Raw genomic sequence first — 54,759 nt, forward strand, 5'->3', positions numbered from 1 at the left:
GCAGCAGATCGAAGCCGCTCAGGAGAGCTATCCAAGGACTATTGGCCTTCCCGCGCGGTGGAGGACGAACTTCGTTTGATCAGACTGGCGGAGGCAGAAGCCCCAACCTTGTGATGCTGCTGAAATCTAAGCGGGGGAGTTGCCAGCTGCGCGAAGAAACCATTGGCGTGGGACACGCACTCGGCAACGAATCGCTGTCGGGGCGAAGTGAGAGCCGTTGTGGCGAGCATGTTTGGACACTTCCGCGGCTGCCACCCAAGAAATTTCATTGGGCTCGAACTTGACGACGGTGGCGCCTCAAGCGCCGCCGTCTCCCTCATGATCGCAGGGCGGCCGCGGTAGTCCGCTGTTCCACCCCTTGACAGAAGAACGCCGTACACCCTAGTGTTCCTCGTAGTTAGTGTACGCCGTACACCTGAATCTAAGGGAATGATTAATCATGAAACTGTCCAGACCAACCGCCGTCACCGCCGGAGTGTTTTTCCTGCTCACAGAGGTGGGTGCGATTGTCGGAGCCGCCCTTTACAACCCGATCCTGAAAGGCGCCGACTACATCACCGGCGCCGGGGCGGATGACAGGATCCTCCTGGGCGCGCTCTTCGAACTGCTGTTGGTGATTGCCGCCGTCGGCACCGCCGTGACGCTGTATCCGATCCTGAAGCGGCAGAACGAGGGGGTTGCGCTGGCGTTCGTCGCGGCCCGGCTGCTGGAGGCGGTAGTCATTCTCGTCGGGACCCTCAGCCTGTTGTCGATTGTCACGCTTCGCCGGCAGTTCGACGGCGACGCAGACGCCGACCTGACCGCCCTCTCCACCATCGGCTCCTCGCTGGTGGCCCTGCGCGACTGGACGTTCCTGTTCGGACCGAACTTCGCCCTCGGTGCCGCCTCGCTGCTCTTGGCCTCCCTGATGTACTCATCCCGCTTGGTGCCCCGCCCGATCGCCGTTCTTGGGCTGGTCGGGGGGATCCTGATCCTCATCTCCGCGGTCGCCGTGATGTTCGGCGCCTATGAGCAGATGTCCACCGTTGGCCTCGTCGTCGCGCTCCCCGTCTTCGCGTGGGAGGTGACTCTCGCCGTGTGGCTCATCGTCAAGGGCTTCCGCCCGGTGAGTATCCTCACCGCTCCCACTCCCGCTACCCGTTCCCGCGTCGCGGCGGCTGCGGAATGACGGCCGCGACAATCCGGCACTTCGGACCGCCAGAGGTGGTGGAATTCACGGAGGCGCCGACGCCCGCGCCCGAGCGCAATGAGGTTCTCGCGGGTACGACGTGATCGTCGGATGTGCGGGCACCGCGGGCTTTGAGCGGGTCGAGCGTTAATGGAAGCCGGGCGGGGCACTGCTACGGGTCACCTCCGACCTTAGGGGCATGGTCCTCGCCTGGCTCGCGGCCAGACTCGATGCGGCCGCCGTCATCACCAACTCCGCACCACCCGTGCCGCAGTTCACCCAAGCCGATGCCATCGCGGCCCCGGATACTCCTCTCACTGCTGATGCGCAGCGCGCACCTCAACCCCGGGACGATAACGTGTACGCTGTACTCCCACCAATAAGCCAATTGGCGGCTGATGGATAGGGTGCGGGAAGTGACCGACAAACTCGAAGTGGACCAGCGTGTCCGCCTCAACAGAAATCGTGTCCCGCGGGCTGCCGTCTCGCTGGCCGACGATATCGGCATTGATTCGCTGAGCATCCGCAGACTCGCTCAGGAACTCCGCGTGGTGCCGATGGCCCTGTATAGCGCAGCGCCGGCACCCAGGAACTGGTCCACCGTGCTGCGTTCTCGACCCGGAACCCGCCCGCTTGCAAACAAAACGGAACGTCGCGTAAGGTAAATCCTATGCACATTCTTCAGGGTCGCCCACGCGACGCACGCACGCACGCCGCGATTCTTTCCGCGACTGTCGCGCTCGTCGTCGAAGCCGGGTACGGGGCTCTCGCGATCGGTGGCGTTGCTTCTCGCGCAGGGGTCGGCAAGGACGCGATCTACCGCCGGTTCTCGGGCAAGCCCGAACTCGTCTACGAGGCTGTGTTCGCCTCTTCGGACATGGCCCCCATACCTAATACGAACACTTTGATCGGCGATGTCACGATCCTCGTCGAAGGACTGGTCGCCGAATTCGCCGCGCCTGCCGCGGCCGCAGCGCTGCCCGGTCTGTTGGCCGACTTCGCGGCCCAGCCGGCACTGCGCATGCGCATCCGGGAGGACTTTCTGGCGGCCGCAAAGGCGCGGCTGGTCGAGGTCTTCGACCGCGCTGCCGCCCGTGGCGAGCTCGCGTCGGACGTGCCGATCGATCTCATCCTCGACAGCCTGGCAGGCAGTGTGCTTTTCCATGTGGGCTTGATCGGCGCCCCGGTCACCCCCGAACTCGCCGGCCACCTTGCGGCGATGGTCGTCACGGGGATCCAGACACGATGAATGCCTGGTTGATTTGTGCGGGGTCACTGGCGGCCGTGGTGGCCGCGATTCACCTTATCCTCGGTCACGTCGACCCCGTCCAGCCACTCCTGCGCTCAGCACTCGCGGACATACCGAAGCGCACGCTGCATGCGGTCTGGCACTTGGTAAGCGTCGACCTCGTCCTCGGCGCGTCGGTGCTGCTCTACCTGGGCATCGCCCACCCCACAGGCAGCGGGCTCGTGGCCGCGGTCCTTGCGGCCCACTTCGGTGCGTACGCCGCGGTCTTCCTCGCGCTGGCGCTCCAGCTCGACCGGCCTCGCCGTGTACTCGCCCTGCCGCAGTGGCTGCTCCTGCTTCCCATCGCCGTCCTCAGCGCTATCGGCGCAGCATGAATAACTCCGCCTCCGGCGCTTCTTCACCGGGCACTAACCCGTGATCCATGTACAGGCTCTCACTCGTCCAGCCGGCCCCGATAGATTTCCGGACATGGACATAACACGCAGGTCACTCATCACTGCCGGCCTCGGTGCAGGCCTTGTCATCGCTGTCCCGGGGACCGCCCTGGCCGTTCCATCAACCCCGAATGACTCCGGCCTCAGGACCGATCCCTTCACTCTTGGTGTTGCCTCCGGCGAGCCATGGCCGGACGGCTTTGTTATCTGGACGAGGCTGGCCCTCGACCCGCTGGCCGAGGACGGCCTCGGCGGCATGCCGTCCCGGAGCGTCCAGGTCGGGTGGGAAGTCGCGGAGGACCCCCGGATGGAGAAGATCGCCGCACGCGGCGGTCAGCGCGCCGTCATCGAAGCAGGCCACTCGGTGCACGTCGAACTGCGCGGGCTGAAGCCCGGCAGGGAGTACTACTATCGTTTCCGCGCGGGACGCCACATCAGCCCCATCGGCCGGACACTGACCAGCCCGGCCCGGCATGAGACGCCGGCATCCCTCGCCATGGCGTTCGCCAGCTGCGCCCAGTACGAGCATGGATATTTCACGGCGTACAAACGCCTTGCCGAGGACCACCCTGACCTCGTCCTGCACCTGGGGGACTATCAGTACGAATACAAGGCCGACTCCTACGTATCCGGCAGCGGAAACGTCCGTGACCACCAGGGTCCGGAGACGGTAACCCTGGCGAACTACCGCCAGCGCCACGCTCAGTACAAGTCCGACGCCGATCTGCAGGCAGCGCACGCGGTGGCGCCCTGGCTGGTGGTCTGGGACGACCACGAGGTGGATAACAACTGGGCGGACGAAATCCCGGAAAACAGCGACCCGGCGCAAATGAACGATACCCGAGAGAGGTTCGTGCAGCGGCGGGCCGCCGCGTTCAAGGCCTACTACGAGAACATGCCCCTGCGTGCGTCATCGGTCCCGTCCGGGGCGGACATGAAGATCTACCGCCGGGTGCAGTGGGGCCAGCTCGCCAACTTCCACATGATGGACACCCGGCAGTACCGGGACGACCAACTGGCCGGCGACGGCTGGAAGAAAAACGTCCAGGCCCGCCTGGACGAGGCGCGCACCATTACCGGAGCCGGGCAGGAGAAGTGGCTGCTGGACGGGTTCCGGACCTCGAAGGCAAGCTGGGATGTCCTGGGCCAGCAGGTGTTTTTCGCCGAGCGTGACCGCAATCAGGCCGCGGATATTGACGAGGTCTCGATGGACGGCTGGGACGGCTACGCGGCCTCACGCCGGCGCATCACGCAGGGCTGGGTGGACGCGAAGGTGCGCAACGCCGTCGTACTGACCGGTGACGTCCACCGCAACTGGGCCAACGACGTCAAGGTGGACTACAAGGACCCGGCATCCCCGGTGGTCGGGTCCGAGCTGGTCTGCACGTCCGTAACATCCAACGGGAACGGCTCCGGCTCGACTGCGGAGCCCACCATGGCCTGGAACCAGCACCTCAAGTTCTACAACGACCAGCGGGGCTACGTGAACACCCGGATCACCAAGGACGCATTTCAGGCGGATTTCCGGGTCCTGAACTACGTCACCGAGGCAGGCTCTCCGGTGAGCACCAAAGCCTCGTTCGAGATCCGGGACGGCGTCCCCGGCCTGCAGCGCCGCGGTTAGGAGCGTCCACCACGGCAGGGACGCACGTCGGGAACCCGGGAGCACGACGGCGGGCGGACGCCGCCGTCGTGCTCCCGGGACTTGTATGGTCTGCGAGCAACGGCCGGGCTCGTGCCGTTCCCGTCAATCGGCGAAGGCTGCAGATTCGGCATTTCGCAGCCATCGCGAGCCTGGACCTTCGCCTGCGGCCGCATCGTCTGGATTGAAGAGGGTGCATTTGCCCAGCGACAGGCAACCACATCCGATGCATCCGTCGAGGGAGGATTGCAGCGCCTCGAGCTGGCGGATTCGGCGAGCAACCGTTGCGGCCCATAACCGGCTCATTTTTTGCCATTCGCGCTGCGTGGGCGCGCGCTCGGGCGGCAACTCGGCCAGCGCCGCCGCTATTTCCTGAAGGGTCAGTCCAACGCGCTGGCCCGCGGCAACCACCGCAAGCCGCCGGAGCGTGTGGCGAGGGAACTGGCGCTGGTTGCTTGCTGTCCGGGTGGCTTGAATCAGACCACGCTCTTCGTAGTAGCGAACGGTCGGCACGCTCACTCCCGCACGCCGAGCGAGGTCGCCAATCGACAACAACTCGAGGGGAGCAATGTGCGGCATGGCTAAAGCTTTGCAGCCCTGGCGCTTGACCTCAAGTTAGCTTGCTGCCGAATCTGCGAAGGGGGCTGACCACGGCGCAGGCGGCGCCATCGTCTTTGATTCCGTCGGCGGCGCCTATGCCGCGGAGACCGACAGGGTTCTTCAGCGGCCGCTTGACCTCAAGTTAGCTTGAGCAGCTTGGCTGAGGGGTATGAAGATTACCAAGGTGTCAGCCAGGGTCCGAAACGCTCGTGGAGCCGCAGACTTCTACGCAAGCGTTCTCGGCGTCGGCGTCGACCGCGCGCCAAACGCCGTGTCCGTGACGATAGGGGCGACTCGGCTGGTCCTCGTCGAGGACCCCGCAGCTGAAGGGGACCACCACTTCGCGATTACAGTTCCGTCCAACAAGTTCGACAGAGCAAAGACCTGGATACAGCAGAGGGCAATGCTGCTCGGCACATCCGACGCGGACGAATTCGAATGCTCGCCGGCATGGAATGCACGCGATCTCTACTTCACGGGCCACGACCGGTCGGTTCTCGAGTTGATCATTCGGCGCGATCTCGACAACGCCACGGCCGGCCCTTTCACGAGTACTGACCTCCTCTGCGTCAGCGAAGTCGGGGTCGCCGTAGCCGATGTGCCCGCCGTGGCGGCAACTCTCGTCGAAGACGCCGACGTTGCTCCGTATGGCGATGCGGCCGGAAGCACCTTCAGGCCAATCGGAGACGCCGACGGCATGCTGATCGTCGTGACGCCAGGCCGACCCTGGTTTCCAACAACGGATCGTACGGCGCAAGAAAGCCCGGTCTCGATCACGGCAGTCGGTGGCCGCCCGGGTACCTATCGGCTCGGCGCTTGCGGTTCGCTTCACGTTCTGGTCTAGCACCCGGGCTGGCGTGGCCGGAAGTTTCAACCCGGGATGCTGGCGGCCTCAGTGGTTTCCAGTGCCCCCGTCGGCCCACCCGGACCGCTTCTGCCGGTGCGGTCCGCCAGCCACACATCCAGCGCCGCGGCGGGGACGGGCCGGCCCACGTGGTACCCCTGCGCCAGATCGCACCCGTGATCTGCCAGTTGGGCGAGCGTTTGACTGTCCTCGACCCCTTCGGCGACCACGCTCATGCCTTGGCCGTGGGCCAGGGCGATGATGGATTTCACGAGGTTGGCGGCACGGGGACTGTCGCCCATCCCGGCCACGAAGGACCGGTCAAGTTTGAGTTCATCGAGCGGCAGATCCCTCAAATAGGCGAGCGAGCTGTACCCGGTGCCGAAGTCGTCCACTGAGATCCGGACTCCAGCCAGCCGGAGCCTGGTCAGAACAGCGCATGCACGGCCCGGGTCTGCGACCAGGCACTCTTCGGTGATTTCGATTATCAGCCTGTCGGCCGGAAGGCCATGCGCGGCGATCATGGCAGCGACGCGGACCGGCAGCTCGTCGTCGGCGAGGGCGCCGGCTGAGACGTTCACCGCCACCGGGAACGTGAGGCCGTCCTCGCCCCACACACGCGCCTGTTCCAGGGCCAGCGTGATCACCGTCTCTGTCAGCTCCGGCATGAGCCCGGCTTCCTCGATCAGGGGCAGGAAATGGCCGGGGTAGAGCAAGCCCCGGCCGGGGCGGTCCCACCGCACCAGCGCCTCGACGCCGGCCACGTCCCCGGTGACGAGGTTAATCTTCGGCTGGAAATGCAGCACCAGCTGATCGGTGTTGATCGCGGCGCGGAGTTCTTCCAGATCGCGGAGTTTTTCGGCACTGTGGGGATCGTCGGACAACTGGTACACGTGGTGTCCGCTGCGGGTCGACTTCGCCTTGTACATGGCCAGGTCCGCCTTCCGCATCAGCACGCCGAGCTCCTGGCCGTGCGCCGGGGCGAGCGCGATTCCTATGCTCACATCTGTGCGCAGCGCTATTCCGCCCAGGGTGATGGGCTCCACAACCGCCGCACGTATCCTGCCTGCCACCGAGCAGGCCTCCTCAAGAGTCGCATTCGGCAGGAAAACAGCGAACTCGTCCCCGCCGATCCGCGCCAGCAGATCCTCAGTGCGCAGAAGCTGGCTAAGCCGCCGGCCCACCTCCGCCAGCAACAGGTCTCCGGTCCCGTGGCCCAGGCCGTCGTTGACCTCCTTGAACCTGTCGAGATCGAGTAACGCCAGTGCGCCGTGCCCTCCGGCCGCTGCGTCCAGGCGCACCGGGAAGTCCGCATGAAAAGCCCGCCGGTTGAGCAGTCCCGTGAGGTGGTCAGTCCGGGACTGGCGCCGCAGATCCGCCGTCGTCAACAATTCCTGGAACGCCACCTGGGTACGGGCGGCGGCAGCGGCGAGCGCCAGGCAGGACAATATGACGGCGGGCAGGGACACCGGAACCTGCGTGCCCGCAGTCAATACCGCCAACCCGGTGAGTGTTGCCGCCATTGAAATCGCCAGGCTGCGGGTGCGGATCCGTGGTTTCTCGGCAGCGGAACTGTCCTCTGAGCGACCGACCCAGACCGCCGTCAGCGCCAGCCCGACGGCCCAGCCGGCGTCCAGCGGAGTCCCCAGTACATAGGATCCGTCACTGGCCAGGTAGGCGAACACCACGTCGCAGACGGCAAAGACCATCAACCCGAGCACCAGCGCCGTCACCCGGTGACCGATCCTCAGGTCAGGGGCCGCTGCCATTCCCGCAACGGCTGCCACAAGGAGCCAGTCAAGCACCGGGTACGCGGCTGAAATCATGGTGCCGGACGACAGCGGCTGCCCTGCTGTCGACACGAAGATGGGATCAAGCAGGATCGCCAGCGGGGCCGCTGCTGCGAGCGAGGCAACGGCCGCATCCAGGACCACAGCCCACGACAATCGGCGTTTCTGCTGCCGCACCATCGCGGCAAGAGCGAGGAAAATAAACGGGTAGAAGCCGAGGTAGCCGATATCGGCCACACTGGGAAACGGCTCCGTGCCGCTCAGCGCCTGGGCCACCGTGTAGTAGTGGTCACCCGCAGCGAACGACGTCACGGCCAAGGCCGCAAGAAGCGCTGGCCGGCTCTTCCAGCCGTTTCGATGGACCGCTGCCCAGCACACCGCAGCCGTCATCCACATGGCGAGGGGGCTCAGCCAGTTGTTCACGAACGCGGTGGCGTCACTTCCGGGGATGAACAGGCCCACCACGTAAGCGGACACCGCCGCCCACATCGCCAGTTCGAGCCGGGACCCGGCCCGCCCTTTCCGCAGAAACCTGGACCCTTGCCGCGCTCCGGCCAACTACCCCACCCCCCAAGTGATGGCCTGAGCATACCCTACGAAACCAGCGCCGCCTTTGCCCTCGGCAGCGCGGCCAAAGTGCCCGTGCGCCTCAGCGTCGGCGCAGCACCATCGAGGGGGCGCCCGCCCGGCAACATGCCGTCCGGGCGGCCCCTCGATGGGCGGTCAGTGCTGCGGCTCAGCGCCGGCTCATCGGTTGCTGGCTCTGGGGACTCCTCTGCCCGGATCGACCTGGTGGGGGCCGGCCGCCGAGGGCCGCACATCGAAGTCGAAGACGGCAGTGGGGATGTAGACGGTGGAGCAGGAGTTCGGGATGTCCACCACGCCGGAGAGACGCCCTTCAATGGGGACGGCGCCCAGGATGATGTAGGCCTGTTCTCTGCTGTAGCCGAACTTACTCAGGTAATCGATGGCATGGAGGCAGGCCCGCTGGTAGGAAAGGTGCGAGTCGAGATAACGCTGCTCGCCGTCCAGGGTCACCGAGGTGCCGGAGAATGCCAGCCATTGACTGAACTGCGGGTCGACGTTCCCGGGCATGAAGATGGCATTTTCGCTCACGCCGTACGTGTCCATGCCGCCCTTGATGAGGTCGACTCTGAGATCGATGAATCCGCCCATCTCGATCGCCCCGCAGAACGTAATCTCCCCGTCCCCCTGGGAGAAGTGGAGGTCTCCCAGGGACAGGTTGGCGCCGTCGACGAAGACGGGGTAGAAAATTCGTGTTCCTTTGGACATGTTTTTTATGTCCTGGTTCCCGCCGTTTTCCCGCGGGGGCGCGGTCCTGGCCGCTTCCCCGGCCACCCTGCCGAATTCCGAGGCCGCCAAGTGTCCAAGGACCGCGTGTTCGGCCTCGGGCGGCAGTGCCAGCGGCGGAACACGATTGGGGTTGGTGGCGATGAGGTCCCCTTCGCGTTTGTTCCATTTCGCGAGTAATTGGGCCGAGGGCGCTGTGCCCATAAGCCCGGGGTGGATCAGTCCGGTGAAGGAAACTCCCGGTACGTGCCGCGACGAGGTGACTTGGCCGTTGAAGTCCCAGATGGCCTTGTAGGCGTCGGGAAACTGCTCGGTGAGGAAGCCGCCGCCGTTGCTGGTGGCGAAGATGCCGGTGTAGCCCCAGCCCTGTCCGGCAAGCGGCCCGGAGTCCTCCTGCGGGATGGGGCCGACGTCCAGAATGTCGACCACCAGCAGATCGCCGGGTTTGGCGCCTTCGACGGCGAATGGTCCGCTGAGTTTGTGGACGGTCAGCAGCGGGGCGTTGAGGACGTCCTCGGCAGAGTCGTCGTTGACGATGGCGCCGTCAAACCATTCCCGGCAGTCCACCCGGAACGAGTCCCCCGGTTTAACCGTGGCGACGGGTGGAATTTCAGGGTGCCACCGGTTGTGGCCGATCTTTTCCTGGTCCTCGAACTTCCTGGCGGAGTCAAGGGTAAATATCTTTGCGGGCATTTCGTCTCCTTTGACTGGGCGCCGCTTCCGCGATGCTTATGGCCGCGGCAGTTTCCGATGTAACGGGTTGGATGAGTATGGCTGGAGCCGTCGGGGCGTTCCGGGGAGCCGGGACGTTACGACGTTGGGTTCGGCTGCACTGCGTTTGGTGGCGTCGATGAGCCGGAAAGCCTGGGATCCGGCCTTGGAAAAGTGCGGCGCGCTGATGAGCCGGCGGGATGGTGCACCGCACGAGGGGCAGGGCACGGTGTCCGGGGCCTTCCCCATCGGATGGGTTTCCTCGAAAAGCGAGCCATCGGAGCAGCGGTACTCATAGGTGGCCACGTATCGGTTCCTCTCTGTTCGCTGTGAAGCAGTGTCAGGCGGGCCGGGTGACGCTGGTGACTTGGCCAGGCTGGGTGCTGCTGCGCATCGACTTCCGGCCAAGGAAGTAGGCTGCCGCCAGCGCGAACGCCGCCACCGCCGCTACCAGGGCCGCGTAGCCATTGTTGGTCTCGTAGCGGCCGAGCAGCAGGAAGAACGCCGGAATGGTGCCCGTCAGGTGGCTGATGAACACCGTGAACCAGCCCGTCATTTTGGTCAGTGACGTCTTGTTCAACCCGAGAAGGAGGAAGAACATGAACCACAGCACTGCCCACACGAACCAGATGACGCCAAACACCGGGTCGCCCACGAGGGTGAACTGCAGGACGCCGATGACGACGGCGCAGGCGGCGACGAACACCGAAAACCATCCGAGGCCTTCGCCGCTGATGCCTGTCATCTGCAGGACGCCTACATACAGGTAGGTGAAGCCGAAAAGGTAAAGCCCGGCCGCGCCGAAAATGACAGAGAGATCGCCATTCGCCTGGAGGATGATGATCGTGGGGAAGACCACTTGCATGGTTCCCACAAAAAAATTGAGGATGGCGGCTGACTTGCCCGGGATGACCCCCAAGAGCATCAGCCCGTTGACAAACAGAACCGCGCCTACGTAAAGCAAACCAACACTGCCCATGTCAGCTCCGTCAATTGATGCACAAGTGATCAGTGATGCACTGGAGGGCATTCCCGGCACAGGACACATCGAGTGGGAGGAATGTTTTGAGCGAATAAAGTCCCCGAAACTGGAGGACCAAATTCAAGCATATTCCGCGACGGCGCAGCGGGCTAAGGTCTTTTGGCCTTACTTTGCGGCGGGGTCCGGTGCGAGGGAGGGCTGCGCCCCGGACGAGTGGGCAGGGAAAGCCGGCAACCCGGGCCATCTTCTGTTTCCTCAGCGGCGAATTCCTGTTATGAACTACTACAGCCCGGCGGCGCAGGAACGGGTTCGGGACGCCGCATACGACGCAGTCGAGAAGGTCCTGGACAGCATGTTCGAGCCGCTGAGCAGGCAGGCCCTCACCACACGGTGGAACCAGGCCTGCGAGGCCATGGCGAAACACCTGGAAGCGCAGGACACCGGCGACGAGTGACGCTCTCCGGCGCGGGATTCCTCCAATCCGCACCGGGGTCCCGTCCGGCCGCCAGGGCCCGGGCATTTCGCCGGAGATAGGACTTCACGGCAAGATGTGACTATGCCGAATACGGACCTACAGCCCTGGCTGAAGAACTACCAGCCGGGTGTCCCGGCCGAAATCGATCTGCCCACGGAGTCTCTTGTCGCGATGCTGGAGCGGTCCGTGGCGGAGGCCGGTGGGGCGCCCGCGCTGGAATTCTTCGGCCGCCGGACCAGCTACACAGAGCTCGGCGGGCAGATCGACCGGGCCGCCGAGGGCCTGCGCCGGTTGGCCGTCCGCGCCGGGGACCGGGTGGCCATCATCCTGCCGAACTGCCCGCAGCACGTGGTCGCCTTCTACGCGGTGCTGCGCCTCGGCGCCGTCGTCGTCGAACACAACCCGCTGTACACCTCCCGGGAACTCCGCCACCAGTTCGAAGACCATCAGGCGCGCATCGCGATTGTCTGGGACAAGGCGGCGGTGTCCCTCCGGCAGTTCCCGCCAGATATCGAGATCGACCACATCGTCTCAGTCAATCTCCTCGAGGCGTTCCCCGCCGTCAAGCGCGTTGCCCTGCACCTGCCGGTGAAGAAGCTGCGCGAATCCCGCGAGGCGCTGACCGGCCCCGCGCCGGGAACCATCCCGTGGAAGGAGCTCCTCAGCCACGGCCGCATCGACCCCGAACACCCGCGTCCGTCGGTGAAGGACCTGGCCGCCATCCAGTACACCTCGGGCACCACGGGCCGGCCCAAAGGTGCCATGCTCACCCACTTCAACCTGTATTCCAACGCCCTGCAGGGTGAAGCCTGGATGGCGGGGGCGGAGTACCGCAAGGAGATCTTCTACGCCATCCTGCCGATGTTCCACGGCTTCGGCATGACGCTCTACCTCACCTACGGCATCCGCAAGCAGGGGCTGCTGGTCCTCTTCCCCAAATTCGATCCGGACCTGGTGCTGGCTGCGATGAAGAAGTCGCCCGCGACCGTCTACTGCGCGGTCCCGCCGATTTATGAGCGCACCGCGCTGGCCGCCAAGGCCAAGGGCATCTCGCTGCGCTCCTGCAAGTACTGCATCTCCGGCGCCATGAACCTGCCGGACCATGTGGTGGAGCTCTGGGAATCGGTGTCCGGCGGCCTGCTGGTGGAGGGCTACGGCATGACCGAATCCTCCCCGGTGGCGCTGGGGAACCCGTTCCATCCCACCCGCCGCAACGGCACCATCGGCGTGCCGTTCCCCTCAACCTTGATGAAGGTGGTGGACCTGCACGATCCCGCGGCCGAGGTGCCGCCGGGCCAGCCGGGTGAGCTGCTGCTGAAGGGCCCGCAGGTCTTCCAGGGCTATTGGAACAACCCGGAGGAAACCGCGAAGACCCTCGCGCCAGACGGCTGGCTGCGCACCGGCGATGTGGTGACCGTGGATCCGGACGGCTTCACCACCATCGTGGACCGTGCCAAGGAGCTCATCATCTCCGGCGGCTTCAACGTCGCGCCCTCCGAAGTGGAGACGGTGCTGCGGCTGCACGGCGACGTCAGGGACGCCGCCGTCGTCGGCCAGCCGCTCGAACGCGGCGGCGAGATGGTGGTCGCCGCCGTCGAGCTCGAACCGGGCAGCACCCTGCACGAGGACGCCCTGCGCGAGCACTGCCGCGAGCACCTCGCCGGCTACAAGGTCCCGAAGCGGATCGTCGCCATCGCGGACATGCCGCGCTCGATGCTCGGCAAGATCCTGCGCAGGCAGGTCCGGGAACAGGTGCTCCCGAGGCTCTGACGCGTCAGGTGCGTCCTCAGACGGTGCGCGGGGCCCGGGCCAGGTTCTCGGTGAGCTCGGCGGCATTCTGCCGCACGACGTAGGCCGGGCGGTCGCGCTCCACCCGCCAGCTCTCGGACAGCGGGCCGATGTTGACGGTGTCGAAGCCGAACTCGTCGTACAGCCTGGTCACCAGCTCCGCCGCCTCCGGGTAGTTGCTGGCGGTGGCCAGCGCGCGCCGGTTTTCTGTGCCGGCTGGCGTCCCGTCCGTGGTGATCTGTGTGGACATGATGTGGTTGAAGCCCTTACCCACCTTGGACGCGGGCAGATGCTCCTGCAACAGCCCGGAGGTGGTGGCCTCGCCGCCGTCCAGGGCCGGGAATCGGCCGTCCCGTTCCCAGTAGTAGTTGTTCGTGTCGACGACGATTTTGCCGGCCAGCGGCTCCACCGGGACCTCGCCGATGTTCTTGAGCGGGACGGTGACGACGGCGAAATCGCCGGCCGCTGCCGCCTCGGCCGGCGTCGCGGCCCGGGCCTGCGGCCCCAGCTCCGCGACAAGGTCCGTGAGGGTTTCCGGTCCCCGGGAGTTGCTGATCACGACGTCGTAGCCGAGCTCCACCGCCTTGCGTGCGAGCTGGCTGCCAATTTTTCCTGCACCGATGATTCCGATTGTTGTCATGTCCGGGCCAACACCGGGCCGGGCGCAGATATTTCTGCGAGTGCGGTCCGCGGGCCGGCGGAGCTCAGAGCCGCAGCCAGTCCTGATTGAAATCCGGGTGCTCAAAGTAGGGCAAGGCCAGGGCGTTTAGCGAGTGTGCCATCCACTCGATCGACTCCGGGATCAGCGGCCGCTCCCCGGCGGGCTCGCTGACCATCGCCGTCAGGGCAGCCTGGCGCGCGGATTCCACGATGCCGATCAGCCGCCGTTTGGCCTCGCACTCCAGCAGCAGGCGGCGTTCGTACCACTCGCCCGAAATCGAGACGGATCTGTCGCCCAGGAGGGTCCGCGCCGCAGCCTCATCTTCGGTGATGCGCTGGGACAGGAAGTCAACAATGTCCACACCTCGAGGGTACGCGCGACCCCTCGAGGCCGGATATGCGCGCGGACGCGGCTGTGCGGTGCAAGGTTTGCTCCGGATCATCCGAACGGGAAACGCACCCGCCGTCACCCCAGCACATCGTCCTGGTAGCACCAGCGCCAGTCCTCGCCGGGTTCGGCGCTCCGCATGACCGGGTGGCCGGTCGCGTCGAAGTGCTTGGACGCATGGGTGCCGCGCGAGGAATCGCAGCAGCCCACGGTCCCGCACGCTAGGCACATCCTGAGGTGCACCGGCGTCGTCCCTTCCCGGGCGCAATCCGCGCAGAACGCGTCGCGGGGGACTGCCGGGGAGGGCGCCGAGTCCAGATGCTCGCAGACCCCGCCCGGCCGGCGGACGCCCTCGCCGCCGCCGCCGCCGGAGGTGTCCAGCTCCTCCAGCGAGGCGTCCAGCATGGACTCTTCAACATCCAGCCGGTCCAGCACTTCGCTGAGGACCTCGTGGGCGTACTCGCCTCCGCGGCGCAGATCCAGCACCTTCGCCCGCTCCGCGTCCAGCATCGCCAGCCGCAGTTGGGCGTAGCGCTGGCTGGGGGTCGACGCCTCCGCCGAGGGACGGCCGAGGCGTTCCCAGGCCGCGAGTCCGCGTTCCTGTGTCCTCCGCTTCAGCATCGCCATGACTTCGGGCGGATCGCTCTCGGTGCGCAGTTCCTGCAGCCGCTCGACGCCCGCCGCTGTGGCCTGCTGCATCAGCGACGCCTGGTTGAGGGCGTCCTCGCGCGGGTCCGGTCCCTGGACGCGCAGCAGCCGGACCAGCGCCGGAAGCGTGAAGCCCTGGAGCGCCAGGGTGCCGCCCACCACCACCATAGCCGCGAGGACCAGCACGGAACGGTGTTCCAAATCCGCCGGCAGCACCAGCACCGCGGCAAGGGTCACCACACCGCGCATTCCCGCCCAGGACACGATGGCCGGGAATTGCCACGGCGGCGCCGGGTCGTTCCGCTGGATGGACGGGATCAGCCGCGGCAGGTAGGTCGCAGGGAACACCCAGAGCGGCCGGAGCAGCAGCACGGCCAGCAGGATCACGGCGCAGCCGGCCCAGATCCGGGCCGACCCCAGCGAATCCCCCTGGACGCCTTCGATGATGGTCCGGACCTGCAGCCCGATCAGCAGGAACACGGAATTCTCCAGCAGGAACTGCACCGTGTTCCAGTTGCTGCGCTGGCTCAGCCGCGCGGCGCCGTTGGGCATGGACGGCGCCTTCGTTCCCATCACCAGGCCGGTGACAACGACGGCGAGGACACCGGACGCGTGGATGGCCTCGGCAGGCAGATACGCCAGGAAGGGCGCCATCAGCGACGTCGAGGTGTTGATGGCAACGCTGCGGATCCGCTTGCGGAGCTCGGTCAGGACATAGGCGGCCGCAAGGCCCACCACCAGGCCGCCACCGGCCGCCACCAGGAAACCGCCGGCGATGTCCGCGGCAGAGACGGTTCCGCCGATGGCGGCGATGGCAGCGCGGAGGCAGACCAGGGCGGTCGCGTCGTTGACCAGGGACTCGCCTTCGAGGATGCTGACGATTCTGCGGGGCATGCCCACTTTCCGGGCGATGGCTGTTGCCGCGACGGCGTCGGGGGGCGCGACGACCGCGCCGAGGGCGATGGCTGCGGCCAGCGGGATTTCCGGAAACAGCCACCAGACGACAAAGCCGATACCCACCGTGCCGAAGATGACATAGCCCACCGACAGCAGTCCAATGGAACGGCGGTTCGAGCCGAAATCGAAGAGCGAGGTCTTCAGCGCCGCAGCGTAGAGCAGCGGCGGGAGCAGGCCCACCAGGACGAGTTCGGGATTCAGTTCGATCCGGGGGACGAAAGGCAGGAAAGAACCGGCGACGCCGGCCAGCACCAGCAGCAGCGGGACGGAGACGTTGATTTTCCGGCCCAGTGCGCTGCCCGCGCACACCACCGCAACGAGTACCAGCAGTCCGAGAGCGACGTCCATAGGGCCATTCTGTCAGGTGCGGGAACGGATGCCGCCGGACGGCCCCTATGAGAAGGTGACCCGGCGGATTGGCCCAAAGGATGAATCTTCTGGCTTTGAGGTTGAGCTGGGCAGGAATTGTCGAAGCCGGGCCCTCTGCCGTGGATAGGGTGACAGGCATGGAACCACTTCTGAAAGTCTTGCGGTACGGGGGCGCCCCCGCGGCGGCCGTTCTCTTCTTCACGCTGTGGTGCGTGGCTGAGGCCGGCCGGATGGGACCCTGGCCGGGCCTACCGAGCTGGATCGGGACCTGGCCGCTGCTGATAATGACGGCCGCAATCGCCTCGGCGGGCTGGAAGCCCTATGTGTCCCTCGGATTCACGGTTGCCCTGCTCGCAGGCCAACTTGTGCATGTCATTCCCGCGATGTATACCAATGACTGGGCGATTTACCTCGGCTCCTTCATTGCCCTCGGCTTCATTCAGTGGACGGCGGGCCACAGGACGCGGCTGGTGGCCGCGGGGGCCAACGTAGCCTTCGCAGCAGTCATGACCATGATGATGCTCTCCTGGCGGTACAGCAACGGCCTCGGTTGGTATGGGGCCACTTACGCCGGTGACCGCTACACGTTGGTCAAGTACGGCTGGCAGCTTTTCGCCCTGCTTGCCTTCATCGCCGCCTCCTGCGCCGCCGTCGGCCTGCTGCTGGCCCTGTACCAGGAACGCGGCAGCCTGTTCCGTGGACGAAGCCTTGCGCAGAGCAGCCTGAAAGAAACCGAAGTGGACCTGATCATAGAGCAGGAACGAACCCGGATAGCCCGCGACCTCCACGATGTCCTGGCGCACTCCCTCGCCGTGATTGCAGCTCAGGCCGATGGCACCCGCTACCTGAGCAAGGACCAGCCGAAAGCCGTGTTGAACGCCCTGGAGAACATTGCGACGTCGGCCCGGAGTGCCCTGGTGGACGCGCAGCGCGTCATCGAGGGTGTCCGGGACGACGGCCTCGTCACGCCCCAGCCGCGGCTCAGCGACGTCGAACCGCTGGTGGAGCGGATGCAGGACAGCCTCAGCCTCGAGCGCAGCGCCTCCGGGGTGCCTGTGGAGCTTTCCGCCGGACAGCAGCTCGCGGTGTTCCGGATCGTCCAGGAATGCCTGACGAACGCCCTCAAACACGGGGGCCGCGGCACCGCGGTGCGGCTGCACCTCGACTGGAGCGGCCCCGGGCTGACCCTGCATGTGGCGTCGGAGGTGCCGTCCGCCGGTTTCGGCAGCCCGGAAAGCGCCGGCGAACCAAGGGTGGGCCGCGGCCTCGCCGGGATGCGGGAACGTGCGCACCTTGCCGGCGGCTGGGTGACGGCCGGACCGGACGGCGAACAGTACCGCGTGACCGTTTTTATCCCCTACGGGGCGAGGATTTCCGACGCCGGGGAAGTAGTCGACGAGGACACCGGTTTCCGGCTGGTTCCCGCCGGAACATCCGCCAGGCTCCCGGACGAGTCCCTAACGGAAGCCGGCGTCCGTGGCTGATGCCGGAGCGCGCATCTCCGTGGCGCTCGTCGATGACCAGCCGCTGTTCCGGGCCGGGATCCGTATGCTGGTCGAAAGCCAGGCGGATATGGAGATGTCCGGGGAAGCCGCCGACGGCGAACAGGCAGCTGCGCTCGCCGCCGAACGGAGTCCCGACGTTATGCTCATGGACCTGCGTATGCCGGTGCTCGACGGCGTCGCCGCGACCCGGCGGATAGTGCAGCAGGCGGCGGCATCCGGGAGGGCCGCGCCCAAGATCATCGCCCTGACCACCTTCAACCGGGACCAGGCCGTCGTCGAGGCTGTGCAGGCCGGCGCCAGCGGCTACCTGCTCAAGAGCGCGGAACCGGAGTTCCTGCTGGCTGCCATCCGCACCGTGTACTCGGGATATTCCGTGATCGCTCCAGGGTCGGTGCAGGCGTTGTTCCAGCACGCAGCCAGGACGCTGCCCTCCCCGGGGCCGGACCTGTCAGTGCTCGAAGTCCTCTCTGCCCGCGAACGGGACGTTTTCCTGCTGGCAGCCAAAGGCCTGGGCAACGGCGAGATCGCCGAAAGCCTGTTTGTTTCCGAGGCCACCGTCAAGACGCACCTTAGGAGTGTGCTGGACAGACTGGGGCTCGGAAGCAGGCTCCAGCTGGTGGCTTTCGCCTATGAGCGCCGTCTTTTGGGCTGAGACCTCCGCGGATGCGGCAACGATTCGGGAACGAATGCCGGGCAAGGCAATCCGTTCGGTGCTGACCGCCAATAATGAGGAGATGACGGCCTTATTCAGGCACCCGGTTGTCGATCGCAGCCGGCGATCTTTAGCGCTGGTCGCTGTCACTGCCGCCCTGGCCGCTGCTGCTGCCTCGGGATGCGCTTCCTCCTCGGGGAACGGGGACCCACCCTGTTTTCCGCCCGCTTTTTCAGTGCACCCGTCGAATGCGAAAGCGGGTGAGACGGTGACCGTCACGGCCCCGGACGCTGGCTGCAATCCCCGCTATGGTGGGAACGCCCGTATCCAGGTGACCGTCACGGATGCGTCCGGCGCCGAGGTGGTCAACACCACGGCCCCGATGAATGACGCCGGCGGATTTACTTACACTTTTGAGGTTCCGGCCCAAGCGGCCGCCGGCGCCGCGGTTGTCATGGCCTTCCCCTACAACATCGACTGGTGTGATGACACCGGCAGGAACAACCGTGCCGCTAGGGCTGCGGTGTCGTTGCAGCGGGCATCTTGTGTCATGCCAACGAAGCCGCTGAACATCACCCGTTGAGGTCAGCGGGCGCCAGCCCACCACGTCGAGATCGCTTCAACTGGGTATGCCCGATGCCAACGTCCCGGGTGTGGTTCCGGGAACTTGGGCGCCGGCGCTCAGCTCGTCTGGGAGGGGTCCGGATTCAGCCCCGTGCGTCAGCCACGGACTCCACCCGCCGCCCACGCCCCAGCCCATATCTCTGAGTGAGAGTTGTGTCCCTATTAGTCGCGCACTTTTTAGGTTCTGTTCGCTTCCGTCCGGTAGTAAGAGTCGGTGAGCACCGATCCAGGCATTTCCGTCCAGGCCCCGCGCCTGGCATCCCCCACCTTGGGCGATCTCGGGTCTGAGGCGCTGGTTCTGCCCGGAGACACGCCGTCCGGAGAAATCGAGGGGATGTTCCGCGCCGACCGCGGGCTTCGAGGGGTCGTTGTCGACGTGGATGGAACCCCGTCCCTGCTGACCAGAGACCAGCTGGACTACCGGATGACGGGACGTCTGGGGTACGGACGGGCGCTCAACACCCGCCTCGGGGCGGCGGCCCTGCTTCCGCAGACCCGGTACACCCTCCCGCCCTCCCTGGATCTTCGGGCTGCCGCCGCCGCGCTTCTGGGCAGGCCGGAGGAGGACCGGTACGAGGATCTGCTGGTCCTGGCCGGGGACGGCCCGCGGATCGTACCGGTGTCGGAAGTCTTCGAGGGTCTGTCTGACCTGTTCCGGCACGATGCGCTCCATGACCCGCTGACTGGTTTGGCTAACCGCCGCCATCTGGGCGAGCGCGGTGCCGCCCTCATCGGACGCGCGGGGTCAGCAGCGACGGCAGTCCTGTACCTGGATCTGGACGATTTCAAGATCATCAACGACACCTTCGGACACCGGGCCGGCGACGCTGTGCTGGCCTCCTTTTCCGCCAGGCTCCGGGCATGCACGAGGCCGGCCGACCTGGTTGCCCGGCTTGGCGGGGACGAATTCGCTGTACTGCTGGTCGACGCCGATGAGGCCACGTCCCGCTCGATCGCTCATCGGATCCTCAAAGCGCTGGCAGCGCCCTTTACCCACGACGGGCACGAACTCCGGCTCTCGGCGACCGCGGGGCTGGCCATGGCGACCGACGTCGACGGCGAGGACGCGGCGGCACGGCTGGAGTACCTGCTCCGCCACGCCGACGCGGCAATGCTTCAGGCCAAACACGAAGGAAAACGCCGCCTGGGCCGTATCGACCCATGCCGGCCGGCCACCCGGTTCGCACACCAGGCCCTCATCCGCAGGCGCCTTCCCGGCGCCCTCGCCACTGCGGGATTCAGCCTGCACTACCAGCCGCTCATGGACATCGCCACCGGCTCGCGCCATTGCGTGGAAGCCCTGCTGCGCTGGGAAGACCCGGAGCTGGGGGCGGTCGCTCCGGATGAGTTCATCCATGTTGCCGAACACACCGGTGAAATTCATGCAATCGGCCGATGGATCGTCGACCGGGCCTGCGCCCAGGCCCGTATTTGGGCGGACGCCGGCACGCCCCGGGCTATTTCAGTGAACATCTCGCCCGTGCAGCTTACGGCCGGAAGTCTGGTCACGGACCTTCATGCGGCCCTGCGCCGGCACGGGGTGCCGCCGTCCTTGCTGAACATCGAGATCACCGAGACCGCCGCAGTGGTGGACCTCCAGTCGGCCACGGAACAGTTGCGTGCCCTGATCGACTCCGGCATCGGCGTCGCCCTCGATGACTATGGGACGGCGTATTCTTCCCTGGCCATGCTGCGCGACCTTCCCCTCACCGGGCTGAAGCTGGACAAGTCCTTCATCGACACCATCGACACTGACCCCACCTCCGCCATTCTCGTGGCCGGAGTCATCGGCGCGGCGACGGCGCTCGGGCTGACGACTACCGCAGAGGGCGTGGAGAGAGACACCCAGCTGGAAGTCCTGCGCGGACTCGGCTGTCACACCGCCCAGGGCTACCTCATCTCACGCCCGCTTCCGCCCAAAGAGCTCGACCAAGCCCAAGATATTCTTGACAAAGCCCATGCCGGACGGGAAACAATGTCCCCGCGATAGTAGGGGGATCTGCTCCTGCCGGGCCGGTCAGTACTTGGCGATCTGCGCCAGATAGCCGTAGTACTGCCCCTCGATCGGGTGGAACGGGTCGCCGTCGAAACCGAAGTCGCGATTGTTCCTGTTGTAGGCCTCGGTGTGGTCCAGGAACTGTGACATCACGTCCTTGCCAGAGCCCTCGCATTCCTCGCGGCTGATGCACAGGGCCACCGATCCCGCGACCGCGGGACTGGCGAAACTGGTTCCGTGGGCCACCGCGTAGCCTCCGGGCGCCGTTGACGTCATGCAGACCCCGGGGGCGGCGAGGGTGTGGGCCTTGTCCTTTCGCTGGCTGGCGAAGTTGGAGAAGAAGGCCGGGCGGTCGTCCAGCTGGCCCAGCCGGGACCAGTCCTCGGTGCCGCAGGCGGGAGCGGCCAGGCCTTCGGGTTTTCCGTCGAAGTCGGCCATTGCTGTGGCGGTCAGCACCTCGTCGTAGGTGGCGGGGACGGTTCCGGCGATGTCCTCAGCGGAGTTACCGGCCGCGACGGCGTAGACCACGCCGGCCTTGACCGAGCGGCAGACGGCGAAGTGCATCGGATCGATGCCCTTTCCGCAGCCGGCGGTATCGGCGCCCGGGCCGCCGATGCTGATGTTGGCCACCTGGATGTCGTTGGCTTTGTCCCTGTCCTTGCGCGTCGCCGTCACCCAGTCGATGGCGCAGATGAGCATGTCTTCGGTGATGACACCGGCGTCGTCCCCCACGCGCACGGACCACAGCGGGGTCCCCGGCGCCGTGCCGATCACGCCCAGCTTGTTGTCTTTGGCTCCGATCACGCCCGCCACGAAAGTCCCGTGGCCCACGGGATCCGTGGGCGTCACCTTGACCGGGGATCCGGAGGAACAGTCGATTCCGCCGCGCACATTCAGGTCCGGATGGGTGCCGTCGATTCCGCTGTCGATGACGGCGACATTGACGTTGACAGACGTCTTGCTGCCCTGCTGCTCCGCATCATCGGGCGGATTTCCGCCGAGACGCAGCCACCAGAAAGGCGCCAACTGGGTGCTGGGCTCCGGGTCCTTCGGCTTATCGAAGGTCCGGGACGCTGCGATGAAGTCGACGCCCGGATCAGTTGCGAGGCGTGCCGCCGTGGCCGCTGTCATCGTGGCGGCGTAGCCGTTGACGGCTTCCCGGTAGACCGTGGACACGGTGAGGCCGTAGGTTCCCTGATGGGCCGCGGCCGCGGCAGCCGGATCGAGGCCGTCATGGAGCACCACGATGTATGTCTGGTGCGGCTCGGCAGCGGCTGAGGGGACAGCGGCTGCGAATCCGCCGCCCGTTGCCAGCGCCGCAGCCGCGAGACTGGCCACGATTCGACGGAGCCAGGACTTGATTCTGGGGGGAGCGGCGTTCGCCCGGTATCGGCCTGGCAGTGCGGCTGCCGGTTCCGGCTGTGCTGGTGATGCCTGACGGCGGGTTGCGCTGAACATAGTGGCCTCCAGTAAGCGTCTTCGCTTTGAGTGCCCCCCTGTCCTAGCTTAGGCCCGCAGCTTGGTGATGCACCCGCACCTTTGCGGAAACTTCGGACAGCCACCGGGCGGAGGCGGACGACGGCGGGAGGTTCCCGCCGTCGTCCGCCTCCGGCGTTTCGATCAGCGCCCCGACATGGCAACACCCTGCATACTGCAGCGATAAGGCCGGATTGCCGCCGATGTCCTGCGAGAGAACACGCCCGGTTAAATCCTCGTCCCAACTTCTCCCGCCGGCCGTCGCGCGGCGGAGTATATTTCGAAGTGAGGCAGAATTATTCGAGCCGACGTTCGAGCCGGCACTGGCATAAGGAGGCGTCAGGATGGTTTCCAAGTCAGCGGAAACCGGTGACCGGACGACGGCGGAGCAGGACGCACCGGCGATGGGCGCGGCTGACCTTGCCACCCGCCTCGGCAATATCGCACGGCAGTTGCAGCAGGAAGATGACACGGATTCCATGCTGGCGGGAATCGTTCATGCCGTGCTGGAGTTGGTGCCGCACGTAGCCGAAGCCTCGGTCAGCCTGATCAGCGGCCGCCACGAGATCGATTCGCGGGCCGCGTCCGGCGATCTTCCGCGCCGGGTGGATGCCCTCCAAAGCCAAACGGGTCAGGGGCCGTGCATGGACGCGTCCTATGAGAAACGCGTCGTGAGCGTCCCGGATCTCAGCAAAGACCAGCGCTGGCCCGATTTTTCCCAGGCGGCCTACGACCTCGGGGCGCGGAGCATGCTTTCCTTCCAACTGTTCGTTGACGGCGCCCACCTCGGCGCCCTGAACCTCTTCGGCAATGAGGTCGGCGTATTCGACGCCGAGTCCGAGCGGATCGGGGCCCTGGTTGCAGCCCATGCGGCGGTGGCCGTGGCCGGTAGCCAGCAGGTCAGCCAGCTCACCCAGGCGCTGGATACGCGGGACCTGATCGGCCAGGCCAAAGGCATCCTCATGGAACGGTTCAAGATCACCGCCCATCAGGCGTTCCTGCTGCTCTCACGGGCAAGTTCGGAGCTGAATATCAAGCTCCACGACGTGGCGGAGCAGCTGACTGTCAGCGGGGAAATGACTAAGAAGCGCTGAACGGCGTTCCGGCGGATCTGCTAGCCGGCATTTTCGTTAGTTCGTCGGGGGTCTGGGCGCGGTCGGCGGACTCTGGGACATGCCCCGCGCCGGGGCCAGCGGGTGGACATAGTGGCATTATGGCCGGTCCCGGGTGCGAAGAATGGGCATGTCCCGCTCGACTGGACAACGGCTCAAGGGGACATGCCCCGCGCCGGGGCCAGCGGGTGGACATAGTGCCATTGTGCCCGGTCGCGGGTGCGGAGAATGGGCATGTCCCCCCGGCGCGAAAAGGTCCAGACTCCGTCTGAGCCCCGACGAACTAACGAAAATGACCAGTAGCCGGCTGACTTCGGCAGGCTCCACGCCGTGACCGCCACTGCGCCGCCGTCCACGATGTCGAGGGTCTTTGTTGAGCTGCTGCGGCAGGCACCGGTGAAGGAGGCCGACCAGGACGGAGTCCACCTGGGTGTCGCCGGCGGCGGCCATGGCATTCCAGCCGAGGAAGGCCTGGGCTGTGGCGCCCGGATGCGGAATGAAACTCGAAATTGAGAGTCGAAGTCAGACGTCGGCTTCGGCATCTTGACCTTCGCCCTCAGCGCAGAAGCAGCCCGGTCACACCATTTTCCGGTGCGTGGGCTCCGGCGGCCGACCAGTCCGCGGTGGCGACCAGTGGGGCCCACGCGGCAATGATTGCCAACAAAATCAGTAGCAGAAACCAGCGCGGCCAAAAAAACGGCCCCCGCCGCACGTGCTTTGGTGACAACGCCTGAGTCCCCATGTTCCCGTCCCTTCAAATCTCCGCTGGTCAACCGTGGTGACCGCATCTCCGAATCGTAGGGCCTGCGCCTTGGAACTTCCTTGAGAACCGGGCCAGTTCATTCCTGACGGGCCGGAATGTGCTGGAGACTCCGATCGGAGCCGCCGGTAAGCCGCCGGCCGCGCTCCGGCTGCCCGGCGTCGCCCGGCAGCCGGCAACCGCCGGCGTGGACCACTGGCAGAATGGGGAACTGACGTATTCTTCGAGGAAAGGCCCGTGCAGCCATGACGGAACCAGCCATGACGGAACCAGCTGTGACGGAACCAGACTGGGTCCGGCACGCTGTATGGTGGCAGGTCTATCCCCTGGGATTCACCGGCGCGGAAAAAGCGGCCCTCCCCGGGGATGCGGCGGTGCAGCACCGCCTCCTGCAACTGCTCCCGTGGCTCGACTACGCGGTGGAACTGGGCGCCTCCGGCATCGCCCTCGGCCCCATATTTGCCTCCGAGACCCATGGCTACGACACTACGGACTACTTCCGGATCGATCCCCGGCTCGGTGACGACTCCGACTTCGATGAGCTGATCCGGGAGGCCCACGCGCGCGGCCTCCGGGTGCTGCTGGACGGCGTGTTCAACCATGCCGGCCGTTCCTTCCAGCCGTTCCGGGACGTCCTGGCACACGGGCCGTCCGCCGCCACCGCACCGTGGTTTCGGCTCGAATGGCCCGCCGCCCGCTGGGCTCCGGGAGCGGAGCCCGGCTACGCGGACTTCGAAGGCCACCACCACCTCGTCGCGCTCAACCATGACCACGCCGAGGTTGCCGGGTTCGTCGCCGGGGTCATAAAGCACTGGCTGGGACGTGGTGCGGACGGCTGGCGGCTGGACGCGGCCTACGCCGTTCCGCCGTCGTTCTGGTCCGCAGTGGTGGGCGCGGCGAAGAAGGACTTCCCGGAGGCCTACGTCGTGGGCGAGTACATCCACGGCGACTACGCCGCTGAGGTCCGCGCCGGCTCGCTCGATTCCGCCACCCAGTACGAGCTGTGGAAGGCTGCCTGGAGTTCGCTCAATGACGGGAACTTCTACGAACTTGCCTCGACGCTGGAGCGGCACAACGCCCTGCTGAACACTTTCGTGCCGCTGACCTTCGTCGGCAACCACGACGTCACCCGGATCGCCAGCAAACTCACCGACCCGGCCCTGCTCCCGCTGGCGCTCGTGGTCCTTTTCACCGTGGCCGGCACACCCGCCATCTACTCCGGCGATGAGCAGGGCTTTCGCGGCATCAAGGAAGACCGCGCCGGGGGAGACGACGCCGTCCGGCCCGCGTTCCCGGCCGAGCCGTCCGGACTCTCCGCCGTTGGCCGGCACATCTACGAACTGCACCGCCAGTTGATCGGCGTCCGACGGCGGCACGCCTGGCTGCATGCGGCCCGCACCGAAGTGCTGGCACTGAGCAACGACCACCTGGTCTATGAAGCCAAGGGGGAGGGGTCGTCACTGACGGTTGCCCTCAACCTCTCGCCCGCAGCGGCGGAACTGGAGGTGCCGGCGTCGGCCGCCGTGGTCCTGGCCGGCGACGGGCACCTGCAGTCCGGGCGGAACGTCGCCGCCGTTCCGCCGCGGGGCTGGGTAATCCTGGGCGGTCAGGACTCGTAGTTTTCAACCTGCCGGACGGGGCGCGGTGCCGCCTCGTCCGGGTTCTCGCCGTACTGCAGCTTCGCCCGCCGCTGCCGGAGAAGGTCCCAGCACTGGTCCAGGTCCTCTTCAACGCTCTTCAGCCGCGCGTGCTCCGGGCCGTGTTCATAGTCCGGTGAGGAGGAGGGCGCCTTCTCGCGAAGCGCCTGTTCTTCCTCCACCAGTGCCGAGATTCGCTCAAGGATGTGCTGTTCGTCCATGACGGCCTTCTTTCTGCGTAGCGTCCTCCCGCCAGCGTAGCGAGCCGTCGGCGCGGGGGCCAGATCCCGACTCTTGGCATGAATCCTCGGGAAGCGGCCGGGACCTGGCGCGCGATCGCTGCTGCGGGCATGGCCGGATGGACTTCGGCAGACAGCTACCCAGAACGGCTGATGTGGGGCAGGATATGCCGTGTAAATGTGCGCCGATACCGCGGCCGCAACATGGCACCCTGGCCGGCGCCCCAGCTGCAAGGAGTCACAGACATGACCACACTCAACCCTTACCTAGGCTTCCGCGACAATGCCAAAGAAGCCATGACTTTCTACCAGTCGGTGTTCGGCGGTGAGCTGACCATGAGCACCTTCGGCGACTACCACGCCAGCGAAGACAGCGCCGAACAGGACAAGATCATGCACGCCATGCTGACGACGGATAAGGGCATGGTGCTGATGGCAGCGGATACACCCAACAGCATGGCCTACACCGCAGGCGGCAGCGTCTCCGTGTCCCTCAGCGGCGCCGACGACGCCGAACTGCGCGGCTACTATGACAAACTCGCCGACGGCGGAACCGTCACCGTGCCGATGGAGCAGGCACCCTGGGGGGATGTCTTCGGCATGTGCACGGACAAGTTCGGCACCGACTGGATGGTCAATGTCGGCCCCGAGCCGGGTCAGACCCCGGGCTAAGGTTTGGACCGGTGCCTCGTGACCCGGGCTCAGCCCGGGCGTGAATCCATGGTGAGGCCGCGGTAGTCGCCGGCCCGTCGGCCTCTGGCGTTCTCCTCGCCCGTTGGCGTAGGCTCTCGCCCATGGGTAAGGATCCGGTAGCAAGCAACCCCCGGCTGTATCGGGTGGTCTTTGAAAACGAACGCGTACGGGTACTGGAGTACACCGACACACCGGGCGACAAAACTGCCGAACATCACCATCCGGACAGTGTGATGGTCACACTGAGCTCCTTCCGCCGCCGGCTGTCCGGTCACGGCGACAGCGTCGACGTCGAAATTCCCGCCGGGACGGCGCGTTGGCTGCCCGCCCAGGACCATTCCGGTACAAACATCGGCGACACCGCCACCCACACCATGTTTGTGGAACTCAAGGAACCGGCCCCGGCCTCGGCAGAAGGTCCGGAACCCCTCGGCCCCGCTTCGCACTAGCCGCCGCCGTGTGTTCCGTTGTCGGTTCCCAATGCGGTGCGGGCGGTTCGTTGCTTTGACGGCAGCGGCTGAAATAGGTTCGGTGCGGGTTGATATCTGCCGTGGGATCCTATTTCACTGTGAGGGTTCCGCGCATGTTGCCATGGAATGTGCAGTGGTAGGGGTAGGTCCCGGGCTCAGCCGGCGCGGTGAAGGTACCGGTGCCGACTTTGACGCTGGCATCGAAAGTGGAGCCTGCGTCCGCGGTGATCGTGTGCGCTTCAATATCTTCGTTGGTGACGGTGATCATCGCGCCGGACCCGGACATACCGGGGCCCCCGCAGCCGGAGAGCGCCAGTCCGACTGCTGCTATTGCGAGTCCGAGCGCCCAGGGTGTTCTGATGTTTGCCGTCATGAGGAGACCTTTCCGTAGGCCTGCTGGTGGCGGTCAGGATGGGTGTGTCAGGGGTGTTCGATCCAGCACGCCAGGATGGTGGTGGAGAGCTGGTAGGCCAGGGCGTTCCTGGTGATGTTGTCTGGTCCAAGGGTGGCGGGCAGATCGGTGGCGTCGACGTGCAGAATGAAGCTGTCTTTCTGGAACACAGCGGATCCGTCGGGGGTTTCGTAGGCGGGGAAGCCCAGGTTGGCGAGGCCGTCGATGGGGTCGGCGTCCTGCGCCAGGGCCTGCATCGCGTCGAAGTACTTCAAAGCGGAGGCCTTGTCGGCGGCTTCCTGGACGGAGACTACCAGTGACCCTTCGTCCAGGTGGTAGGTGCAGGTGTAGGTGTTATTCGCCCAGTCATTGATGCTGTGCGGGTCCGAGTCCAGGTCCAGGATGGACGTGAGCCTGTCCTTTGGCTGGTCCCCGCAGATCATCAGGGCAGCGTCACTGGGACCGTCCTTGGTGGCGCCGGGCGAGGACGTTTCCCCGCCGTGATGCCCGCCGCCGTCACTGCCAGTGTGACCTGTCTCGGGCGACGCTGCGGACGGGGCCGGCGTCGAAACCTCCGACGGCGCGGATACGGACCCGGAAGCGGCCGCGCAGCCAGAAAGCAGCAGAGCGGACAAGGCCACGGAGGCCAGCAATGGCGTGCGGTGTTTCACAGCTCTTTCCGTCCTGGCCGCTCTGCCCTTTCGGATCAGCGGCCGTTGTCAGGCTTTGATTTTTGCGTAGATGACGTAGTTGTCATCGAATAAGCCGGTGGCGGGGTCGTAGCCGTCGCAGGTGATGAGCCGGAGCTCAGCGTCTGGGGTGTTGCCGTAGACCTCGAGGGTGGGGAAGGCGTTTTTGCTGTAGAGGGCGCCGCGCTCAACGGTGAACACGGCGGTGCTGCCGTCGGTCCGGGAGACGTTGATCTCGGCGCCGGGGGTTAACTTTTGCAGGTCGGCGAAGACTCCGGTATTGCCGCCGAGAGCGTTCACATGGCCCAGCATCACCGAGGGGCCGCGTTCGCCGGGTGTGGGGGAGCCGTTGTACCAGCTGGCGGGTGCGCCGCTGCCTGTGTCCGGCGGCACCTCGAGGGAGCCGTTCTCCCGTAGCCCCAAGTGGAGGAGATCTGTACGAACCCCGATCGAGGGAATGCTTAGATTGACCGGCGCCGAGGCGCCCATCACCGGCGGAAGCTGCTTTGCGGCCGGGGCCTCGGGCGTGGCGGGGGCCTGGGCGGCCGTCGCCTCGGGCGGAACCGCGGGAGCGCCGGACGCCAGCGAAGAAGAATTGGAAGCAGATGGAGCCGATCCGGTATCCGGGGCACCGTCCGGTCCGGCGCAACCTGCCAGCGGCAGCAGGAGGAGGACCCCGGCCGCCACGGAGGCCCGGAGGCCTCCGAGGCGGCCGGGGTTCTCGGTTCTCATAATATTGATCCGGTCAGCCGGTGCTTAGGCTGCTGCGCCGGCAGTGATGCGGCGGCGCACTGCGTAGGCTCCGCCGGCGAGGGCTACGAGGGCGAAGCCACCGCCGACGGCGAGTGCTCCGGTGTCGGTGCCGGTTTCCTGGGTGACACCGGTGTCAGCTCCGCCTGCCGGCATCTTCATCTGGCCAGCCTTCAAGGTCCCGCACAGGGCAGGCGATGTGGCGGCCAGCGGAAGGGTGGGGGCCAGATCGCTCTTGGCGGCCTGGCCTGCGGCGCTCAGGGTGGCGGGATCAAGGCCGTGAACGACCACAACCGCGGTGCCTGCCTCCAAAGCTGCCTTGGTTTCGGCGTTCAGTTCGAACGTGCGGTCAACGGTGTAAGCGGCGCCCTGTCCGCCGACCTTGAGGTCAAGCCCGGCTGCCGGGCTGGTATCACCGCTGGTGGAGAGGGTGGTCACGATGGGGCCGTAGAAGGGATCGCCTTCGGTCGTGGAGATCACCGCGTCGCCGTCCTTATCCGCCGAAGGTGCCGGGCAGACGCCCTGGGCTCCGCCGTGGATGTGCTGCACGTGCGGGTACGGAGCGTCCATGAACGTAGCGGGCATCCCCGAAACCTTCAGGACAACGTGGGCCTGGTTGCCCTTGACATCAACAGTGATGGTGCCCGAGCCTGCGCTGCCGTTGAGCTTGCCGAGCGTTGACTGGTAGGACTGATCCGCTGCCATCGCCGGGGAGCCGGAAAGGGCCACGGCGGCCAAGGCCAGGGTGGGGACTGCCATAAAGCGAAGTGTCTTATTCATGGGGGAAATCTCCTTTTACACGCGCGTGTGATGTAGGCGCCCCCAAACAAGGGGCCAGCGGTACTTCGGAGCGGTACCGGGAAAGGATGGGAATAAATGTGGTCGCCGCCACTATTTTTTTCTAGGACTCTGCCTGACCGGCGGCCGGCGGACTTTTGGGGCCGGTGAACGTGCCTGGATCAGGCGGCTGAGGCGCTGCCGCGGCGGCCGCGAAAGCGGTCCGTGACCCTTTGAGTGCAACGTTCACCGCTCATTCCACGACCAGTGTCCCGCTCATCTTCGGATGAAAGCTGCAGATGAGCGCGTACTCACCCGGAGCATCCGGAGCCTGGAAAATCACCGTCCCGCCGGCGGGCACGTCAATGTCGAACCCGCCCTGTTCCTTGGCGGTCAGGGTGTGGGGGGCGCTGTCCGCGTTGGTCACCGTCACCGTCGCCCCCGGCTTCACCGACGCCGGAGCCTCGAAGGCGAAATCACGGATCGTAATGACCGCCTCACCGCCCTGCGCCGAAGCATTGGAGGACGGGACCGAGGAACTGCTGGCGGCAGGCGGCGGCGGCGACGGATCCTGTCCCTGTGTGGCGCAGCCCGCAATGCCGGCCAACGACACGGCCGCGGCTACGGCCAAAGTACGATTTAGTGCTCTCATGGCAATCCCCTTCACAGGCGTTTTGTACTCCGTGCACGCCGGACGACGCGCTCATCAGGAAACTACCCCGCGAACCCTATTCGCCGCCGCCGCCCCGACGGACTGCCCCACCAGCATCCCGGCAGTATGTCTGGTGGCCGGCGGGTCCGTGTGTTCCCCGTTCGCCCCGGGCACGGCTATCCTGTAAGCGGCCAGGGCCCCGCACAGTAGCGTCCACCTTTCCTGGCCCAGAGAGGCATGCAATGACCGAGAAGCTGCACCTCAAGCCCGAAGATGACTTTCCGGATGACCTCAGCAAGGTGAAGGACAAGGAGCTGCAAGTCCTCGACAGCCAGGTCCAGCGCCAGCTGGACCACGAATATGTGGCTGAGGGCGAACCGAATCCCGAGACCGAGTTCCGGCACTATGACCTCGACGAGGAATTCAGCGAACGGGACAAGCGCGACGAGTAGCCGGAGCGGTTCTGTCAGTATGCTTACTAGGTACTGGATATAGCAACACAGAACAGAAACGAGTCCCACTATGAGCAGGCCCGACCGTCTGGTGATCGAGGCCGCAGGCCATCTCGGCCATGTGTTCGCTTCCCGCCGACCGTCTGCTCCGGCCCCGTTCCCGGCCAAAGCGCGGGCAAGGCCCGCCGTCGTGCTTATCCACGGGATCGGCGCTTCGCACCGCTATCTCCGCCGACTCCACGCGCTCCTGGCTGAATCGGCTGACACGTACTCAATTGACCTGCCCGGGTTCGGCGCCACTCCCAGGCCTGAACACACCCTCACCGTCGCGGACCACGCCACCTACATCCTCGGCGCCATGGAACAGCTCGGTGTGCTGGAGTTCGTGATCGTCGGGCACTCGATGGGGAGCCAGTTCGTCACGGAGGCCGCCCTGCAGCAACCGGGCCGGATTCCCTACGTTGTCCTGATGGGACCGGTGGTGGATTCGAAGCGTCGCACCGTGGCACAGCAGGCCCTGGCGCTGGGCCTCGACAGCGTGCTCCATGAGAGCCCCTCTTCGAACGCCGTCGTCTTCACCGATTATCTCCGCTGCGGGCCGCGCTGGTACCTCAAGACCCTGCGGGTGATGATGGACTACCCCACGGACCAGAAGATCACCCGCGTCACGGCGCCGGTCCTGGTGCTGCGCGGCGCCAATGATCCGGTGGCCTCCACCGGCTGGAGCCGCCGGCTGGCCGAACTGGCACCCAACGGGCGGTTGCTGGAAATCCAGGGGACCGGCCATGTGGTCCAGCACAACCGCGCCGACGAGGTGGCCGAGGCCATCACGGCCTTCGCCGGGCTCCGGACTTCGGCCACGGACACTCAGCAGGTGAACCCCGCATGAGCGGCCCGCTCCGGGCTGCCGCCTGGTGGATCCAGGACTATCTCTATGCCCTCGGGCGGCAGCTGTGCAGCGCCGTTTCCAGGACACGCCCGGCCAATTTCCTCAGCGGAACCGGCCGGCCCGTCGTCGTGATTCCGGGAATCTATGAGGACTGGCGCTTTATGCTGCCGCTCGTCAAGCGACTTCATGACGCGGGGCACCCGGTGCATGTGATGACAGTCCTGCAGCGGAACCGGCTCGCCGTCCCCCAGGCGGCGGAGCTGATTGCCGGTTACCTCCGGGACCGGAAGCTGAACGACGTGATGATCGTCGCCCACAGCAAGGGCGGGCTGATCGGCAAATACGCGATGATGTCCCTGGACCCGGACGGGCGCATCAGCGGCATGGCCGCCGTCTGCACGCCGTTCTCCGGCTCCCGCTACGCGTCCTTTATGCTGCTCCCGAGCCTGCGCGCTTTTTCACCCCGGAACGCGGTAACAGTGCAGCTCTCAGGCGAGGAACGCGTCAACGAACGCATCACGTCCATCTACGGGATCTTCGACCCGCACATCCCCGAAGGAAGCGTGCTGCCCGGCGCCCGGAACGTCCGGCTGGAAACCGCCGGCCACTTCAGGATCCTCGCCCACGAAGACACCATCCGCACCATCGTGGACGCGGCCGTCTAGCGGTCATTTTGCGCCGGGGGACATGCCCATTCTTCGCTCGCCGGGACTGGGCATGGTGCCACTATGTCCACCCGCTGGCCCCGGCGCGGGGCATGTCCCTTTGGGCGGGTGTCCAGTCCACGCACAACCGGTGTCCCGGCCGGAGCCGAATCCGGGCACAAAGGCCCTCACCTCCCGGCGGTTCCTGACCCATAGTGGGAGGGAGCGGCCACATGGCCTATTTTCCCAGCCTGCGGAGCGTATGCCTGGATGAGCCCACGGCCGCTGTCCCGACTGGAAAGCCATGCTGATGAGCATTTTCGAAGACAGGGTCGACGCCGGCCGGCAACTGGGGAGGCGCCTGGTGGAACTGCGGGGCCAGGACATAGTGGTCCTGGGCCTACCCCGCGGCGGCGTCCCGGTGGCGTTCGAGGTTGCCGCGGCGCTGGACGCGCCCCTGGATGTGATCGTGGTGCGGAAACTCGGCCTTCCCTACCAGCCGGAGCTTGCCATGGGGGCGGTCGGTGAGGGTGGCGCGCGGGTGCTGGAAGAGCACGTACTCGCGCATTCCCGGGTATCCCAGCAGGAGTTAACGGCCGTCGAAGAGCACGAACGCGCCGTGCTGGAGAACCGGGTGGCCCGGTTCCGGAAGGGACGGACCCGGCAGGACCTCACCGGGCGCACCGCCGTGATCGTCGATGACGGCATCGCCACCGGATCCACTGCCCGGGTAGCTTGCCGGGTCGCGCGGAAGCTCGGCGCCGCACGGGTGATCCTGGCCGTGCCGGTGGCTCCGGCCGATACCTTGGCGAGCCTGTCCGAGCCGGATGAGCTGGTCTGCCTGGCCACGCCCCGGCAGTTCTCCGCCGTCGGCTACCATTACCGGGACTTTTCTCCGACCGAAGACGGCGAGGTGGTGCAGCTTCTCGACGCCGCAGCCAAGCGCCTGCAAGCCTCGCCGCCTGTTTCCAGCAACGGGGCGGGTGCCGCAGCCCAGCATGCCGCGGACTTGGATGAGGACGTGGAGATCCCGTGCCAAGACGTGCGGCTACAGGGCCGGCTGCACCTTCCCGTTCCGGCCCGGGGAGTGGTGCTGTTCGCGCACGGAAGCGGCAGCAGCCGGCACAGCCCGCGGAACAGATTCGTCGCGGGCATGTTGCAACAGGCGGGGCTCGGCACCTTGCTGCTGGATCTGTTGACGCCTGGCGAGGAACGCAACCGCGCCAACGTCTTCGACATCGACCTGCTGGCGCGCCGGCTGTCTGCGGCCACGGACTGGCTTGCCATGAGGGACGACACCGCCTCCTGCAAGGTGGGCTACTTCGGCGCGAGCACGGGCGCCGGCGCCGCACTGCGGGCGGCCACGGAACCCGCCGCGAGGATCGACGCCGTCGTCTCCCGCGGCGGCCGGCCGGACCTGGCCGGCCCCCGGCTCCCGGCCGTCCGGGCGCCCACCCTCCTGATCGTGGGCAGCTACGACCACGAGGTGCTCGAACTCAACCGCAAGGCGAAGTCCATGATGCGCTGCCCCAACCAGCTGGCCGTCGTCCAGGGCGCCACCCATCTTTTTGAGGAACCCGGCACACTGGCGGCGGCCGCCATTCTCGCCAGGGACTGGTTTGTGGAATACCTGCTGCCCCCCAGGCAACGCCGGCGATGATGCTTGTCTTAGCCGATTTCGCCGTTTACCTCCCGAAACTCGGCGGGCGGCTGCCCTCGGCCCGGGACTTAATGCCGAGAAGCATACGCCGCTCCATCAGGAATTGCAGCGGTTCCAGTAGCGGGCGGAAGACCAGCCCCAACGGCAGGGGCGAATAGTCGTAGCGGGTGCGGGACAGTAACCGCGTGGTGCGGGCGTCCACCGGCAGCAACACGAAAGTCCAGCCCAGCTCGAGGCGCGGGCCGGTGGCAGCACCGCCGGCGGAGGTGATCCTCCCGGTGCGCGGATCCATCGTGCCGCCGAGGGCCAGCACGGCCGCGGTCTCCAAGCGCCGGACCGGAATCCCGACGTCGGGCGCCAGCGGGATGACATCACCGACGTCGAGCTGCTGGAATTCCGGGAGGATCCCGTCCGCGCTGTGCATGCCCAGGCCTGCTGCGTTCTCCAGCGCATCGTAGCTGTACATGCCGCCCCGCCCTGCTCCCAGCTGGACGAGCCACGGCCAGATCCGCTCGGCCGGTGCCGCGATGGTCACGGCCCGGGTGGTCTGCATGCGCGGCGTCTGCACCAGCTCGTCACCGGGCAGCGGTCCGGCGGCCTCCTGCACCGTCGCACCCCACTTCAGCAGCCGGGGCCGGACGGCGAGGACATAGGCGACGGCTGCCGCTGCCGCGGCCAGGGCCGCCAGCGGGCCACGAAGCCGGATTGCCGGCCGGGAACTGCTCATGATCTAGCCACTTTCTGCAGCTGGTGCTGGTCTCGCCAACGCGCGGTGGGAATCGAGAGCGCCCGGACCGGCCACCGGCTCAATGTCATCCTGCAGCCTGGTCTTTTCCTGCCCCCTGGCCGACCACGAGCACCGGGCAGTAGGCATGGGCCGCGCAGGCGCCGCTCACCGAACCCATGACCTGGGCCAGGAATCCGCCCCGCCCGCGCCTGCCGACCACCAGAAGTTGGGCGTCGCGGCTCTCATCGACGAGGACCTTGGCCGGTGGGCCGAACTTCACCGTCTTAGTCAGCCCATCCGGCAGGGCGCTGCCGAAAGCCCGTTCAAGGGACTGGTCCACGAGGCGCTTGGCCGTCTCCTCCAGTTCGGTGGTGGTAGCCGTCCGCTCTTCGGGAAGGTGGGAGGCGAGGAAGAAATCCGATGTGCCCACGCAGGTGACAACCTCCAGCGGGGCGTTCAGGCCCGCCGCCATGCGCCCGGCGAGCCGGAGCGCCGTCGTCGAAAACTCTGAACCGTCCACGCCCACGACTATCCGCTGATCAACGTTCATGGCCCCCAGCCTGCCCGGTCTTTCCGGCAGAGGCTAGGGCCAAAAGTCATGCGGAAGTCACCTCGCGCGCTGCACCGCACCCGTATTTGGGGGACTCATTGGTCCTGCGCTTGTTCCTACGACGCGGAGGGCCAGCCGCGGGGGCTGTGCACCGTCCCCGGCCCGCTCTAGGGTGGAACAGACCCTACCTAAGAGGAGTACTGATGAGAGTTGCTGTTACCGGAGGAAGCGGAAAGCTGGGCCGGAGCGTCGTCCGGCGGCTGAGCGAGGACGGCCATGAGGTCACCAACCTGGACCGCGCCGGTGTGCGCGGCCACGGCTACACCGAGGTGGACCTGCGCAACTACGGCCAGGTGGTTGATGTGTTCCTGGGGCTGGAGGACCGCCATGCAGGTTTCGACGCCGTCGTGCATCTGGCCGCTATCCCGGCCCCCGGCCTTGCACCGGACGCCGCGACGTTCGAGAACAATATGCAGGCCACGTACAACGTTTTCCAGGCCGCCCGCCGCGCCGGGATTAAGAGGATTGTCTACGCCTCCAGCGAGACCGTGCTGGGGCTGCCGTTCGACGTCGACCCTCCCTATATCCCGGTGGATGAGGAATATCCGGCCCGGCCGGAGAGCACCTACTCGCTGGTCAAGCACCTCGAGGAGCAGATGGCCATCCAGCTCACCCGCTGGGACCCCGAGCTGAGCATCACGGGCCTGCGGTTCTCCAATGTGATGGACCCCGAGGACTATGAGGAGTTCCCCGCCTTCGACGCCGACGCGACCCTGCGCAAGTGGAACCTCTGGGGCTACATCGACGGCCGTGACGGCGCGCAGGCCGTGGCCCGCGCCCTGGAGAACGCGAATCCCGGCTTTGAGGCGTTCATCATCGCCAACGAGGACACCGTGATGAGCCGGTCCAGTGCGGGCCTTGCCGCGGAGGTGTTCCCGAACGTCCTGGTGGTCAAGGAGCTCGGCGAGCACCAGACCATGCTCTCGATCGACAAGGCCAAACGTCTGCTTGGCTACGCGCCCGAGCACAGCTGGCGGAACTATCACCCGCTCCGCACCACCCCGACCGAAGACTGACCTGAACACCACGGACCCGCTCACCACTGACACGGACACTACTGAGGAGAATCATGCAATACCGCACCCTGGGTAACAGTGGCGCCGTGGTCTCCAGCTATGCGCTGGGTACCATGACGTTTGGCGCCGAAGCCACCGAGGAGCAGTCCCACGCCATCCTCGACGACTACCTCGCGGCGGGCGGCAACTTCATCGACACCGCCGACGTCTACGCCGCCGGCGTCTCGGAGGAGATCATCGGCCGCTGGCTCGCCGCCCGCCCGAAAGCCCGCGACGAGGTGGTGCTGGCCAGCAAGGGCCGCTTCCCGATGGGCACGGCCCCGAACGACGTCGGCACCTCCCGCCGGCACCTGACCCGGGCGTTGGATGGTTCGCTGCAGCGGCTGGGCGTGGAACAGATCGACCTGTACCAGCTGCACGCCTGGGACCCGGTCACCCCGCTCGAGGAATCGCTGCGGTTCCTGAACGACGCCGTCAGCAGCGGGAAGATCGCGTACTACGGCTTCTCCAACTTCCTGGGCTGGCAGCTGACCAAGGCCGTGCACCTGGCCAGGGCCCACGGCTGGAGCGAACCCGTGACGCTGCAGCCGCAGTACAGCCTGTTGGTCCGCGAGATCGAGTCCGAAATCGTGCCCGCCTCGCTCGACGCCGGCATCGGCTTGCTGCCCTGGTCGCCGCTGGGCGGCGGCTGGCTCTCCGGCAAGTACAAGCGTGATCAGCCGCCCACCGGCGTTACAAGACTGGGCGAGAACCCGGACCGCGGAATGGAGGCCTGGAAGGGCAGGAACGCCGACCCGCGGACCTGGGAAATCATCGAGGAAGTCGAACACATTGCCGGCCGGCACGGCGCACATCCCTCGCAGGTGGCGCTGGCGTGGCTGGCGGACCAGCCGGCCGTGAGCTCGGTGATCCTGGGCGCCCGTACTACCGAACAGCTCGCCGACAACCTTGAGGCTGCGGAGCTCCAGCTGACCGAAGGGGAGATGATGCGGCTCAGCGAGGTCAGCCGGCCGCGCGTCGGGGTGTATCCGTACGGGCCGCTGGCCCAGGAGCAGCGCAGCCGGCAAATCGACGGCGGCCGCTGAAAGAGCAACGCGGGGTCACTTAGCGCCTATCCGACCGCTGTGGATGGGCGCTAAGTGACCCCGCGTTGGTTCTCCGGGGCCGGGTCGCCCTGCTGGCGGATGGACCAGATATCACCCATTTCCTCGGTGGACTGCTGTACGATCCGGCTCATGGCGGCGTGAGCGGCGCTGGCCTCGCCGCGCTGGATGGCGCTCGCCACGTCCGCGTGCAGCTGCAGGGCCTCATGGTGCGGCAGATGCGGCATCAGGCCGTGTTCGGTGCGCCCGGTCAGGACCTCGGTGACGAGGTTGTGCAGCTGGGAAAACATGGCGTTTCCGGAGGCCTTGAGCACTGCGGCATGGAATTCGATGTCCTGACGGAGGAATTCGTCGTGGTCTCCGCGCTGGCCCGCCGCCCAGAGCCGCGCCGCCCGCGAGACGAGGTCGCTGCCGGCGTCCCAGGAGGCGCGCTCGGCGGCGAGGCGCGCAGCCTGGGGCTCGATCGCGCCGCGGAGTTCGTTCAGCGCCTGCAGCTGCTCCAGGCGTTTCGAGGAGGCGAGCCGCCAGCGAATCACCTGCGGATCGTAGGCGTTCCAGGAGTCTTCCGGCTGCACCACGGTGCCCAGCCGCCGTCGTGATTCCAGCATTCCCTTGGAGGAGAGCACCCGCGTGGCCTCCCGGACCACCGAGCGGGAGACGCTGTGCTGCGCCTCGAGCTCGTCCAGGCGCAGGATCGAGTGCGGCGCCAGGGTCCCCTCGGCAATAGCGAGTCCCAGGTTTTGGACCAGCACGGAATGCAGGTCTGCCGGGGACTCCGCCTTTGGGGATTTCATAAATAAATCATACGGGTGGGGCGCAAGGGGTTGTTTAAGTCTGCTTTATTTCTCTAAGATCGCTTCCAGAGCAGATGTAAAGATGCATCTGCGGCCGGCTGGACCGTGACGCCCAGCCCCTAACCAACCAAGGGAGTCGTAATGAAGCGACGTTCGATCATGCAGTACGCGGCTGCCGCCGCGGCCCTGACTCTGGGCCTCACCGCCTGTGGCGGAGCCAGCGGCAGCAGCGATGCCAAAGCCGCCGGCACCGTCCGGGTCACCCTCGCGAACCATGTCTGGACCGAAGGCATCAAAGCCGCCATTCCGGAATTCGAGAAGTCCAGCGGCCTCAAGGTCGAACTGACTCAGCTTGGCGAGGACCAGCTCTCGGACCAGTACAACGTCAAGCTCAATGCCGGCAGCGACGAGATCGACGTCATGATGTACCGCCCGCTGCAGGAGGGCAAGGCGTTCGCGAAGAACGGGTACCTCGCCGACCTGACGTCCAAAGTGTCCTCGGACTCCAGCTGGGACTGGAAGGACTACCAGGAGGGACCGGTCAAGGCCACCACGGCCGACGGCAAAGTGGTCGGCGTCCCGATCATCACCGAACGCGAAGTGCTCTATTACCGCAAGGATCTGCTGAAGGCCGCCGGCCTTGAGGTTCCCAAGACCATGGAAGAGCTCGAAGCAGCTGCCAAGGCCATCAAGGCTTCCTCGCCGGACACCGCGGGCTTCGTGGCCCGCACCGGCAAGTCCGCCGCCGTCACGCAGTTCTCCAGCTTCCTGTACAGCTTCGGCGGCGACTTCACTGATGCCAGCGGCAAGTCCGCCGTCAACACCGACGCCGCCAAAAAGGCCTACGCGTACTACGGCGGCCTGATCAAGAACTACGGCCCTGCCAACGTCAGCACGGACATGAGCTGGCCCGAGGCGATGGCAATCTTCACCCAGGGCAAGGCCGCCTTCTATACCGAGGCCGACTCGCTCTATAAGAACGCCACAGACCCGGCCAAGTCCAAGGTGGCCGACACGGTCGGCTTCGCCGCACTGCCCGCCGGCCCTGCAGGTTCCAAGCCGTACAACATCCCGTCGTGGGGCCTGGCCGTGAACCAGGCCTCGGGCAACCAGGACAATGCCTGGAAGTTCATCCAGTGGGCCACCAGCAAGGAACGCACCCTGGCAGCTCAGAAGGCAGGTGTCCCCGGACCCCGCGCTTCCGTCTGGGCCGATCCCGCCGGCACCTCCACCTACCCGAAGGACCTGGCCGAGGCCATCTCCGCCAGCGCCAAGAACGGCGTCGGCCACGACCGTCCCGAGGTTGTCACGGTCGGCAAGGCCCGCGAAATCGTGGGCGGCCCGATTGTCGCGACCATCACCGGCGCTGACGCTTCCGCCGCCGCCGACACGGCCCACGAGGCCTTCCAGAAGTTCCTGGACAGCGAAAAGAAATAGCGCACCCGGCGCACCACGCGCCGTATACCGAAACCGCCCGGTGGGGCGGCGGCCTAACCGTCGCCCTGCCGCGGCCAGCTCTTCACTTCACCCCCGACTCCTTAGGTGAACCATGTCTGTATTGACTCCTCCCCGCAGCGCGCAGGCCCGGCCGCCGTCCGGCCGCAACGCCGGCCGCGCCGCCAGCGCCCGTGCGAACTTCTCCGCCTGGGCCAACCGGCACCGCAAATGGCTGTTCGCCGCCCCCGCCATGATCTTCGTCGGCGTCCTGATCATCTTCCCGCTGGCCTGGACCCTGTACCTGAGCCTCACCGATTCGCAGGGCTCCGTCCGCGCCGCGTCCGAGTTCGTCGGACTTCAGAACTACGGGACAGTCCTTTCCGACGCCGAACGCTTTTGGCCCGCCGTCGGACGTACCCTGTCCTTCACCGGCGTCGCCCTGATCTGCGAAGTCGTGCTGGGCATGTGCATCGCCCTGCTGCTGTGGCGCCCCTTCCGCGGCGAAAAGTGGGTCCGCGTGGCCATCCTGCTCCCGCTCGTCGCCACCCCGGTGGCCGTCGGCATGATGTGGCGGCTGATCTTCGATCCCAACATCGGCTTCGCCAACCAGCTGCTCGGCATGATCGGCATCCCGCCCCAGCCCTGGCTCTCCGGCCAGGACACCGCGCTGGGCACCACCATCTTCATGGACGTGTGGCAGTGGACGCCCATGGTGGTGCTGATCCTGCTCGCCGGCCTCACTTCCCTGTCCGAGGAGCCCGACGAGGCGGCCCGGATGGACGGTGCCAACGCCGCCCAGCGCTTCTTCTACATCACACTGCCCCTCATGATGCCGACCGTGATCGTCGCCATCCTGCTCCGTGGCATCGATGCCCTGAAGACCTTCGACATCCTCTACGCCACCAAAGGCAAGGGCGGCGGTTCCTTCCACGAGGTGGAGACCCTCAACGTCTACGCCTACGGGCTGAGCTTCGACTACAACCAATACGGGCTGTCCTCCGCGGTGCTGATCCTGTTCTTCATGATCATCGTCGGCTCCATGTGGCTGCTGACCATGCGCAAGAAAGCGGTAAGCAAATGACCGTCCTGACCGATCCCAAAACCGCCGCCGCCCGGCCGGCGCCGGCGCCGCGCCGCCGCAAGCCGCTGGGCACCCGCGCCTACAAGGTCTTCCGCGTCGTGGCACTGATCGCCGTGGTGCTGTTTCTGGTGGCCCCGCTGTTCTGGATGCTGCTGGCGTCCTTCAAGACCAATGTGGACATCTACGACACCGGCAAGTCGTTCTTCTTCACCCCCACGGGCGAAAACTATGCGAACGTGCTGCAGCGCAACAACTACTTCGTCTTCATCTTCAACAGCTTCTGGGTCGCCTTCGTCTCCACGGCCCTCTCCCTGGTCCTCGGTGTCCCGGCCGCCTACGCGATGAGCCGGTTCACGATGCACCGCTCGGCCCTCGTGGTCCTGATGGCGCGCGTCATCCCGGGTGTCTCGCTGCTGGTGCCCTGGTACTACGTCTTCTCCAACCTAAAGATGGTGGGCGGCTTCGAGGTCCTCATCCTCAGCCACATGTTCGTTGCGCTGCCGCTGATCGTCTACATCATGATGAGCTACTTCGATTCGATGCCGCTGGAGCTGGAGGAATCAGCCCAGGTGGACGGGCTGACCCCGATCGGCGCCTTCCGCCGCATCACGCTGCCGCTCTCGGTCGGCGGCATCGCCACCGCCGCCATCCTGTCCTTCATCTTCTCGTGGAACAACTTCATGTTCGCCCTGGTGCTCGCCGGCTCCAAGACCAAGACCCTGCCGGTCGCGATCTTCGACTTCGTCTCCTACGCCAGCATCGACTGGGGCGGACTCATGGCGGCCGCCACCGTGGTCACCATCCCGATCATGATCATTGCGCTCTTCACGCAGAAGTACATCGTCTCCGGCATGACCGCCGGCGCGACCAAGGGCTAGGCCACCGATGACACTGATCAGCAGGATTGAAACCTTCCTCGTTGCCCCGCGCTGGCTGTTCGTCCGGATCGAGACGGACAGCGGCATCGTCGGCTGGGGCGAGGCCAGCTGTGAAGGCCGGAGCGAAACGGTCCGCACCGCCGTCGACCAGCTTTCCGAGCTGCTGATCGGCAACGACGCGCTCCGGATCGAGGACCACTGGCAGGTCATGACCAAGGGCTCCTTCTACCGCGGCGGCCCCATCCTCGCCAGCGCCGTGTCCGGTCTGGACCAGGCGCTCTGGGACATCGCCGGGAAGCACTTCAACACCCCCGTGCACCAGCTCCTCGGCGGCCACGTCCGTGACCGGATCCGGATGTACGGGTGGGTGGGAGGTGACGAGCCCAACGAGGTGGCCGACCAGATCAGCGCGCAGCTGGAGGTCGGGCTCACCGCCGTCAAAATGAACGCCAGCGGCCGGATGAGCCCCATCGCCACCGTGGCGGAGCTCGACGGCGTCGTCCGCCGCGTCGCCGCCGCCCGCGAGGTCCTCGGGGACCACCGCGACGTCGCCGTCGACTTCCACGGCCGCTTCAGCCTGGCCAACGCCCGGCGGGTGGCGCCGCTGCTGGAACCGTACCGGCCCTTCTTCCTCGAGGAACCCATGGTCCCGGAAAACACGCACCTGCTGCGCGAGTTCACCTCCAGCACCACGACGCCGGTGTCCACCGGTGAGCGGCTCTACAGCCGGCAGGAATTCCTGCCCGCGCTGCAGGCCGGCATCGCCGTGGCGCAGCCGGACCTCTCCCATGCCGGCGGCATCACCGAGGTCCGCAAGATCGCCTCGCTCGCCGAGATCTACGAGGTCCAGCTCGCCCCGCACTGCCCGCTGGGCCCGCTGGCACTGGCCGCCTGCCTGCAAGTGGGCTTCGCGACGCCCAACTTCCTGATCCAGGAGCAGAGCATCGGGATCCACTACAACCAGGGCGCCGAAGTCCTGGACTACGTGGTGGACAAATCCCCGCTGAAGTTCGTCGACGGCCACATTGAACGCTTGACCGGCCCGGGTCTGGGGATCGAAATCGACGAGGCCGTGGTCCGCGCCGCGGACAAGCGGGGCCACGCCTGGCGCGGGCCCGTCTGGCGGCACCCCGACGGAGCCTTCGCCGAATGGTGACGAGCGCCAACCTGGGCGCCGGCATGGTGAACCCGGAGCTGGACCCTATGAAGGAGAACACCAGCATGGTGAACACCCCGACCCCCGATTTCCTGCTGGCCGGAATCCAGGAGGCGCGGCTCGTGGCAATCGTGCGAGGCACGGACGGCACGGCAGCAGCGAAGGCGGCCCTCGCGGCGATGGAGGAGGGCTTCCGCTTCGTTGAAATTGCCCTGACGACGCCGGGCGCCCTTGCTGCGATCCGCGACGTCCGGGCAGCAGCTCCGGCCCGGTGCTTCGTCGGCGCCGGGACCGTACTGACGGCCCAGGACGTGGACCACGTCGCCGAGGCCGGCGGGCAGTTCATGGTGACGCCGTCGCTGGCGCCGTCCATCGACGAGTCGGCGCGCCTGGGCATTCCCGTGCTGGCCGGAGCGTTGACCCCGAGCGAGGCGTACGAGGCCATGAACCGCGGCGCCACCGCGATCAAACTCTTCCCCGCCTCCATCGGCGGGCCGGGCTACCTCAAGGCCCTGCGCGATCCGTTCCCGGGCATCCCCTTCATCGCGGTCGGCGGCGTGGGGCTTGACGAAGCAGCGGGCTATTGGGAAGCCGGCGCCATCGCCGTCGGGCTCGGCGGACCGCTGTTCGGCGACGCCGGCTCGGGCGGCGGGCTCGCCCCGATGCGTGAGCGGGCCCGCCGCTTCGTGGCCCTGGCCGCCGAATTCGGCCGCCCGCGCGCGGGGAGCCTGCGGTGACAGCCGCCGTCGGCCGTGCCCCGGCCCCGGGGGCCGTTGACCTTCTCACCCTCGGCGAATCGATGGTCTCGCTGCGCTCCGCCGGGCCGCTGTCGGCCGGCGGCGGCCTGACCATGCATGTGGCCGGGGCGGAGTCGAACGTGGCCGTCGGCGTCGCCCGGCTCGGCCATCGGGTCAGCTGGGCCGGGGTGGTGGGCGCCGACCCGCACGCCCAGTTCATCCTGCGCCAGCTGCGCTCCGAGGGCATCGGAGTGCAGCACCGCGAGGACGCAGCCCGCAGCACCGGGGTGATGTTCCTCGAGCAGCGCACGGCGGATGTCACCCGCGCCTTTTACTACCGCGCCGGTTCCGCCGGCTCCACCCTCTGCCGGGAGGACGTGGACCGCGCCTTCACGGCGGGCGCCCGGATCCTGCACCTGACCGGCATCACGGCGGCGCTGGGCTCCGACGCCCGGAAGGCCGTGGCGTACGCGGCTGAGCGGGCCGCCGGTGAGGGCATCGTGGTCTCGCTCGACGTCAACTACCGCAGTAAGCTCTGGTCCCGGGACGAGGCCCGCGCCGCCCTCACCCCGCTGGCGGGGTATGTGAGCATCCTGATCGCGTCCGACGACGAACTCGGGCTCGTCGCCTCCGACCCGAACGCGGGTTCTGGCACCGGAACAACTGACGACGCCGAAACGGCGATGGCTGCCGTGCTCCTGGCCCGCGGCGTCCGGGAAGTTGTGGTCAAGCGCGCTGCCGCCGGTGCCGGCGTCCACACCGCAGACGGCCGCTGGGAAACGCCCGCCGTGCCCGTGACCAGCATCGATACGGTGGGGGCGGGGGATGCCTTCACCGCCGGCTACCTCTCCGCCCTGCTCGACGGCGAGAACGTGGCCGGCCGCCTGCAGCGCGCTGCCCTCGCGGGAGCCTTTGCCGTCAGCACCGCCGGGGACTGGGAAGGACTGCCCCGCCGGGACGAGCTGGCGCTGCTCGGCGCCACGCCGGGCGGAACCACCCAGCGCTAGCGGCCGTCTCTCCCGCCACCCGCCATCCACCGAACTCAAACTGACACAGAAAGCCTGGACCTGTTGTGAAAATCATTGCCGCGGAAGTCTTCGTGACCAGCCCGTCCCGTAACTTCGTGACCCTGCGGATCACCACGGAGGATGGTGTGACCGGGATCGGGGATGCGACGCTGAATGGGCGTGAGCTCGCGGTCGCGGCGTATTTGAAGGAGCATGTGGCGCAGCTGCTGGTCGGCAAGGACGCGCACCGGGTTGAGGACACCTGGCAGTTCCTGTACCGGTCCTCGTACTGGCGGCGGGGGCCGGTGACGATGGCCGCGATCGCAGCCGTGGACATGGCGTTGTGGGACATCAAGGGCAAAATGGCGGGGATGCCGGTGTACCAGCTGCTCGGCGGGGCGTCGCGGAACGGGCTGCGCGCCTACGGGCACGCCTCCGGTTCCGATATAGAGTCGCTGTTTGATTCGGTCCGGGAGCACCTGGAGCGGGGCTACAAGTCGGTGCGGATCCAGACTGCGGTGCCCGGGATCAAGGCCGTCTACGGGGTCGGGGCGCAGGCGCAGGCCTCCGGGGAGCGCTACGACTACGAACCGGCCGGCCGCGGCGCGTTCCCGGCAGAGGAGGACTGGGATACCCGGGCGTACCTGCGGCACCTGCCCACCGTGTTTGAGGCGGTCCGGAACGAGTTCGGCCCGGATCTGCCGCTGCTGCACGACGGGCACCACCGGATGACCCCGATCCAGGCCGCGAAGCTGGGCAAGGCGCTGGAACCGTACGATCTGTTCTGGCTGGAGGACTGCACGCCGGCGGAGAACCAGGAGGCGCTGCGCCTGGTCCGGGCGCACACCACCACCCCGCTGGCGATCGGGGAAGTCTTCAACACCGTGTTCGACTTCCAGAGCCTGATCAAGGAACAGCTGATCGACTACGTCCGGGCCGCGTCCACCCACTTCGGCGGGATCTCGCCGTTGAAGAAGGTGATGGACTACGCCGCGCAGTACCAGATCAAGTCTGGCTTCCACGGCCCCACGGACATCTCCCCGGTGGGGTTCGCCGCGCAGCTGCACGTGGGCCTGGCCATCCACAACTTCGGGATCCAGGAGTATATGCAGCACTCGGATGCGACCAACGAGGTCTTCGAACAATCCATGACCTTCACCGACGGGTACCTGCACCCGGGGGAGGCGCCCGGCATCGGCGTCGAATTCAACGCCGAAGCCGCCGCGGCCTACCCCTACCAGCAGGCTTACCTGCCCTACAACCGGCTCGTCGACGGAACTGTCCACGACTGGTAACAGCACCCCGGTGCGGCGGCTACCTGTCTTCCGGCTCAGTGAATGAGCTCCCGGGTCATGCCGAACGGGACCTGGTCCGAGAGGGCCGCGGTGTAGTGGCCCGGCTTGTGGCGCGTGAGCAGGATTCCGTGCGTCCCCGCGGCCATGGCGAGCTGCTGCAGCCCGTGAACAGCGTCGTTCAAGCGTTCGTCCAGGACGTGCCGGTTGTCGACCTGGATCTCAATGGACTCGGTATTGGTGGTCATTGCACTGTCTTTCTTGGCATACTTTGCGTCGGCCCCAATAATTCAAGCGACAATAACGTCATATTTGTGGGTCCGTCAAATCACCATGCAGGGTCGTGGCCGTGGAGGTGTGGACCACAAACCCGGTCGGGGCGTAGCGTACGCCGTTGACCTGCAGTTCCAGTATATGCGCACCTGAATAGTGCACCCTGGTGGTCATCTGGCGGAAGGAGTGGCGCTTGGCGAACGTCCGGGTCTCGCCCGGGGCGAGGACAGGTGTTCCCAGCTTGAACACCTTCACGGCCAGGGTGCCGTTTGCCTTCGCATAGTGCACCGCATAGTCGACGGCGAGGCGCGCCTCCGCGGGGCCGTTGTTGGTGATCTCAAACTCAAAGCCCAGCTCGCCGGGGAGCTCGACGTCGGGGCGGACCAGCCGCGGCGGTGTGACGGCGAGCGACGCCGGCGGGAATCCCAGCAGCTCGAGGGCCCCCGGGTGGGCCTTCTTGAGTAACGTGCGCAGCCCGTGCCGGACAACCCTGGGCGTGTTGTCATCCGGCGCGGCCATCCACGCCGCGGCGGTGGCCACCACCAGATCCGGCGCGTGGCGGGCGAGGTCGTTGAGGTGGTTCGCGACCGAGCGCCGGACGTCCTCCACCGGGTCCCGGTACAAGGCGTCAAGAATCGGCACGGTGGCGGCCGGCCGGGCCACGATCCCGGGGACCCGGATTGCCCAGGGCAGATAAGGCCGCGTCCCCTCGCTGGCGAGCCGGCGGACGTGCCAGTCCGGGTTTGAGGTCCAGCCCCGAACGACTGTCAGCGCCCGGTCCAGATCCGCGGCGAGGAGCCGCCTGACCGCAAACTCAGCGGTGAGCCGCGGCGTCAGTTCGGCGAGCAGCCGCAGGCAGTCATCGAAGTCGCCGGGAGCCGGTGAGGCGAGGGCCAGCGCGACGGCGGTTTCCGTCACCGGCCAGATCATCCAGCCGGTGAAGTCCGGTTCGTCCAGGGCGCGGCGGAAGGTGCCGGCCGCCGTCGGGTAGTCCTGGGGAAGATCCGCGAGCAGGGCACGGCTCACGAGGTCTGTCCGTTCCCGCAGGCTCAGCTCGTCCAGCCCACTGCCGGCCCCGGCCAGCCGGGCCCAGCCGGTGCCGGGTGACGCCGCGGTAAGGATCCGGCGCAGCGCGCCGACAACAGCCGGGTTGATCAGTTCATTCATGGCGCCCATTGGTTCAGGCTATCGGCACCGACGGACCGCCGATCCACGGTAACCTTCAGCGGTAGTCAACACACGGCGCAGAGGCGGGAACCGGGCATGGCGGAAAAGCAAACGGGGAATTCACCGGGCCGGTGGCAGAGCTTCCACGACAAGTTCGTGGTGGAGGAACGCTTCATCAGCGGGCCTGCCCGGAACAGTCTGTACCGGACCGCCGTCGGGCTCATGCTCCTCGGCACCGTGCTGTTCGTCGTGATCCTGGCCGGTGTCCTCGTCCAGGGCGGTCTCACCGCCGTCGACGAACCGGTCCGGTCCTGGCTCCTGACCCTGCGCTCCGAGACACTCACAACCAGCATGATCATCCTCGCGATCGTGTTCGGTCCGGTTGCCCTGCCGGTCATCGTCCTGGTGGTGACCGTGGCCTGGGGGGTGCTGGCACGGCATGCCTGGCGTCCCCTCCTGCTGGCCGCCGCGATGCTGACCGGGGTAATCCTTGCCCAGATCATCGGGCGCACCGTCGGCCGGGAGCGGCCGCCCGTGGAGCTTATGCTCTTCGGCGCCGACTTCACTTTCTCCTTCCCGTCCGGGCACGTCCTCGGCGCGTCAGACTTCCTGCTCGTCGGCACATTCCTGATTTTCTCCCGCCGGCGCAACCATAAGGCCGCCGTGATCGGGTTCGTCCTCGCCGGCATAGGGGTCTTCTTTGCGGCCATCAGCCGGCTCTACCTGGGCTACCACTGGCTCACCGATACCCTTGCCTCGGTGTCCATTTCGTTTGTGGTGCTGGGCGCGGTTATCGCGCTGGACACCTGGCGGACCGCCCGGGTCCGCGGTGAACGGATCACCGGCACGCTTTCGAAGGCAGACTCGAGCGGGGACTAGCTGCCCTTGCCCGTCCGGGGCGCCGGTGCCACAGTTGACCATGGCCACCGAAGACGACGTCCGCCGCGCTGCCCTGGCACTGCCGGGTGTGACCGAGCGGCCCAGCTGGGGCCAGCCGGCCTGGTTTGCAGCCACGCTCATGGCCCGGATCTGGGAAGACGGTGTGCTCACCGTTAAGACCGAGGAACGGGAGGCCCTGGCAGGGACGGCTCCGGAAACCTATTTCTGGACCCCCCATCACGAACGTTCACCGCAGCTTGTCCTGGTCCGGCTGGTCCGGATCGACGTTGAAGAACTCGGGGAACTGCTGGAGGAGTCGTACGGAATCGCCGGCGGACGACGGCGATAGGCACCGCCCAGCGGCCTCGTCGGCGCGGCTGGTTGCCTGTTGCCCATCTATTGATGGTGGACTGGCGACTGGCCTTCACCCCTGGCGCTGAGTTCCGGTCCGGTATATCGCGAGGTTGACCCCGCCCGGCAACGGCTCGATTCCAACGGCCTGCAATTCGCGGGGCCGAGCGTCGCCCCCGAAGAGCGGGATTCCGCCACCAAGCAGAACCGGATTGATTTTCAACTGGATCTCATCGATGAGGTCAACGAGCTGGCCGGCAAGTTCGCCGCCGCCGCACAGCCAGATGTCCAAGCCAGGCTCGTTCTTCAGCTCAGCAATCTGCCCGGCGATGTCGCCTCCCATGACCTCGACACCGGACGGCCCAGGGAGATCCTGATGGGCGACGACGATCTGCCGCAGATGCGGGTAAGCACCGTCGGCCAAGCCAGCATCCACGGCCGGGGCATGGGTGCGGCGACCCATGAGGACGGTGTCGAAACGAAGGGGTGCTTCCGTCACGCCAAATTTTTCTCGCAAGTGCCCCGGGCAGGTTTCGGGGTAGCGAGCAAAGAGGCTCGCCAGGGTTTCAGAATGCACGGGGAAGCAAGAAACGTCGCCCGCTGGGTCGGCAATGAAGCCGTCGATCGAGGTGGCGACGTAGTACACAAGCTGGCGCATAAAAGACTCCAATCAATACAGCTGTTGTAGTTGGCCCTAATGTACAACATTTGTAGTGATTGACGTAGCCTGTCAGCATGGTTTCCAACCCCCGCCGTAGAGTGAACGTCACTGACGCAGCTCTCCTGATCCTCGGACGTGACGGCAGCCGTGCGCTCACCCACCGGGCCGTGGACAGACTTGCAGAGGTTCCCTCGGGAACCTGCGCCAACTACTTTCCAACCCGCGCGACCCTCCTGCTCGCCATGGCCCAGCGCATCTTCGATCGACTTGGGCCTGACCCGGATCACCTCCTGCAGCTCGAGCAGGTGACGGAACAGGATGCGCTAGCGGAATACGCGGGTTACGTCGTCGAGCGCCTCACCCTCAATCCTGATCTCGCCCGCGCCCTCATCGAACTGCGCCTTGAGGCCTCCCGCGCGCCGGAGGTTTACGAGGCCCTCGCGCCGTTCCTGCGTCAGGGCCTGAACGACGACCTTGCCTTCCATCAGGCCCGGGGCCTTGGTGGCGACCCGCTCGTGGTCATTCTTCTGCACCACCTCGTGAACGGCATCCTGCTCGACCACCTCACGATTCCCCTCGACCCCCAGAACGATCCCGTGGCCACCGCCAAAGAAGCAGCCGCGCGGATTGCTTCGAAAGCCGCCAGCGCCAAGTAATCCTCACCGTACGACCGTCGGGTAGCCATATTGCTCCCACTTACTCCGGGCCGAGCCGCTTGCGCCGGCCGGGGCTCTGGGCCAGCCGGCCAACGCCACCAACTCATCCTGAACCCGGCGCTTGCGCACCCGCTTCGCGGAAATATTAGCTGGGTCGGCGCGACGCTGCGCCCCGGGTCGTGGCGTGAGCCGCTGGCGAGGCCTAAAATCAGTCAACTGCCTGAAACTACATAAGGGACCCCCGCCGATGAATGCCTCCGCCAAGGACCTGGCCGCGCTGCTTCCGCCCCGCTTTACCCTGGGGGTGGCGACTGCCGCTTTCCAGATCGAAGGCGCACTGGACGAGGACGGACGCGGCCCCTCGGGGTGGGACGTCTTCGCGGCCAAGCCGGGCTCGATCGTGGACGATCACAGCCCCGCCGTCGCGTGCGACCACTACCACCGGATGCCCGAAGACGTGGCGTTGATGCGGGAACTCGGGATCGACTCGTACCGGTTCTCGCTGTCCTGGTCCCGCATCCAGCCCGGCGGCAGCGGCCCGGTCAATCACGCGGGCCTGGACTTCTATGACCGGTTGATAGACCTGCTGCTGGCCAGCGGGATCGCACCGATGGCCACGCTGTACCACTGGGATACGCCTCTCGAACTGGATGCGGCCGGCGGCTGGATGAACCGGGACACGGCCTATCGGCTGGGTGAATTCGCCGCCATCGCCGCGGACGCCTACGGAGACCGCGTGACGCGCTGGGTAACCGTCAACGAACCCGCCACCGTGAGCACCAATGGCTACATGCTCGGAATGCACTCACCGGGGGAAACCCTGATGCTCAGGGCGCTGCCGAGCGTTCACCACCAGTTGCTGGGCCACGGGCTGTCGCTGCAGGCGCTCCGGGCCGCCAATGTGCCGGGAGAAATCGGGATCACCAACGTCTATTCACCGATGGTGCCCGCCTCGATCAACCCGCTGGACAAAGTCAGTGCCGGCCTGATGGACATGGCCCAGAACCGGCTCTACGCGGACCCCGTCCTGCTCGGAAAGTACCCGGATAGCATCCGGATCGCCACGTTCTTCTCTTCGTTCAGCCCGTCCAGCGAGGACATGAAACTGATCTCGCAGCCGCTGGACTTCTACGGGCTGAACTACTACATGCCCACGCGCGTGGCGTCCGGCCCGGGCGAGGGTGCCGTTCCCGAGGGTATGGCCGCGGCGATGGGCGATGACCTGGGCGGCACGGCCCCCGGCTCCCCACTCCACATCGCGTCGTTCCCGGATACGGAAACCACCGCGTACGGCTGGCCGATCAAACCGGAATACATGGCCGTTGCCCTGTCCGAAATGGCCGAGCGCTACCCGGACCTGCCGCCGGTCTTCATCACCGAGGGCGGGGCGAGCTTTAGGGACCTCGAGATCCGGGACACGGACGGCCGGCTCATCATCCCGGACGAGCGGCGCGTGAACTTTCTGGCCGACCACATTGGCAGCGCCATCGAAGCGACGTCGCCCGGCGGCCCCGCCGAGTCGATCGATCTGCGCGGCTACTATGTATGGTCCCTGATGGACAACTTCGAATGGTCCGGGGGCTACAAGCAGCAGTTCGGCCTGCTGCACGTGGACCGTGAAACGCTTGACCGCACACCGAAGGCCTCCTACTACTGGCTCCAGGAGCTGCTCTCAGCGCGGCGCGGGGATGCCGTCCCGGAGGCTCCCGACGCCGGTGTCGCTGCGGAGGCGTCCGACGTCGACCGCTCCCGTGCGGTGGGCTAGTAACGACCGGCTGGGCTAGCGGGGCGGCTGCAGCAGCTCGAGGTCCTGGAGGCCCTTCGCCAGGCCTGCGCCGTCGGGGGAGTAGATCCATGGCACGGTGGAACCGGTGTGGTCGCCGGAATCCGTGTGGCCGCCGGCCAGCACGGCTTCGCCGGCGGAGAGCTGGCGGATGCCGATGGCGGCCACGCGGTCCGCGTGCTGCCGGGCGAAGTCGGAGTAGATGGCCTCGTCATGCTGGCCATTGTCGCCGAACAGCAGCCAGCGCATGTTCGGGAACTGCTCGGCCAGCAGGTCCAGGTTCCGCCGCTTGTGCTCCTGCCCGCTGCGGAACCAGCGGTCTTGGGTCAGGCCCCAGTCGGTGAGCAGCAGCGAGCCGGCGGGGTACATGTTGCGGCTCAGGAAACGCGCGAGCGTCGGCGCCGCGTTCCAGGGTCCGGTGGAAACATAGATCACCGGCGCGTCCGGGTATTCCACCGTCAGCCGGTCCATCAGCACGGCCATGCCCGGCGTCGCCATCCGGGCCCGCTCGTTCAGGACAAAGGTGTTCCACAGTGCCAGGAAAGGTCGCGGGACGGCAGTGAGCATGATTGTGTCATCGATGTCAGACACTATGCCCAGCCTGGTATCGGCGGAAACGACGTAGATTCTGGCTTTCACCGGCTCGGTTCCCTCGGCCCGCAAAACGGCGGTGTGCCACCCAGGACTGAGGGACACCCTGACCACCGTGTCCACTATGCCGCCGCGGTCCGCGTCTACCCGGGCGGTGACGCCGCCGATTTCGATCACCACCTCGGTGAACTGGAGCGGCACACTAGTGAAAGCCCGCCAGCCGCGGATGTTCTGGTTGCCGTTCTGGGCTGCATGTTCCGCCCGGCTCCCGGGGGCCAGCCTGGTGGTGAGGACCACGCGGCCGAGTACGCGGACCCATTCGGTGGATCCGTACCCCTGGTACGCGATGGTCTGCGGGATGAAGTTCCAGCGCCGGGCTGCCTTCAGGCGGAGGGCGTTGACCGCGTCCGCGACCGAGTGGGCCAGCCGGAACGCACGGTTGCCGGACACCGGCTGCTGCTGGGGGGACTGCGACGCCAATTTCATGCCTCCACTCTCCCACAGAGATGCGGCGGCCCGGGTACCGCGGCTGCGCGGACCGGCCGCCGCCTCATGCTGGCGACGGCGCCGACGTAGCGCTTCCTGTGAGGCGTCCGCAGCCTACCGGCGCTCGCCTCTGCCGGCTTTCCGGGATGGCGGGGACACCACTCGATCGTCCTTTCACCGCGGATGGCAGGAGGAGGCACAGGATCCTAGGCCCGGTGAGGGGTGTGTGGCACTGTAAGTGCCATGGCCCGCATCGAGGATTATGCAATGGTCGGCGATACCCACACCGCCGCCCTGATTAGCACCGAAGGTTCCATCGACTGGCTATGCCTGCCGCGTTTTGACTCGCCGGCCTGCTTCAGCGCCCTGCTGGATACGCCCAGGGCGGGCCGCTGGCTGCTGGCGCCGGAAGGCGGTGGCGAATGCACACGGCGGCATTACCGCAAGGGCACGCTCATCCTGGAAACCGAATGGGAGACGCCCACCGGCAAGGTCAGGATCATCGACTTCATGCCGCCCCGCGACGGAGCCGCGGACCTTGTGCGGATTGTGGTGGGGGTCCGCGGCTCGGTCCGGATACGGGGCGAGCTGGCCCTGCGCTTCGACTACGGCCACATCGTTCCCTGGGTCCGCCACGACGAGAACGGGATCCACGCTGTTGCCGGGCCGGACGCCGCCTACCTCGTGACGAAGGCGCCCCTGCGGGGCGAGCGCCTGCAGACAATCAGCGAATTCACCATCAGGGCAGGGGAGCGCGTGCCGTTCGTGCTGACCTGGACACCGAGCCACCTGTACCGCCCGCGTGCCGTAGACCCGGAAGCAGTCCTCGCGGCCACCGAGAAGTTCTGGCAGCACTGGTCCGCAAAGTGCAAGATCACGGGCCCCTACCGCGAAGCGGTCCAGCGCTCACTGATCACGTTGAAGGCGTTGACCTTCGCGCCCACCGGCGGGATTGTGGCGGCTATAACCACGTCCCTGCCGGAGGAGCTGGGCGGCACCCGGAACTGGGACTACCGCTTCTGCTGGCTCCGTGACGCCACGCTGACGCTCCAGGCGCTGCTGGCCGCGGGCTACACCGAAGAGGCCGCCTCCTGGCGGGACTGGCTGCTGCGGGCGGTGGCGGGGGACCCCGCTGACCTGCAAATTATGTATGGCCTCCACGGTGAGCGCCGGCTGCCGGAGCTGGAACTGCCCTGGCTGCAGGGCTACGAGAAGTCCGCTCCGGTCAGGACGGGCAACGGTGCCGCGGGGCAGTTCCAACTGGATGTCTGGGGTGAAGTGCTGGACTGTCTGTCGCTGACCCGGAATTCGCTCCTGGCGAGCACGGATGAATCCTGGGACGTCCAAGTGGCGCTGATGGAGCATCTCGAGACCGTGTGGAGCCGGCCGGACAACGGGCTGTGGGAGATGCGCGGACCGCGGCGGCACTTCACCCACTCCAAGGTGATGGCGTGGGTAGCGGCCGACCGCATGGTCAAGGGCGTCCGGGACTTCGGCCTGACCGGCCCGGCGGACCGTTGGGAGGACCTCCGCGATACCATCCATGCCGAGGTCATGGCCAAAGGGTTCGACGCCGAACGGAACACCTTCGTACAGGCCTACGGCGGGCCGGAGCTCGATGCGAGCCTGCTGCTGATCCCGCGGGTGGGCTTCCTTCCGCCGGATGATCCCCGCGTCATCGGGACCATCGACGCGATCCAGCGCGAACTCACCCACGACGGCTTCCTGCTGCGCTACCGACCGGCAGAAAGCAACGACGGGCTGCCTGGCGAGGAGGGAGTGTTCCTCGCCTGTTCGTTTTGGCTGGTGGAAGCGCTGCTGGGCGTGGGCCGGCATCACGAGGCCAGGGAACTGTTCGAACGGCTACTGGCGCTGCGCAACGACGTAGGGCTCCTGAGCGAGGAGTGGAGTGTCGAGGACGGGCGGCAGCTGGGCAACATGCCGCAGGCGTTCAGTCACTTCGCGCTGGTGCTGAGCGCCATGGAGCTCC

Annotated in this window: 57 protein-coding genes (1 of these 57 only partly in view); 35 read left to right on the forward strand and 22 right to left on the reverse strand. The window is 66.6% G+C overall.

Annotated elements, in window-relative coordinates; genetic code table 11:
- The first annotated feature begins 439 nt into the window (after window positions 1-439).
- The 5 genes from AC50X6_RS08525 to AC50X6_RS08545 all read left to right on the forward strand — a co-directional run bounded on the left by AC50X6_RS08525 (window position 440) and on the right by AC50X6_RS08545 (window position 4,475).
- Window positions 440-1,168 carry a DUF4386 domain-containing protein gene (locus AC50X6_RS08525; RefSeq protein WP_494965796.1) on the forward strand — a complete coding sequence of 243 codons (729 nt, stop codon included), beginning with the start codon at window positions 440-442 and terminating at the stop codon, window positions 1,166-1,168.
- A gap of 416 nt (window positions 1,169-1,584) precedes the next feature.
- Window positions 1,585-1,833 (forward strand): hypothetical protein, encoded by a 249-nt coding sequence (locus tag AC50X6_RS08530; protein WP_494965797.1) that lies wholly within the window; start codon window positions 1,585-1,587, stop codon window positions 1,831-1,833.
- A gap of 5 nt (window positions 1,834-1,838) precedes the next feature.
- Entirely contained in the window at window positions 1,839-2,417 is a 579-nt protein-coding gene (locus AC50X6_RS08535; RefSeq protein WP_494965798.1) for a TetR/AcrR family transcriptional regulator, read from the forward strand.
- Window positions 2,414-2,791 (forward strand): hypothetical protein, encoded by a 378-nt coding sequence (locus tag AC50X6_RS08540; protein ID WP_494965799.1) that lies wholly within the window; start codon window positions 2,414-2,416, stop codon window positions 2,789-2,791. Before AC50X6_RS08535 ends, AC50X6_RS08540 begins: the two co-directional genes overlap by 4 nt.
- A 94-nt stretch (window positions 2,792-2,885) precedes the next feature.
- Entirely contained in the window at window positions 2,886-4,475 is a 1,590-nt protein-coding gene (locus AC50X6_RS08545; RefSeq protein ID WP_494965800.1) for an alkaline phosphatase D family protein, read from the forward strand.
- Window positions 4,476-4,598: 123 nt separating this feature from the next.
- Here the strand turns inward: AC50X6_RS08545 and soxR are convergent, their stop codons facing one another.
- Window positions 4,599-5,072, reverse strand: a complete 474-nt coding sequence (gene soxR, locus AC50X6_RS08550; RefSeq protein ID WP_494965801.1) for a redox-sensitive transcriptional activator SoxR — start codon at window positions 5,070-5,072, stop codon at window positions 4,599-4,601.
- A 190-nt stretch (window positions 5,073-5,262) separates the two neighbouring features.
- Between soxR and AC50X6_RS08555 the strand changes: the two genes are divergently transcribed.
- A complete protein-coding gene (locus tag AC50X6_RS08555; RefSeq protein ID WP_494965802.1) occupies window positions 5,263-5,937 on the forward strand; it encodes a VOC family protein in 675 nt (224 codons plus the stop codon).
- Window positions 5,938-5,963: 26 nt separating this feature from the next.
- Here the strand turns inward: AC50X6_RS08555 and AC50X6_RS08560 are convergent, their stop codons facing one another.
- From AC50X6_RS08560 to AC50X6_RS08575, 4 genes are all read right to left on the reverse strand, one after another.
- Entirely contained in the window at window positions 5,964-8,204 is a 2,241-nt protein-coding gene (locus AC50X6_RS08560; RefSeq protein WP_494965803.1) for a putative bifunctional diguanylate cyclase/phosphodiesterase, read from the reverse strand.
- Window positions 8,205-8,474: 270 nt separating this feature from the next.
- The gene (gene fmdA, locus AC50X6_RS08565) at window positions 8,475-9,731 is read right to left on the reverse strand and encodes a formamidase (protein WP_494965804.1); all 1,257 of its coding nucleotides are present in this window, start codon (window positions 9,729-9,731) and stop codon (window positions 8,475-8,477) included.
- Between the two features lie 36 nt (window positions 9,732-9,767).
- A complete protein-coding gene (locus AC50X6_RS08570) occupies window positions 9,768-10,055 on the reverse strand; it encodes an FmdB family zinc ribbon protein (RefSeq protein WP_494965805.1) in 288 nt (95 codons plus the stop codon).
- A 34-nt stretch (window positions 10,056-10,089) separates the two neighbouring features.
- Window positions 10,090-10,728, reverse strand: a complete 639-nt coding sequence (locus AC50X6_RS08575) for an AmiS/UreI family transporter (protein WP_494965806.1) — start codon at window positions 10,726-10,728, stop codon at window positions 10,090-10,092.
- Window positions 10,729-11,005: 277 nt separating this feature from the next.
- Here AC50X6_RS08575 and AC50X6_RS08580 point away from each other — a divergent pair, with 277 nt between their 5' ends.
- Together AC50X6_RS08580 and AC50X6_RS08585 are read left to right on the forward strand one after the other, a co-directional pair.
- Window positions 11,006-11,185, forward strand: coding sequence for a hypothetical protein (locus tag AC50X6_RS08580; protein WP_326968194.1), 180 nt, complete (start codon window positions 11,006-11,008; stop codon window positions 11,183-11,185).
- 102 nt (window positions 11,186-11,287) lie between these two features.
- Window positions 11,288-12,976, forward strand: coding sequence for a long-chain-fatty-acid--CoA ligase (locus tag AC50X6_RS08585; RefSeq protein WP_494965807.1), 1,689 nt, complete (start codon window positions 11,288-11,290; stop codon window positions 12,974-12,976).
- A 16-nt stretch (window positions 12,977-12,992) separates the two neighbouring features.
- Here AC50X6_RS08585 and AC50X6_RS08590 read toward each other — a convergent pair whose 3' ends face one another.
- From AC50X6_RS08590 to AC50X6_RS08600, 3 genes are all read right to left on the reverse strand, one after another.
- Window positions 12,993-13,634 (reverse strand): NADPH-dependent F420 reductase, encoded by a 642-nt coding sequence (locus tag AC50X6_RS08590; protein WP_494965808.1) that lies wholly within the window; start codon window positions 13,632-13,634, stop codon window positions 12,993-12,995.
- A 64-nt stretch (window positions 13,635-13,698) separates the two neighbouring features.
- Window positions 13,699-14,016, reverse strand: coding sequence for a DUF6221 family protein (locus AC50X6_RS08595; protein WP_494965809.1), 318 nt, complete (start codon window positions 14,014-14,016; stop codon window positions 13,699-13,701).
- Window positions 14,017-14,120: 104 nt separating this feature from the next.
- Window positions 14,121-15,995 carry a Na+/H+ antiporter gene (locus AC50X6_RS08600; RefSeq protein WP_494965810.1) on the reverse strand — a complete coding sequence of 625 codons (1,875 nt, stop codon included), beginning with the start codon at window positions 15,993-15,995 and terminating at the stop codon, window positions 14,121-14,123.
- Window positions 15,996-16,153: 158 nt separating this feature from the next.
- Here AC50X6_RS08600 and AC50X6_RS08605 point away from each other — a divergent pair, with 158 nt between their 5' ends.
- The 4 genes from AC50X6_RS08605 to AC50X6_RS08620 all read left to right on the forward strand — a co-directional run bounded on the left by AC50X6_RS08605 (window position 16,154) and on the right by AC50X6_RS08620 (window position 20,787).
- Window positions 16,154-17,500: a sensor histidine kinase gene (locus tag AC50X6_RS08605; protein ID WP_494965811.1), complete on the forward strand. Its 1,347-nt coding sequence runs from the start codon at window positions 16,154-16,156 to the stop codon at window positions 17,498-17,500.
- Window positions 17,493-18,173 (forward strand): response regulator, encoded by a 681-nt coding sequence (locus tag AC50X6_RS08610; protein WP_494965812.1) that lies wholly within the window; start codon window positions 17,493-17,495, stop codon window positions 18,171-18,173. Before AC50X6_RS08605 ends, AC50X6_RS08610 begins: the two co-directional genes overlap by 8 nt.
- Window positions 18,151-18,756, forward strand: a complete 606-nt coding sequence (locus AC50X6_RS08615) for a hypothetical protein (RefSeq protein ID WP_494965813.1) — start codon at window positions 18,151-18,153, stop codon at window positions 18,754-18,756. Before AC50X6_RS08610 ends, AC50X6_RS08615 begins: the two co-directional genes overlap by 23 nt.
- Window positions 18,757-19,011: 255 nt before the next feature.
- Window positions 19,012-20,787, forward strand: coding sequence for a putative bifunctional diguanylate cyclase/phosphodiesterase (locus AC50X6_RS08620; protein ID WP_494965814.1), 1,776 nt, complete (start codon window positions 19,012-19,014; stop codon window positions 20,785-20,787).
- A 27-nt stretch (window positions 20,788-20,814) separates the two neighbouring features.
- Here the strand turns inward: AC50X6_RS08620 and AC50X6_RS08625 are convergent, their stop codons facing one another.
- The gene (locus AC50X6_RS08625; RefSeq protein ID WP_494965815.1) at window positions 20,815-22,131 is read right to left on the reverse strand and encodes a S8 family peptidase; all 1,317 of its coding nucleotides are present in this window, start codon (window positions 22,129-22,131) and stop codon (window positions 20,815-20,817) included.
- Between the two features lie 482 nt (window positions 22,132-22,613).
- Between AC50X6_RS08625 and AC50X6_RS08630 the strand changes: the two genes are divergently transcribed.
- The 3 genes from AC50X6_RS08630 to AC50X6_RS08640 all read left to right on the forward strand — a co-directional run bounded on the left by AC50X6_RS08630 (window position 22,614) and on the right by AC50X6_RS08640 (window position 25,760).
- Window positions 22,614-23,363, forward strand: a complete 750-nt coding sequence (locus AC50X6_RS08630; RefSeq protein ID WP_494965816.1) for a GAF and ANTAR domain-containing protein — start codon at window positions 22,614-22,616, stop codon at window positions 23,361-23,363.
- A gap of 348 nt (window positions 23,364-23,711) precedes the next feature.
- Entirely contained in the window at window positions 23,712-23,894 is a 183-nt protein-coding gene (locus AC50X6_RS08635; protein ID WP_494965817.1) for a hypothetical protein, read from the forward strand.
- Between the two features lie 507 nt (window positions 23,895-24,401).
- On the forward strand, window positions 24,402-25,760 hold the full coding sequence (locus AC50X6_RS08640) for an alpha-amylase family glycosyl hydrolase (RefSeq protein ID WP_494965818.1): 1,359 nt from the start codon (window positions 24,402-24,404) through the stop codon (window positions 25,758-25,760).
- Here the strand turns inward: AC50X6_RS08640 and AC50X6_RS08645 are convergent.
- Window positions 25,748-25,999: a DUF2630 family protein gene (locus AC50X6_RS08645; protein WP_494965819.1), complete on the reverse strand. Its 252-nt coding sequence runs from the start codon at window positions 25,997-25,999 to the stop codon at window positions 25,748-25,750. The genes AC50X6_RS08640 and AC50X6_RS08645 overlap by 13 nt on opposite strands.
- Before the next feature lie 264 nt (window positions 26,000-26,263).
- Here AC50X6_RS08645 and AC50X6_RS08650 point away from each other — a divergent pair, with 264 nt between their 5' ends.
- Together AC50X6_RS08650 and AC50X6_RS08655 are read left to right on the forward strand one after the other, a co-directional pair.
- Complete coding sequence (locus tag AC50X6_RS08650; protein WP_494965820.1) at window positions 26,264-26,689, forward strand: VOC family protein; 426 nt, start codon at window positions 26,264-26,266, stop codon at window positions 26,687-26,689.
- 122 nt (window positions 26,690-26,811) lie between these two features.
- Entirely contained in the window at window positions 26,812-27,159 is a 348-nt protein-coding gene (locus AC50X6_RS08655) for a cytoplasmic protein (protein WP_494965821.1), read from the forward strand.
- A gap of 109 nt (window positions 27,160-27,268) precedes the next feature.
- On the opposite strand, the gene AC50X6_RS08660 is transcribed toward AC50X6_RS08655, so the two are convergent.
- The 5 genes from AC50X6_RS08660 to AC50X6_RS08680 all read right to left on the reverse strand — a co-directional run bounded on the left by AC50X6_RS08660 (window position 27,269) and on the right by AC50X6_RS08680 (window position 30,439).
- On the reverse strand, window positions 27,269-27,553 hold the full coding sequence (locus AC50X6_RS08660; protein WP_494965822.1) for a cupredoxin domain-containing protein: 285 nt from the start codon (window positions 27,551-27,553) through the stop codon (window positions 27,269-27,271).
- 47 nt (window positions 27,554-27,600) lie between these two features.
- Window positions 27,601-28,242 carry a hypothetical protein gene (locus AC50X6_RS08665; protein WP_494965823.1) on the reverse strand — a complete coding sequence of 214 codons (642 nt, stop codon included), beginning with the start codon at window positions 28,240-28,242 and terminating at the stop codon, window positions 27,601-27,603.
- Between the two features lie 48 nt (window positions 28,243-28,290).
- Window positions 28,291-28,992 carry a sortase domain-containing protein gene (locus tag AC50X6_RS08670; RefSeq protein ID WP_494965824.1) on the reverse strand — a complete coding sequence of 234 codons (702 nt, stop codon included), beginning with the start codon at window positions 28,990-28,992 and terminating at the stop codon, window positions 28,291-28,293.
- Window positions 28,993-29,016: 24 nt separating this feature from the next.
- On the reverse strand, window positions 29,017-29,790 hold the full coding sequence (locus AC50X6_RS08675) for a hypothetical protein (protein WP_494965825.1): 774 nt from the start codon (window positions 29,788-29,790) through the stop codon (window positions 29,017-29,019).
- Window positions 29,791-30,040: 250 nt separating this feature from the next.
- On the reverse strand, window positions 30,041-30,439 hold the full coding sequence (locus AC50X6_RS08680) for a cupredoxin domain-containing protein (protein ID WP_494965826.1): 399 nt from the start codon (window positions 30,437-30,439) through the stop codon (window positions 30,041-30,043).
- Between the two features lie 242 nt (window positions 30,440-30,681).
- On the opposite strand from AC50X6_RS08680, the gene AC50X6_RS08685 reads away from it, so the two are divergent.
- The 4 genes from AC50X6_RS08685 to AC50X6_RS08700 all read left to right on the forward strand — a co-directional run bounded on the left by AC50X6_RS08685 (window position 30,682) and on the right by AC50X6_RS08700 (window position 34,084).
- A complete protein-coding gene (locus tag AC50X6_RS08685) occupies window positions 30,682-30,891 on the forward strand; it encodes a hypothetical protein (RefSeq protein ID WP_494965827.1) in 210 nt (69 codons plus the stop codon).
- A gap of 70 nt (window positions 30,892-30,961) precedes the next feature.
- Window positions 30,962-31,780, forward strand: coding sequence for an alpha/beta fold hydrolase (locus AC50X6_RS08690; RefSeq protein WP_494965828.1), 819 nt, complete (start codon window positions 30,962-30,964; stop codon window positions 31,778-31,780).
- Window positions 31,777-32,445, forward strand: a complete 669-nt coding sequence (locus AC50X6_RS08695) for an esterase/lipase family protein (protein WP_494965829.1) — start codon at window positions 31,777-31,779, stop codon at window positions 32,443-32,445. The genes AC50X6_RS08690 and AC50X6_RS08695 overlap by 4 nt, the downstream gene beginning before the upstream one ends.
- Before the next feature lie 289 nt (window positions 32,446-32,734).
- On the forward strand, window positions 32,735-34,084 hold the full coding sequence (locus AC50X6_RS08700; RefSeq protein ID WP_494965830.1) for a phosphoribosyltransferase family protein: 1,350 nt from the start codon (window positions 32,735-32,737) through the stop codon (window positions 34,082-34,084).
- Window positions 34,085-34,109: 25 nt separating this feature from the next.
- On the opposite strand, the gene AC50X6_RS08705 is transcribed toward AC50X6_RS08700, so the two are convergent.
- The gene (locus AC50X6_RS08705; protein WP_494965831.1) at window positions 34,110-34,811 is read right to left on the reverse strand and encodes a hypothetical protein; all 702 of its coding nucleotides are present in this window, start codon (window positions 34,809-34,811) and stop codon (window positions 34,110-34,112) included.
- Window positions 34,812-34,896: 85 nt separating this feature from the next.
- Window positions 34,897-35,361 (reverse strand): universal stress protein, encoded by a 465-nt coding sequence (locus tag AC50X6_RS08710; RefSeq protein WP_494965832.1) that lies wholly within the window; start codon window positions 35,359-35,361, stop codon window positions 34,897-34,899.
- A gap of 203 nt (window positions 35,362-35,564) precedes the next feature.
- Here AC50X6_RS08710 and AC50X6_RS08715 point away from each other — a divergent pair, with 203 nt between their 5' ends.
- Together AC50X6_RS08715 and AC50X6_RS08720 are read left to right on the forward strand one after the other, a co-directional pair.
- Complete coding sequence (locus AC50X6_RS08715) at window positions 35,565-36,437, forward strand: NAD-dependent epimerase/dehydratase family protein (RefSeq protein ID WP_494965833.1); 873 nt, start codon at window positions 35,565-35,567, stop codon at window positions 36,435-36,437.
- 53 nt (window positions 36,438-36,490) lie between these two features.
- Window positions 36,491-37,522 carry an aldo/keto reductase gene (locus AC50X6_RS08720; protein WP_494965834.1) on the forward strand — a complete coding sequence of 344 codons (1,032 nt, stop codon included), beginning with the start codon at window positions 36,491-36,493 and terminating at the stop codon, window positions 37,520-37,522.
- Between the two features lie 50 nt (window positions 37,523-37,572).
- Here the strand turns inward: AC50X6_RS08720 and AC50X6_RS08725 are convergent, their stop codons facing one another.
- Window positions 37,573-38,334 carry a FadR/GntR family transcriptional regulator gene (locus AC50X6_RS08725; RefSeq protein WP_494965835.1) on the reverse strand — a complete coding sequence of 254 codons (762 nt, stop codon included), beginning with the start codon at window positions 38,332-38,334 and terminating at the stop codon, window positions 37,573-37,575.
- Between the two features lie 141 nt (window positions 38,335-38,475).
- On the opposite strand from AC50X6_RS08725, the gene AC50X6_RS08730 reads away from it, so the two are divergent.
- The 7 genes from AC50X6_RS08730 (at window position 38,476) to manD (ending at window position 45,925) form a co-directional block, all read left to right on the forward strand.
- Window positions 38,476-39,771, forward strand: a complete 1,296-nt coding sequence (locus AC50X6_RS08730; protein WP_494965836.1) for an ABC transporter substrate-binding protein — start codon at window positions 38,476-38,478, stop codon at window positions 39,769-39,771.
- A 112-nt stretch (window positions 39,772-39,883) separates the two neighbouring features.
- Window positions 39,884-40,852: a carbohydrate ABC transporter permease gene (locus tag AC50X6_RS08735; RefSeq protein WP_494965837.1), complete on the forward strand. Its 969-nt coding sequence runs from the start codon at window positions 39,884-39,886 to the stop codon at window positions 40,850-40,852.
- The gene (locus tag AC50X6_RS08740) at window positions 40,849-41,730 is read left to right on the forward strand and encodes a carbohydrate ABC transporter permease (RefSeq protein WP_494965838.1); all 882 of its coding nucleotides are present in this window, start codon (window positions 40,849-40,851) and stop codon (window positions 41,728-41,730) included. Before AC50X6_RS08735 ends, AC50X6_RS08740 begins: the two co-directional genes overlap by 4 nt.
- A 7-nt stretch (window positions 41,731-41,737) precedes the next feature.
- Window positions 41,738-42,886 carry a galactonate dehydratase gene (gene dgoD, locus AC50X6_RS08745; protein ID WP_494965839.1) on the forward strand — a complete coding sequence of 383 codons (1,149 nt, stop codon included), beginning with the start codon at window positions 41,738-41,740 and terminating at the stop codon, window positions 42,884-42,886.
- Window positions 42,880-43,623 carry a bifunctional 4-hydroxy-2-oxoglutarate aldolase/2-dehydro-3-deoxy-phosphogluconate aldolase gene (locus AC50X6_RS08750; protein WP_494965840.1) on the forward strand — a complete coding sequence of 248 codons (744 nt, stop codon included), beginning with the start codon at window positions 42,880-42,882 and terminating at the stop codon, window positions 43,621-43,623. The genes dgoD and AC50X6_RS08750 overlap by 7 nt, the downstream gene beginning before the upstream one ends.
- Entirely contained in the window at window positions 43,620-44,630 is a 1,011-nt protein-coding gene (locus AC50X6_RS08755; protein ID WP_494965841.1) for a sugar kinase, read from the forward strand. The genes AC50X6_RS08750 and AC50X6_RS08755 overlap by 4 nt, the downstream gene beginning before the upstream one ends.
- 65 nt (window positions 44,631-44,695) lie before the next feature.
- Complete coding sequence (manD, locus tag AC50X6_RS08760; RefSeq protein ID WP_494965842.1) at window positions 44,696-45,925, forward strand: D-mannonate dehydratase ManD; 1,230 nt, start codon at window positions 44,696-44,698, stop codon at window positions 45,923-45,925.
- Between the two features lie 35 nt (window positions 45,926-45,960).
- Here manD and AC50X6_RS08765 read toward each other — a convergent pair whose 3' ends face one another.
- Both AC50X6_RS08765 and AC50X6_RS08770 read right to left on the reverse strand, forming a co-directional pair.
- Window positions 45,961-46,170 (reverse strand): hypothetical protein, encoded by a 210-nt coding sequence (locus tag AC50X6_RS08765; protein ID WP_494965843.1) that lies wholly within the window; start codon window positions 46,168-46,170, stop codon window positions 45,961-45,963.
- 58 nt (window positions 46,171-46,228) lie between these two features.
- The gene (locus AC50X6_RS08770; RefSeq protein ID WP_494965844.1) at window positions 46,229-47,371 is read right to left on the reverse strand and encodes a DNA alkylation repair protein; all 1,143 of its coding nucleotides are present in this window, start codon (window positions 47,369-47,371) and stop codon (window positions 46,229-46,231) included.
- Window positions 47,372-47,458: 87 nt separating this feature from the next.
- Here AC50X6_RS08770 and AC50X6_RS08775 point away from each other — a divergent pair, with 87 nt between their 5' ends.
- Window positions 47,459-48,241: a phosphatase PAP2 family protein gene (locus AC50X6_RS08775; protein ID WP_494965845.1), complete on the forward strand. Its 783-nt coding sequence runs from the start codon at window positions 47,459-47,461 to the stop codon at window positions 48,239-48,241.
- Window positions 48,242-48,281: 40 nt separating this feature from the next.
- Window positions 48,282-48,590, forward strand: coding sequence for an MmcQ/YjbR family DNA-binding protein (locus AC50X6_RS08780; protein WP_494965846.1), 309 nt, complete (start codon window positions 48,282-48,284; stop codon window positions 48,588-48,590).
- Window positions 48,591-48,665: 75 nt separating this feature from the next.
- Here the strand turns inward: AC50X6_RS08780 and AC50X6_RS08785 are convergent, their stop codons facing one another.
- Complete coding sequence (locus AC50X6_RS08785) at window positions 48,666-49,250, reverse strand: dihydrofolate reductase family protein (RefSeq protein ID WP_494965847.1); 585 nt, start codon at window positions 49,248-49,250, stop codon at window positions 48,666-48,668.
- Window positions 49,251-49,327: 77 nt separating this feature from the next.
- Between AC50X6_RS08785 and AC50X6_RS08790 the strand changes: the two genes are divergently transcribed.
- The gene (locus tag AC50X6_RS08790; protein WP_494965848.1) at window positions 49,328-49,909 is read left to right on the forward strand and encodes a TetR/AcrR family transcriptional regulator; all 582 of its coding nucleotides are present in this window, start codon (window positions 49,328-49,330) and stop codon (window positions 49,907-49,909) included.
- Window positions 49,910-50,156: 247 nt separating this feature from the next.
- Complete coding sequence (locus tag AC50X6_RS08795) at window positions 50,157-51,674, forward strand: glycoside hydrolase family 1 protein (RefSeq protein WP_494965849.1); 1,518 nt, start codon at window positions 50,157-50,159, stop codon at window positions 51,672-51,674.
- Window positions 51,675-51,689: 15 nt separating this feature from the next.
- Here AC50X6_RS08795 and AC50X6_RS08800 read toward each other — a convergent pair whose 3' ends face one another.
- Window positions 51,690-52,769: an App1 family protein phosphatidate phosphatase gene (locus AC50X6_RS08800; RefSeq protein ID WP_494965850.1), complete on the reverse strand. Its 1,080-nt coding sequence runs from the start codon at window positions 52,767-52,769 to the stop codon at window positions 51,690-51,692.
- Window positions 52,770-53,012: 243 nt separating this feature from the next.
- Here AC50X6_RS08800 and AC50X6_RS08805 point away from each other — a divergent pair, with 243 nt between their 5' ends.
- Window positions 53,013-54,759 carry the 5' portion of a glycoside hydrolase family 15 protein gene (locus AC50X6_RS08805; protein ID WP_494965851.1) on the forward strand. Its footprint extends 47 nt past the window's final position, so 1,747 of the gene's 1,794 nt are visible here — the first part of the coding sequence; it begins with the start codon at window positions 53,013-53,015; the stop codon falls past the right edge of the window.

The sequence above is a fragment of the Pseudarthrobacter sp. HLT1-7 genome (assembly GCF_059383435.1).

What these genes read in the sequence shown, in the direction of transcription:
- AC50X6_RS08630 (WP_494965816.1), top strand. Translation starts at nt 22,614, where the DNA reads ATGGTTTCCAAGTCAGCGGAAACCGGTGACCGGACGACGGCGGAGCAG.
- AC50X6_RS08655 (WP_494965821.1), top strand. Translation starts at nt 26,812, where the DNA reads ATGGGTAAGGATCCGGTAGCAAGCAACCCCCGGCTGTATCGGGTGGTC.
- soxR (WP_494965801.1), bottom strand. Translation starts at nt 5,072, where the DNA reads ATGCCGCACATTGCTCCCCTCGAGTTGTTGTCGATTGGCGACCTCGCT.
- AC50X6_RS08605 (WP_494965811.1), top strand. Translation starts at nt 16,154, where the DNA reads ATGGAACCACTTCTGAAAGTCTTGCGGTACGGGGGCGCCCCCGCGGCG.
- AC50X6_RS08680 (WP_494965826.1), bottom strand. Translation starts at nt 30,439, where the DNA reads ATGAGAGCACTAAATCGTACTTTGGCCGTAGCCGCGGCCGTGTCGTTG.
- AC50X6_RS08785 (WP_494965847.1), bottom strand. Translation starts at nt 49,250, where the DNA reads ATGCGCCAGCTTGTGTACTACGTCGCCACCTCGATCGACGGCTTCATT.
- AC50X6_RS08775 (WP_494965845.1), top strand. Translation starts at nt 47,459, where the DNA reads ATGGCGGAAAAGCAAACGGGGAATTCACCGGGCCGGTGGCAGAGCTTC.
- AC50X6_RS08650 (WP_494965820.1), top strand. Translation starts at nt 26,264, where the DNA reads ATGACCACACTCAACCCTTACCTAGGCTTCCGCGACAATGCCAAAGAA.
- AC50X6_RS08720 (WP_494965834.1), top strand. Translation starts at nt 36,491, where the DNA reads ATGCAATACCGCACCCTGGGTAACAGTGGCGCCGTGGTCTCCAGCTAT.
- AC50X6_RS08750 (WP_494965840.1), top strand. Translation starts at nt 42,880, where the DNA reads ATGGTGACGAGCGCCAACCTGGGCGCCGGCATGGTGAACCCGGAGCTG.
- AC50X6_RS08770 (WP_494965844.1), bottom strand. Translation starts at nt 47,371, where the DNA reads ATGGGCGCCATGAATGAACTGATCAACCCGGCTGTTGTCGGCGCGCTG.
- AC50X6_RS08590 (WP_494965808.1), bottom strand. Translation starts at nt 13,634, where the DNA reads ATGACAACAATCGGAATCATCGGTGCAGGAAAAATTGGCAGCCAGCTC.
- AC50X6_RS08540 (WP_494965799.1), top strand. Translation starts at nt 2,414, where the DNA reads ATGAATGCCTGGTTGATTTGTGCGGGGTCACTGGCGGCCGTGGTGGCC.
- AC50X6_RS08735 (WP_494965837.1), top strand. Translation starts at nt 39,884, where the DNA reads ATGTCTGTATTGACTCCTCCCCGCAGCGCGCAGGCCCGGCCGCCGTCC.
- AC50X6_RS08710 (WP_494965832.1), bottom strand. Translation starts at nt 35,361, where the DNA reads ATGAACGTTGATCAGCGGATAGTCGTGGGCGTGGACGGTTCAGAGTTT.
- AC50X6_RS08615 (WP_494965813.1), top strand. Translation starts at nt 18,151, where the DNA reads ATGAGCGCCGTCTTTTGGGCTGAGACCTCCGCGGATGCGGCAACGATT.
- AC50X6_RS08675 (WP_494965825.1), bottom strand. Translation starts at nt 29,790, where the DNA reads ATGAATAAGACACTTCGCTTTATGGCAGTCCCCACCCTGGCCTTGGCC.
- AC50X6_RS08695 (WP_494965829.1), top strand. Translation starts at nt 31,777, where the DNA reads ATGAGCGGCCCGCTCCGGGCTGCCGCCTGGTGGATCCAGGACTATCTC.
- AC50X6_RS08525 (WP_494965796.1), top strand. Translation starts at nt 440, where the DNA reads ATGAAACTGTCCAGACCAACCGCCGTCACCGCCGGAGTGTTTTTCCTG.
- AC50X6_RS08600 (WP_494965810.1), bottom strand. Translation starts at nt 15,995, where the DNA reads ATGGACGTCGCTCTCGGACTGCTGGTACTCGTTGCGGTGGTGTGCGCG.
- AC50X6_RS08715 (WP_494965833.1), top strand. Translation starts at nt 35,565, where the DNA reads ATGAGAGTTGCTGTTACCGGAGGAAGCGGAAAGCTGGGCCGGAGCGTC.
- fmdA (WP_494965804.1), bottom strand. Translation starts at nt 9,731, where the DNA reads ATGCCCGCAAAGATATTTACCCTTGACTCCGCCAGGAAGTTCGAGGAC.
- AC50X6_RS08740 (WP_494965838.1), top strand. Translation starts at nt 40,849, where the DNA reads ATGACCGTCCTGACCGATCCCAAAACCGCCGCCGCCCGGCCGGCGCCG.
- AC50X6_RS08660 (WP_494965822.1), bottom strand. Translation starts at nt 27,553, where the DNA reads ATGACGGCAAACATCAGAACACCCTGGGCGCTCGGACTCGCAATAGCA.
- AC50X6_RS08645 (WP_494965819.1), bottom strand. Translation starts at nt 25,999, where the DNA reads ATGGACGAACAGCACATCCTTGAGCGAATCTCGGCACTGGTGGAGGAA.
- AC50X6_RS08575 (WP_494965806.1), bottom strand. Translation starts at nt 10,728, where the DNA reads ATGGGCAGTGTTGGTTTGCTTTACGTAGGCGCGGTTCTGTTTGTCAAC.
- AC50X6_RS08580 (WP_326968194.1), top strand. Translation starts at nt 11,006, where the DNA reads ATGAACTACTACAGCCCGGCGGCGCAGGAACGGGTTCGGGACGCCGCA.
- AC50X6_RS08725 (WP_494965835.1), bottom strand. Translation starts at nt 38,334, where the DNA reads ATGAAATCCCCAAAGGCGGAGTCCCCGGCAGACCTGCATTCCGTGCTG.
- AC50X6_RS08705 (WP_494965831.1), bottom strand. Translation starts at nt 34,811, where the DNA reads ATGAGCAGTTCCCGGCCGGCAATCCGGCTTCGTGGCCCGCTGGCGGCC.
- AC50X6_RS08780 (WP_494965846.1), top strand. Translation starts at nt 48,282, where the DNA reads ATGGCCACCGAAGACGACGTCCGCCGCGCTGCCCTGGCACTGCCGGGT.
- AC50X6_RS08535 (WP_494965798.1), top strand. Translation starts at nt 1,839, where the DNA reads ATGCACATTCTTCAGGGTCGCCCACGCGACGCACGCACGCACGCCGCG.
- AC50X6_RS08700 (WP_494965830.1), top strand. Translation starts at nt 32,735, where the DNA reads ATGAGCATTTTCGAAGACAGGGTCGACGCCGGCCGGCAACTGGGGAGG.
- AC50X6_RS08640 (WP_494965818.1), top strand. Translation starts at nt 24,402, where the DNA reads ATGACGGAACCAGCTGTGACGGAACCAGACTGGGTCCGGCACGCTGTA.
- AC50X6_RS08795 (WP_494965849.1), top strand. Translation starts at nt 50,157, where the DNA reads ATGAATGCCTCCGCCAAGGACCTGGCCGCGCTGCTTCCGCCCCGCTTT.
- AC50X6_RS08765 (WP_494965843.1), bottom strand. Translation starts at nt 46,170, where the DNA reads ATGACCACCAATACCGAGTCCATTGAGATCCAGGTCGACAACCGGCAC.
- AC50X6_RS08690 (WP_494965828.1), top strand. Translation starts at nt 30,962, where the DNA reads ATGAGCAGGCCCGACCGTCTGGTGATCGAGGCCGCAGGCCATCTCGGC.
- AC50X6_RS08545 (WP_494965800.1), top strand. Translation starts at nt 2,886, where the DNA reads ATGGACATAACACGCAGGTCACTCATCACTGCCGGCCTCGGTGCAGGC.
- AC50X6_RS08555 (WP_494965802.1), top strand. Translation starts at nt 5,263, where the DNA reads ATGAAGATTACCAAGGTGTCAGCCAGGGTCCGAAACGCTCGTGGAGCC.
- AC50X6_RS08670 (WP_494965824.1), bottom strand. Translation starts at nt 28,992, where the DNA reads ATGAGAACCGAGAACCCCGGCCGCCTCGGAGGCCTCCGGGCCTCCGTG.
- AC50X6_RS08585 (WP_494965807.1), top strand. Translation starts at nt 11,288, where the DNA reads ATGCCGAATACGGACCTACAGCCCTGGCTGAAGAACTACCAGCCGGGT.
- AC50X6_RS08800 (WP_494965850.1), bottom strand. Translation starts at nt 52,769, where the DNA reads ATGAAATTGGCGTCGCAGTCCCCCCAGCAGCAGCCGGTGTCCGGCAAC.
- dgoD (WP_494965839.1), top strand. Translation starts at nt 41,738, where the DNA reads ATGACACTGATCAGCAGGATTGAAACCTTCCTCGTTGCCCCGCGCTGG.
- AC50X6_RS08685 (WP_494965827.1), top strand. Translation starts at nt 30,682, where the DNA reads ATGACCGAGAAGCTGCACCTCAAGCCCGAAGATGACTTTCCGGATGAC.
- AC50X6_RS08730 (WP_494965836.1), top strand. Translation starts at nt 38,476, where the DNA reads ATGAAGCGACGTTCGATCATGCAGTACGCGGCTGCCGCCGCGGCCCTG.
- AC50X6_RS08790 (WP_494965848.1), top strand. Translation starts at nt 49,328, where the DNA reads ATGGTTTCCAACCCCCGCCGTAGAGTGAACGTCACTGACGCAGCTCTC.